Origin of the sequence: Xanthomonas albilineans, assembly GCF_002939705.1 — a bacterium.
Classification (GTDB): Bacteria; Pseudomonadota; Gammaproteobacteria; order Xanthomonadales; family Xanthomonadaceae; genus Xanthomonas_A; species Xanthomonas_A albilineans.
On record NZ_MDCB01000009.1, the window covers coordinates 115344 to 158863 of the forward strand.

Genomic DNA, 43520 nt, shown 5'->3' on the forward strand with positions numbered 1-43520 from the left:
AACAGCAAGGCGATGGCGGCACACAGCAGGCCGGCGAGGATCAAGAAATGGGCATCGTTCTGCATGTCGGCAGTGTAGCCGGCCACATCGCAAAGACGGCGCTTTCCGCGTGCGTGGCGCTACGATGATGACACGAACGATAGGATGCGCCTGTGGCGCATGCGCAGGAAATGCTTTCGCTTTGCCTTGCTAGCGCACCGCTCAGTGTCCAGACGCTGAGCATTCCGGACCTGTATAGCGATATTCACAGCCGATAGGCCCGCTTCGGCAGCCGGTAGGCCAGGTCGATGCCGACTTCCACCGCTTCGTCCTCGTCGAGTCGGTGCTCGGCGACCAGCTTGGCCAGGAATGCGCAGTCGACGCGGCGAGCGACGTCGTGCCGAGCGGGGATCGACAAGAATGCGCGGGTGTCGTCGTTGAAGCCGACCGTGTTGTAGAAGCCAGCGCTGCTCAGGGTCTGCTCGCGGAAACGCCACATCCCCTCTGGTGCATCGTGAAACCACCATGCCGGTCCGAGCAGCAACGCCGGATAGTGCCCAGCCAAGGGTGCCAGTTCACGCGCATAGGTACTCTCGTCCAGAGTGAACAGGATCAGGGTGAAGCCTGGTGTGTTGCCGAAGCGGTCCAGTAGCGGTTTGAGTGCGTGGACGTAGTCGGTGCGCAGAGGCAAGTCGGCGCCTTTGTCGCGGCCGTAGCGCGCGAACAGCGTGCGGTTGTGGTTGCGGAAGCAGCCTGGGTGCAATTGCATGACCAGGCCATCGTCCACGCTCATGGCCGCCATCTCGGTCAGCATATGTGCGCGGAACAGTTCCGCATCGGCAGCACTGGCGGTGCCACCGACCACGCGTGCGAACAGGCGTGCCGCCTCGACAGCCGGCAGATTGGCTGTGGCGGCGCTGGGATGACCGTGATCGGTAGACGTCGCGCCCATCTGCGCGAAGAACGCGCGGCGTTGGCGGTGCGCGCGCAGATAGCCGTCCCAGGTGTAGACGTCCTCGCCGGTCAGTTCGCCGAAGCGCCGCAGCGCCGCAGGGAACTGTTCGTGCTCCGGGTCGATCACCGGGTCGGGCCGGTAGGTGGTGATGACCCGCCCGCCCCAGCCGCTGGCGCGAATCGTGGCGTGATGGTGTAGCGGATCCAACGGCGATTCGGTGGTGGCGATCACTTCGATACCGAAGCGTTCGAACAACGCGCGCGGCTGAAATGCAGGGGTCTGCAGTGCTTCGCCGATACAGTCGTAGTACAGATCGGCACTGTCCGCGTCCAGCCGCACACGCAAACCGAAGACCGCGTGGAAGACATGGTTCAGCCACAGCGCCGAGGGTGTGCCGCGCAGCAGGTGAAAGTGTTCGGCGAACACCCGCCAGGCGCTGCGCGGGTTCACTGCGGCGCGGCTGCCATCGGCGCGCGGGATGCCCAGCGTGTCCAGATCCACGCCTTGGCTGTAGAGCATGCGGAACACGTAGTGGTCCGGGATCAACAGCAGTTCGGTGGCGTTGGCGAATGGCGCATCCTCGGCAAACCAGGCCGGATCGGTGTGCCCATGCGGGCTGACGATCGGCAGAGCCGCGACCTGAGCATACAGGCGACGTGCGATCGCCTGCATGGTCGGATCCGCGGGAAACAGACGGTTCGGATGCAGAAAGAGCGTGGTGGAGGGCATGGCTGAGACCGTGCGTAGCAGTTGGCAGGGCAGTTTGCCGGTTATGGTGTACTCGCCACGAAATCGCGCAACCATTTTAATGCCGGACGTTCGCTGCCGTCTTTATTGATCAAGTAGGCGCCCTCCTGGTCGCGCCACAGGCCAGGGCGGAAGCCCCAAAGCGTCACGCCCTTTACGTATTGATTTTCCCAGAACAGTGGAAAGAATTTCTTGTAGCCATCCAACTGCTGGGCATCGGTCGGACCGTCGATCTCGAACTCGGTGATGTAGATCGGCAGGCCCGTGGTGGCGCCCAACGTGTTGAGGTTGAAGAAATGTGTCCACCAGGACGCCGATGAGGTCTCGAAGGCATGCTCCTGCAAGCCGATCGCGTCGATCAGATTTTCACGCTGCAGCAACTGGATGGTTCTCAAATACTGTCCCGTGGCGTCGTCGCTGGCGGTGATACCGTAGTCGTTGATCATCAGCTTGGTATTCGGAAAATACTGCCGCGCCAGGCGGAATAAATTAATGACCCAATCCACCCCAGTGACGCCGGGGCCTCCCAGTGCCTGCATGTAGTTGCCGCTGTCGCTGTAGCGATTGTCGGGTTGATTGTGATTGGGCAACGTTTCGTTGGCGACCTCCAACATGGCGATATTGGGGTAACGCTGGGCCACTGCGGCGAACCAATGTTTGATGGCGGCGAGCTGCTCGGCCGGTGGCAGTGTCCGCATCCATTCCGGTTGTTGGCTGCCCCATGCCATGACATGGTCAAACATTATTATGTTGTTGTCCTGGGCAAAATTATAAGCTCTATCTAACTCACTCCAGTCCATTTGTCCGCGCACCGCTTCCACGCTGGCCCACTTGCCGCCGTTTTCTGGTGTGAGCTTGTTCCAGTACTTGCCGAAATCCAGCGCCTGCGGTGCGCTATAGGCGCAGCCCAGGAAACGTTTTTTGCCGGCGGCTAGCGGCGCGGCACCGACGCTGGCGGTGGAAGAGATCAGCAATAATGCGAATAAAAGCGATGCGATGGTTTTCATGACGTTTCCCCATGTGCAATTAAGTAATGCAGTCATACGAGCATACGCATGGTGCTTGCCATGAGCCAGCCAAATCAACCAAGCCATGGTTGTGACGTGCTAAGCATTTCTTTACATCTGTGCCGGCTGCAATCTCGGTGTCAGTAAATGCACCATGCCGAGCGCTAGCACGTAGGCCAAACCAGCCAGTAGGAATACCGGTAGATAACTTCCGGTGGCCTGCAGTAAAAATCCAATGAAGTTGGCGATCAACATGCCGCCGACCGCGCCGGCAAAACCGCCGATGCCGACCAGACTAGCCACCGCGTGGCGCGGGAACATGTCCGATGTCAGCGTGAATAAGTTCGCCGACCAGCCTTGGTGTGCAGCTGTCGCCAGGCCGATCAATGCCACCGCCCGCCATAGGTGATCGGCGTGTGCGGCGAGCACGATTGGCATCACGGCCAGGGCACAGACCAGCATCGCGACCTTGCGCGCGCGGTTGACGCTCCAGCCACGCGCGAGCAAACGCCCGGCCAGCCAGCCGCCGGCGATGCTGCCGACGTCGGCGAGCAGGAAAATCAAGATCAATGGTGCACCCAGTTGCAGCAATCCCAGTCCGTATTTGTCGTGCAGGAACTTAGGCAGCCAGAACAGAAAGAACCACCAGACCGGATCGGTCAGGAACTTTCCCACCACGAACGCCCACGCTTGGCGGTGGCGCAGCAACTGCGTCCAGGACAGTGGCTGGATCGATTCCGAGGGATCGCTGCGGATATGCGTCAGTTCCGCAGCGCTCAGATGCGGGTGGTGTTCCGGCGGGCGGTAGCTCAACCACCACACGGTCAGCCAGATCGCGCCGAGCACGCCAGTGAATATAAAGGCCCACTGCCAGCCCCAGGCGTTGGCGATGAACGGTACAGACAACGGCGCGACGATGGCGCCGATGTTGGACCCGGAATTGAAAATGCCGGTCGCCAACGCCCGCTCGCGGCGCGGAAACCATTCGGCGACAGTTTTGATTGCGGCGGGAAAATTGCCCGACTCGCCCAGGCCAAGGCAGAAGCGTGCCACCGCGAAACCGATCACCCCGCTGGCCAGTGCATGGCCCATCGATGCCAGACTCCACACACCGATCGCCAGTGCATAACCGACCCGGGTACCGAAGCGGTCGATGACCGCACCGCTGCACAACAAGCCCAGCGCATACGCGGCCTGAAATGCGGTGACGATATAGCCGTATTCGATCTCGTTCCAGCCGATGTGCTCTTGTAGAAACGGTGCCAGCACCCCGAGCACCTGGCGATCGACATAGTTGATGGTGGTGGCGGCCAGCAGCAGTGCACAGATGCGCCATCGCAGGCGGCCCAGGGACGCGATAGCTGTCGTGGTCTGCGCGCGGGTAGGCAACATCATGCGCGCAATCTCCAGCTCACGCCGGGTTTGCCGCGTTGCACTCGGTAGTGGAACACGACAGCGCGCGTATCGAATGCGTGGGGAAAGCACATTACGCAGCCAGGAGGTTTCCCGGTTCGGTGCATGCCTTCGACTCCTTCAGTGCATGACGTATGCAACCCTGATAGCGCTATCAATAGCATGTCCCCTGCGCGGCTTCCATCGTGCATAGCAACATACCGCAAATACACGATGCCACGGCGCAAAGCAGTCGCATGCACAGAGCGTGTGCCTTTACATGCATTACTGCAGGTGCATGCGTTAGCGACAGGCAGGCTATGGTGCCATGCAGCGTGACAGTGTGGTTGATAGCGCTACCATCCGCGACCATAGCCAGTGGATGGGGTGAGCGTTCGCTGCAGTTTTTCCGTCATTCAAGTTATTCGTCGGCCAGTGATTCGTTGGCCAGCCATTGTCCCGCACAGTGCGGGATGCGGGATATCTGCTTCGTGAGAGGATTACGGTGAACAACGGTTATGCGTGCACCACGTTGGCATATGCACTGGCTCTGGTGTTATCCGGGATGAGCGCAGAAACGGTTCGAGCGCAAGCTGCGCCTCCAGCGGATGCGCAAGCTGCGCTTGCCGCCAGCGGCGAGAAGGTGAAGCAGTTGGATGCCGTGAACGTTTCCGGTTACCGCCACAGTATTCAATTCTCGACCGATGCCAAACGCGATGCGGTGACATTCAGCGATACCGTCTTCGCCGAAGATATCGGTAAGTTTCCGGACATGAACATCGCCGAATCGCTCAATCGCATTCCCGGCGTGCAGCTGGCGCGCGACGTGAATGGCGAAGGACTGAATATCGCCATTCGCGGCCTGGGCAGCAGCTTCACCAAGACCACCTTGAATGGCGCCAACATCGCCACCGCCTCGATTGGCCTCAATGCGCAGAATCAGAACCGCGAGGTGGACCTCAACCTGTTCCCGACCGAGTTCTTCACCCAGCTGACGGTGAACAAGACGCCGACCGCGAGCATGCTCGAAGGTGGTGTGTCCGGCGTGGTCGACATGCGTAGTGCGCGTCCGTTCGATCACCCGGGGACGCATGTGACCTACCAATTGCAGGGCGACTGGAACAGCACCAGCAAAAAGACCACCCCGCGTGGGGCATTGATGGGCAGTTGGACCAATCAAGCCGGTACCTTCGGCGCGCTGTTCGGTGTGTCTTCGGTGCGCAGCAAGATCGGAGTGGACGGGTTCGAGAGCATCGGCTGGACCAATCCCGGGCTGACCTACGCACAGTGCGGTCTGACCCCGCCGGCTGGTGTCCCGTCGACCAACCAGCCGGTGGCGTGCAATGCCAACGGCGGCGGTAACTGGCGGATTCCCGATACTGTGCCGGTCACCGCCGGCGCCGGCCTGACTCCAGGCCAGAGCATCGACGCGGCATGGTTGCTGGCGCATAACCCCGGACTGAGCACCGCGCAGATCACCGAAGCGCTGATTCCGCGCCTGGGCCGGCGCGTGCAGATGCAGGGCGATCGCGATCGCGACGCTTCAGTGCTGTCGCTGGAATGGCGACCCAGCGACAGTGCCCATTTCTACCTGGACAGCCTGTTTTCCAAGGCCAAACGCACCACCGACCGGACCAGCATGAACCTGATCGGGCGCAACGGAAACATGATTCCGTTGAACATGCAGCTCGATGCCAACAACGTGGTTACCACGGCGACGTTCGCCAATGCGCAGTATTTTCTCGAAGCACGTCCGTATCGCGAGCAGGTCAAGTTCTGGAGCGTGAATCCGGGCGCCGAATTGTTGTTCGGCCAGGCACAGGACATCAAGCTCAACGTACAAGCCAACGCTACCCGTAGCTGGATGTTCCGCGAATCGCCGAGCGTGTTGGTAACCTCGCCATTCACCACCGTGGATTATCGCAACACCGGCGGGGACATTCCGTCGATTTCCAGTCCGCTGGATCTGGACAATCCCAACCTGGGCTGGAGCTGGACCGGCGGCCGGCTCAACATCGCCAACGAAAAGCGCGACACCGAAACCCGTGGCGCGCACGCCGATCTGCAATTCGGTGAAGACCGGCGCAATATCAAGGTCGGTGTCGCCTATGATCAGGCCGAGCGGCACATCCGCGGCTTCGATAACAGTGCCGCGTGGGAAACCCTGGTCTGCCGCGGCGGTGGCAATACCTGCACTGGCGGCCCTGGTTCGTTGATTCCGCAGGCCGCGTTGGCCTCGTATTTGAAGCCTGGTCCTGGCGGTTTCATTACCGTGGACTTCAACCGCTTCCTGCGCGATAGCGGCTACTACGCCCTACGCGATGCGGCGCCGGAGACCAATGCGGCCAATACCGGCGCTGCGACTGGCGGCATCCTGGAGAAAAACTGGGGTTTCTACGTCGAAACCAATGCCGAAACCGATGTATGGAACCGCACGCTGCGTTTCAACGCCGGCGTGCGCTATGTGACCACCGACCAGACCATCAGCGGCCCGGTCACGGTCGGTGGCGTGCGCCGCTACCAAGTGCTGAATTCGAACTACAGCGAATTGCTGCCTTCGTTCAACCTGGCCTGGGACATCGCTAAGGATGTGGTGGTGCGGCTGTCCGGTTCGCGCACGCTGACCCGGCCCGATCCCAGCGCGATGTTGCCCAACACCAACTTCAGCGACCCATCGGCACAGACCGCGACCCAAGGCAATTCCAAGCTGGCGCCGTATCGATCCACCAACCTGGACATCGGCGGCGAGTGGTACACCGGCGGTGAAGGATTCGTTGGCTTGACCCTGTTCGGCAAGCGGATCGATGGCTTCACCGTCAACGGCGTGCGCCGCATTCCCTTCCTCGACCTGGGCGTCGACTACGCGACGTTGAGCGCGACCCAGCAGGCTGCGCTTCAACAGCGCGGTGGCCCCAACGTGGCCACGGTGGACGTGCAGACCCAGGTCAACGCCGATGGTGTGCTCGACATCCGTGGCCTGGAAGCGATCTGGGTGCAACCGCTGGACCGCTTGCTGGACGGCCTCGGTTTCAGCCTTAATTACACCCACGTCGCGCAGCAGTCCAATGGCGGTGGCGTGCCGGCAGTCGCGGTGGGTGTGGCGCCGAACCTGTGGAACGGCACCGTGTACTGGGAGAAAAACAACACATCGGTGCGCTTGTCCTATGCCTGGAATGACGACATGATCATCTCCGGCGCCAATCAGAACGGCATTCCCGACGCGCGGCTGATGGCCGATGCGCGCGGGCAACTGGATCTGTCGGCCAGCTATACGTTGGCGCATTTGCCCTCGGCGCCACAGATCACCCTCAACATCACCAACCTCACCAACGCACCGTTGCGCACCACCTTCGAATATCCCAACGCCACCTACGATCTATACAAGCCTGGGCGGACCATCATGCTGGGCATTCGCGGTACGTTCTGAGCCGCACGGCGACGTGCGATCTTGCACTGCACTGGCGGCCTTGCCGCGCGATACTCCCTTCTTCCTTACGATCGTCGCCCATGACCTCTACGCATTCCCTCTCGCTCGGCGAAAAGATCGGCTACAGCCTGGGCGACCTCGCCGCGAATCTGATTTTCCAGACCCTGGTCAGTTTCTTGGCGTTCTTCTATACCGACGTCTACAGGATCCCGGCTGGTGTTGCCGCCACGTTGATCTTTGTGGTCGGCCTGCTTGGCGCGTTCGTGTTCACGCCCCTTGTGGGCGTGCTGGCCGATCGCACGCGCTCGCGCTGGGGTAAGTTCCGGCCCTGGATCCTGTGGACGGCGCTGCCCTTCGGCGGGTTCTCGCTGCTGGCCTTCAGCACCCCGGTGCTGGGCGAGCAGGGCAAGATCGTCTACGCGTTTGCGACCTACGCCTTGCTGATGCTGATTTATGTCGCCAATAACCTGCCTTACTCGGCGCTCAGCGGGGTGCTCACCGGAAGCATGGAGCAACGCAACAGTCTCTCGGCCTATCGCTTCTTCGCGGTGACGTTGGCGCAGTTCGTGATCCAAGTGCTATTGCTGCCGTTGGTGCTGATGCTCGGCGATGGCGATAAGGCACGCGGCTTCCAGACCGCCATGGGTCTGTTTGCCGGCGTCGGTACGCTGTGTTTTCTGATCGCTTTCGCCACTACCCGCGAGCGCGTGTTGCCGATCGCTGCACAACCATCGAGTGTGCGTCAGGACCTGGGCGACCTGGTTCGCAATACGCCGTGGCTGGTGATGCTGGCGGTGACCATCCTGGTATTCGTCAACCTGGCGTTGAAGGGCGGCATGTATGTGTACTACTTCAAGAATTATCTGGATGCGCAGGCACTGACCGGGTTTCTCGATCGCAGCGGCTTCAATACGCTGATCGCGATACTCAACCGGCTACTGGCCAGTACCGGATTGGGCGTGCTGCATTGGCCGCAGGATGCGCCGACCTCCGCTTTCAGTATGTTCAGTGCGGGTGGCATCCTGGCGATGATCATCGGTATTACCTTCTCCAAGCGCCTGGCCGACCGCTACGGCAAGCGCAATGCGTTCGGTGCCGCGCTACTGGCGTCCACCTTGTTTCTGCTAGCATTTTCGATGTATCCACCGCAGGCCATCGGCCTGGTGTTCGGCTCCTACGTGCTGCACGGGTTCTTCTACGGCATGACCATTCCATTGCTGTGGGCGATGATTGCCGATGTCGCCGATTACTCCGAATGGAAGAACCATCGCCGCGCCACCGCCATCGTGTTCTCGGCGATGCTATGCGGGCTCAAGGTCGGCTTGAGCATTGGTGGGGCGCTGGTCGCCGGCCTGCTCGCCTTCTATGGCTACGACGCGGCGGCGCCGCAGCAGAGCACCGTGGTGAGCAATGGGATTCGTTTGACCATTAGCGTGTACAGCGCGATTCCGTTCTTGCTCGGTGTGCTGCTGTTGCGCTGTTACGCGATCGATAAGTCACTGGAATCTCGTATCGAGCGCGAGCTGGACGCGCGCCGCCTGCAAATTGCCTCCGCCCACTGACGTTTCCTTCCCGCTCACAGGCCCGCCATGTCCGTCGACTCCCCCGCAGATCTGCAGGCGCTGGCCTGCAAGGCCATCTCGCCGCCGCTGGTGACCCACATGTACACCGCCGATCCGTCGGCGCATGTCTTCGAGGGAGCCCTGTACATCTACGCCTCGCACGACATCGAGACCGGCGTGGCGTTCAACGACAACGGCGATCATTTCGGCATGCAGGACTACCATGTGTTCCGCATGCAGACACCGGATGGTCCCGCCGTCGATTGTGGGTTAGCGCTGCATTTGCAGGATATTCCCTGGGCCGAGTGTCAATTATGGGCGCCGGATGCGGCCTGCCGCGACGGTCGCTATTACCTGTACTTTCCAGCCAAGCGTGCCGATGGCCTGTTTCAGATCGGCGTTGCGGTCGGCGAACGCCCGCACGGCCCGTTCGTCGCGCAGCCGCAGCCGATCGACGGCGCTTACTCGATCGATCCGGCGGTGTTCGCCGACCGCGACGGCAGCCACTATCTGTATTTCGGTGGACTGTGGGGCGGGCAACTGGAACGCTACCGCGACAACGTCTATGCGGCCGACAACGGCGAGCCCGCCGACCATGCGCCGGCGTTGGGGCCACGGGTGGCGCGATTGTGCACGGACATGCTGAGTTTGGCCGAAGCTCCGCGCGAGATCGCCATTGTCGATGCCGATGGCCACCCGTTGCTTGCCGGCGACCACGCACGCCGCTATTTCGAAGCGCCATGGCTGCACGTCCATGCCGGTCGCTACTACCTGTCGTACTCGACCGGCGACACCCATTTGCTGTGCTATGCGATCGGCGATTCGCCCTATGGCCCGTTCACCTACCAGGGGCCGTTGCTGAGCCCGGTGGTGGGATGGACCACGCATCATTCGATCTGCGCGTTCCAGGACCGTTGGTATCTGTTCTACCACGATGCCCTGCTTTCGGGCGGGGTCACCCATCTACGCTCGATCAAGGTCACCGAACTGCATCACGATGCGCAGGGTCACATCGTGCAGGTGCATCCATACGGCGATTGAGCATACGCGAGGCATTTACTGCTGCCCGAAGCCGGCACAACGCTGCCGCGCCCCGTGACGGCGGCCCTACCGTCTGTGTATGCTCAAGCACGTGGACACTCTGACGCCCGCCGAAATTTCCCTGCGCATCGACGCCCTGCGTCGCGAACACCGTGCGCTCGACGAACAATTGCAGCGTATCCCGGCTAATCTCGAAGACGAGTTGGAAGCCAAGCGGCTGAAGAAGCGCAAGCTGCAGTTGAAAGATTGCATCCTGCACCTGGAGCAGCTGTTGATCCCCGACGAGCCGGCCTGAGCGCGACCACGGTTTTCGTGGTGCCGGTAATGTCGCCCTGTGCGCGCCGATTCATTCTGAAATTGGCGACCCCTCGGCCTTGTTGACCGCCTAAGGGCCGATCCGCTCGATGGTGTGGCGCAGTTCGCGGCCGAGGATGAACTTTGCGTTTTTTGCCTGCACCGCGATGACGTGTCGGTGCCGTGGTGTCGGGCGCGTCGCCACGCGCCCAGATATTGCCGCATCGCTGCGAGCGGCGGACTGACGCTTGAGGTGCCAGTGTTTCCTCAGTCTTAGATCGCTTCGGGACTGATCCGCTCGATGGTGTGGCGTAGTTCGCGGCCGAGGATGAATTTGGCGTCCTTGGCCCAGACATCCAAATGCTCATCGAACAGCAATTTGCCGTTGTCGTCCGGCCACACCAGTTTCAGTTCGCGCAGTTTCTGGATGAAGCCGCGGAACAGGGCCTTGTCGAAGAACTCCGGCGCGGCTGGCGCGTACAGCAGGCTCAGGCGCTGTGCGGCCTGCTGGCACAGGCTTTCCAGCTCGCCGGCACCGAGCTTGCCGGCGCCGTTCTTCACCAGCACCGAGATGGCGATGTAGTAGCGCTCGAATGCTTGTTGCAACGAATGGCCGATCGCGCGCAGGCGGAAGACTTCGTCGGTCTGCCCGGTATTGCGCGCCAGCACGACGCTGCCTTCGTCCTCGTCGATCTGCTGCAGCAAGCCCTCGCGCACGAAGACTTCGATCGTGCGCTCGATGCGCTCGGCGAACTGGTCTTCGCTCCATGGCAGGAACAGTTCGCTCTGCAGGAATGGATACACGGTACGGCCTAGCCGCAGCAGACCGGCACGGCTCATGCGGCGGTTGTTCTGGAAGCAGCACGCCACCCACGAGGAGGCGGTGAACAGATGCAGCACATTGTTGCGGAAGTAACTCAGCAACACCGCGTTATCGCCGTTGACGCTGAGTACGTCGCCCAGCGGATGCGGGATACGCGTGAGGACGTTGATGTCCTCGGCATGGGCGATGATCCGCTCGGGCGAATGCGGGGTCACGGTGACCCGGTCCGAATATGGCAATTCGGCCAGTAGTTTTTTGCACAGTTCGATCTGCGCGATCAGGTCGGCTTCGCCCATCGCATGCTTGGGCGTGGACAGCAGCGCCAGCGCCAGCAGGTTGATCGGATTGACGTCGGCGGCGGCGTTGATGTGGACTTGGATCTGCTGTGCCAACGCATCGACGGTGCCGCTCAACCAGGCCGGTTTCTCGTCCTCGCTCAGTGGCTGGCCGTCCCATTCCGGTGCGCGCTGCGCCAGCATTTGGCTCAACGCGATCGGTTCGCCGAAGTTCACCACGACCTGGCCGAAGTTCTGCTTGAGCACTTTGGGGATGCCCCACAACAGGGCCCAGATCGATTCTTTTTCCTTCTGCCGGCCGCTGAGTTCGTCCAGATAGCTGTTGCCCTCCATCAGCTTTTCGTAGCCGATGTAGACGGGCTGGAACAGCACCGGCTTGCGCGGCTGGCGCAAGAACGCGCGCAACGTCATCGCGATCATGCCGCCTTTGGGTTGCAGCAGTCGGCCAGTGCGCGAGCGTCCGCCTTCGACAAAGTACTCGATCGAATAGCCGCCGGCCACCAGTTGCGCCACGTATTCGCTGAGTACCGCCGAATACAGCGCGTTGCCCTTGATCGAGCGGCGGATGAAGAACGCGCCGCACTTGCGCAGCAGCGTACCGACCACCGGCAAGTCGAGATTGATACCGGCCACGATATGCGGTGGCACGATGCCGCGTTCGTACAGCACATAGGACAGCAACAGGTAGTCCATGTGGCTGCGATGGCTGGGGACGTAGATCACCTCGTGCCCTGGCGCGGCATCCTTGAGCTTGTCCAGGTGGTGCACCAGCACGCCGGCATAGATCCGGTTCCATACGTGGGTGAGCAGGACACCGGCCGAGCGCACCACTGGGCTGGAGTAATCGGCCGCGATCTCCCAGGCGTAGGAGTGAGCCTTGCGCCAGGCGTCCAAGATCTTGCTGTTGTCGCGCTTGGCCTGCACCGCGATGGCCTCGCGCACCGGATCGACGGCCAGGACCTGATCCACCAGCAGGCGTCGTGTCGACAGATCCGGGCCGATCACCGTTTCGCGGATGCGGCGAAAATGGGTACGCAGCACCCGTTGCAGCTTGCGCACGGTGCGTTCGGGCGGCAGGCCCTCTTGCAGCGTTTGCCGTATCGATACCGGTGTGGCGAAGCGCACGATGGTGCTGCGACCATTGAGCAGCACGCCGAGCAGGCGGCGGAAGCTGCCCACCAGCGCCCAGTTCTCGGAGAACAGCACCGCGAACCAACCGCTCTGTTTATCCGGGGCGCGGCCGACGAAGATCGACACGGGCACCAGATGGATGTCCAGGTCTGCGCGCACTCGATGCGCGTGCAGTAGTTTGGCCAGCGAATCGGAGTGGGTCTTGGCGCCGCGCTGCTCCGGGATCAAGGCGTGGTTGCTGCTGCGCCTGGACAGCGCCAGGTAGGCCCGTTTGCGGCCCAGCGGGTCGCCCGGCAGCGGTACCAGCGGCGAGGGCAAACCGGATTCCCGACAGGCCTTGTCCAGGATCAGCGCGTTGGACAGGCCGTAGTCCTCCAGCACGTAAACCACGGGGCGGCCGTCGTCGTATTGGCCTGGTTCGTCCGGCTCGATCTTCAGGCCCAGCCAGGGATCGGCCAGACGGCCGAGCAGGCGTGCCCACAGCGGCCGTTTGGCTTGTCGCGCGCCTGCGTGTGCCATGGACGGGGTCGCCGTAGTGGGTGCCGAAGCCGGGCGCTCGCCGGCATTGGACGTCTGGGCGGTGGTAGGCGTATGCCCTGGGGGGAACGCGCCGCCTGCGGCGGCGGTGTCCTTGGGAAAGGGGAGAGGATTGTGTTCTGGCATCGGCGCCATTATCGCTTAGCTGGTGTCGCGTGATGAGGTGCTGCGGCTGTGGCGGCTTGGGGGCCTGCCGTGGCGGCCAGCAGCGTCTGCACCTGATCCAGGATGTTGCGCAGGTACCAGTGCCCTTCACGGTTCACCAGCACGGCGCTGGTGTCGATCTGTTCGCCGTCCAGCGGATACTGGATCCGCACCACGGCCAGGTCGCCCTGCTGACTGACCAGGCCGGTGCGCAGCGCGCCGGCAGTGGCGCCCAGGTCCAGCCCGTAGTCGGCCAGTACCGCTTTGAGGGCGGCCAGAAATGGCCCAAGCCGGCCCAGGCTCTCGTCCATGCCCAGGGTATGCAGATCGGCATCGCTGCGTATCCCGGTGCGGCGCGCCGCCGCGCACAATCGGGCGATTGCTGCATGCGCGCGGTTGCGCTCGGACAGCGGTGCCCGTGCGGCCCAGGCGCTAAGCGCCTGTACCAACTGGACGTAATGATCGCGCTGCTCGGGGGTGTAGTCATTTTCGTTGCGCAGATATTGCACGCCGAACAGGCCCAGCGAATGCGCCGCCTGTTTCAGGCTCTCCGCCTGGCCACCGAATTGGGTGTCGAAGGCGTGTTGCAACTGGCGCTCGGCGTCCGGTGCGGCCAGCGTGGCGAGCACTTCGGGTAGGCGTTTGGCCAGTGGCAACTCGGTCAGCGGCCATCGGCTTCGGTCCTTGCTCCAGGCCTGTTGCAGGCCTCGGTACTGGGCCGGGGGCACGGCGGTGCGGGCATAGCCGACGAGGTCGTTGCGCTGCAACGCATGCGCCAAGGCGCGCACCGCGGTGGGTGGTTCGGCACTGGCGCCGGGTAGTTCGGTTGGCGTGGGTTTGCACCCAGAGACGGACAGGGCAAGCGCCGCCAGCAGCAGCGATGACAAGGCGCGCGAGGAGAAGCCCCGGGTCGGGTAGGACGACATTAGCGACGGGCTCGTTCCCCAAAACGTCCTGCATCTTGCTGGGCGCGGACGATTCCGGCAAGCGGTCCGTCTGTGTCGCTTGTCGCGGTTTCGATCCAGGATATTCCATATCGCGGTTGCCATGGTAGGGCGATAGTGATGACGGCGCATCGATGGACACGTGGTCAATTTCACCGTGTTGCAATGCATCATGTAACCGCTTGCAGTTGCTGTTACCGTCCGCCCACCTCGATTGAGGCGCGGGTTGGCCGGGGAGGCCTGATGCGCTATTGGTCTGACATCGTCCGGGTGTTCGGTGACGTTGGCGCTTGCCGCTGGCTCTGCTGGCGGTTCGTTGTTCTGTGCCGATGTGCCAAGCCCTGGCATGTCCAGGTGCAAGCGGTCGCGGTGCCGATCGACCGCGTGACGCCCATGGTCTGCCGCCTGCGTGTACGGCCCACGCAGGGAATCGCAGATGCGTGCTGGATCGCGTATGCCGCAGCTGGTCCCTCGTTGCGCAAACCATCCGGTTTCCTGGGGACACGCTGGTGAGGCCTCGTTTCGTATCCGCTCCGGAACAGCGCGCCAACATCACCATCAAGGATGTGGCACGCCTGGCCAATGTCTCGGTGGCGACGGTCTCGCGCACCATGAATGGCCATCAGCATGTGGCCGAGCCGGTGCGCGCGCGCGTGCTGGAGGCCGCGCGCAGCCTGCACTACGTACCGCATCATGCCGCGCGCAGTCTCAGCAGCCGCCGTACTCACACCATCGGCGTGGTGCTGCCGGACCTGCACGGCGAGTTCTTCTCCGAGGTGATCCGCGGCATCGATATGGTGGCGCGCACGCGTGGCCTGCATCTGTTGGTGTCCAGCTACCGTGGCGCGCAGGAGGAACAGCGGCGCGCGGTGCAGCGCATGCCTGGGCGCGTGGACGGGCTGTTGATCATGGCACCGTACCTGGCCGGTGCTGCCGGGGGCCCTGACGAGGTACCGCTCGGCGGGTTACCGGCGGTGTTGATGAACTCCGCCGAGCGGCTGGGCGATGCGCCAGCGCTCAACATCGACAACTATGGCGGTGCGCGAGTGATGACGCGCCACCTGTTGGACGTTGGTCACCGCCGCATCGCCTTCATCGCCGGGCCACAGGACAACTTCGATGCGAGCGAGCGCCTGCGCGGTTACCGCGACGAATTGCAGGCCCATTGCCCGCAGGCATCGGCGCAGGTGGTGCAGGGCGCGTTCGACGAGGCGTCCGGTTATCGGGCCGGGGAGGCGCTATTGCGGGGCCAGCGTCCGGATGTGGTGTTCGCGGCAAACGACATGATGGCGCTGGGTTGCCTGTTTGCCTTCACCCATGCCGGCGTGCGCGTGCCCGAGGACATTGCGCTGGCCGGTTTCGACGACCTGCCGATGGCGCGTTACGTGCATCCGGCATTGACCACCATGCGCGTGGACATCGTCGGTTTCGGCGCGCGCGCGATGCAACTGCTGCTCGCCGCGCTGGAGCCGCATGCCACGCCCGCTCCAACTCCAGCGGACGCAGCGATTGTCCCGCAACTCATCGTGCGTGCGTCCAGTGCTCGCGGAGGAGTTGCGATGGATTGACATGAACGTCACGCGGTATCGATCACGTTCTTGCCTGAATACTACAAGAACCACGCCGCACGATTCCGTTGACCGCCCTTGGAGGGGCTTTTGTCATGAGCAAAATGCGTTCTACTTCTACCCTGCCCACACGCAGCATGCTGTGCTGCGCGCTGGCGACCTGTCTGTTCGTCGCGTTGCCGGCGTTGGCGCAATCCAGCAGTGCGACACTGCGCGGTCAAGTCGCGGCGGCTCAGGCTGGCAGCGAAGTCACCGTCACCAACATCGCCACCGGCGCGGTGCGCCGCGCGCCGGTCGCCGCCAACGGTAACTACACCGTGGTCGGCCTGCCGCCGGGGACCTACAAGGTCGAGGCCAATGGCATCAGTCGTATGGTGACCTTGCAGGTGGCGTCCTCCTCCACCGTGGACCTAGACGCCGGCACCCAAGCCGCTGGCGCTGGCAACGCCAAAACGCTGGATACCATCAACGTCAGCGCGCCGATGCTCAAGGACGTCAAGACCTCGGAAGTGGGCAACGTGGTGTCGCTGCACGAGATCGAGCAATTGCCGCAGGCCACCCGCAACTTCCTGGAGTTCGCCGACACCGTGCCGGGCATGGTGTTCCAGGTGGATGGCAACGGCAATACCAAGCTACGCGGCGGTGCTTCCAATGCCAGCGCGGGCAACTTGTACATCGACGGTGTCGGCCAGAAGAGCTATGTCAAGGGTGGCGGTATCGCCGGCCAGAGCGATACCCAAGGCAACCCGTTCCCGCAGTTGGCCATTGGCGAGTACAAGGTCATCACCTCCAACTACAAGGCCGAGTACGGCCAGATCAGCGGCGCGGCAATCACCGCGGCGACCAAGTCCGGTACCAACGAGTTCCATGGCGAGACGTTCTACCGTTATACCGATCAGGATCTGCGCGACAAGCGTCCCGACGAGGAAGCAAACGGCAAGATCGATTCGCAGACCAAGGAGTATGGTTTCGCGCTGGGCGGTCCGATCATCCAGGATCGCATGCACTTTTTCGTGGCCTACGAAGGCAAGGAAAACGTGGTGCCCAAGAGCGTGCAGGCCGATGCCAACGCACAGCCGTATATCGGATTGCTGCCATCGACGATTTCCAGCCAGTACGGCGCGGCCAACATGCCGTTTTCCGAGGATCTGTACTTCGGCAAGCTCGATTTCGAACCGACCGATCGCGATCGTATCGAACTGAGCGGCCAGTACCGCAATGAAAGCCAGGTCGGCAACGTCGGCGGCACCAGCGCGCTGGATCACGGCACCAACAAAATCAACAAGGACAAGCGCGCCAATCTGCGCTGGCAACACAGCGCCGACAACTGGTTCAACGAGTTGATCGTCGGCACCGAAAACTCGCAGAACAATCCTAATCCCAAGAGCATCGGCAACGGTATCGTCTACAAATACCTCAACTACAATGATCCCAATATCGGCGAATACACGTTTCTGGAAACCGGCTCGGCCGGTGGCTTGAATGTGCAACGCAAGAGCCAGAAGGGCTGGTTCCTGCAGAACGACCTGACTTTGACCAGCTTCCAGTGGCACGGCGAACACACCATCAAGATGGGCGTCAGCTACAAGGACATCAAACTGATCTCGCAGGATGCGGCCGCGCTCAATCCACAGTTCAGTTATTCGGTCGATGCCAATGGCGTGGCTGCGATCCCCTATCGGGTGGATTTCATTGCGCCCTACAACACGCCCGGACAGAAGGCCACGGTGGAGTCGCCATCCAAGCAGTACGGCGTCTATCTTCAAGACGATTGGGCGGCGACCGACAAGCTGATGGTCAATGCCGGTGTGCGTTGGGACTACGAGAAAAGCCCGGCCTACACCAACTTCGTCACTTCGCCGGCGTTCGTCAATGCGTTGTATTCCGACGATCCGGCCAATCCGGGCCAGCCCTGGGCCAACCGCTTGTTGCCCAGTGGCATCAACGTGGCCGATTACATCAGCAACGGGCATAACCGCAAGAACTTCAAGGATGGCTGGGCGCCGCGCCTGGGCTTCTCCTACGACTTCTTCGGCGATCAGAGTGCGGTGTTGCACGGTGGCGCCGGTCGTTCTTACGATCGCAATTTGTTCGAACAGTTGGCGCTGGAAACCAGCAAAGCGGCGTTGTCGCCGGTGGCGGTGTATTTCAAGAATTCGGCGACGGGTTCTTGCTACAAGGCCGATCGTGCCTGCGCTGTCTGGGATCCGAAATATCTCAACGGCGTGGATCAGTTGAACACGATTCCGGGTGTCAGTGGCAGCGCCGAGCTATTCATGTTCAACAATAGGCTCAAGACCCCGTACAGCGACCAGTACAGCCTCGGGATCAGCAACCAGGTCGGCGACTGGCTGACCGATGTGACCTTCCAGCGCGTGCTCAGCTACGACGGTTTCGCCATGTCGCTGATCAACCGTTACCCCAATGGCGCCTTCTTCGACGCGACCGGTAGTGCGCCCTGGGGAGAGCCGGTGCCGGGCTATCAAAACACGATTCTGGGCATGAACGGCTTGGAGCAGCGCAGCAGCCAGGTGCTGTTGTCGGCGGAGAAGCCCTACACCAAGGAATCGGGCTGGGGCCTGACGCTGTCCTATACCCATACCAGTGCGCGGCAGAACCGCAACATCGACGAGCCGTATGCGTTCGACAAGGCGACCATCCACGATTATCCCTTCGTGAAGTCCGATGCCGTGGCCGGTCACCGTTTCGTCGCTTCTGGGTCGATCGACGGCCCGTGGGGGGTGACGTTCGGTGCGAAGTTGGTTTTGGCCACCCCGAATCCGGTGAACACCATCGCCTGCTATGGCAAGGTCGATGCCGATGGCGCGCAATGTCAACAGATCGGCTTCGTTCCGCCGGGCAGTGGTAGGTTCCTGGTCGGCGGCAACATCTGGGGGTATCGCACGGTGGATTTCCAGGCGACCAAAGAGTTCACGGTGTACAACGACGTCAAGCTGTCGGCGCGTATTAATCTGCTCAATGCCTTCAACTTCAAGAATTACTCGAGTTACATCTACGGCGGTCCGAACGGAACGGGTGATTACTTCGGAACGGGTGGACGCTTGGATACAAGCTATGTCGGCTTGAACCGCACCGGTGACATCAACTACGTCCCGCGTACCGTCACCTTCGAGGTCGGCGCCAAGTTCTGATCTGTCGGCTCACCCACGCGCGTGCCCGACCGGCGCGCGTGGGTGGCATCGAACGGGGCCGCGTGGCCCCGTCTGCGTTTTCGGTCGCTCCTTTTTCATCCAGGACTACGCACGCATGATCGCCGCCCCTCTGCGCAACCTGGTGATCGTTGGCGGCGGGACCGCCGGCTGGATGGCTGCGGCCGCGTTGGCGCGTATGTTGGGCGCGGACAACCGCATCACTGTGATCGAGTCCGAGCAGATCGGTACCGTCGGTGTCGGCGAGGCCACCGTGCCGCACATCAAGGCCTTCAATACGCTGCTCGGCATCAACGAAGCCGAGTTCGTGCGCGACACCCAGGGCAGCTTCAAGCTCGGCATCGAGTTCGTCGACTGGCTGCGTCCTGGCATCGCTTATGTGCATGGCTTCGGGAGCGAGATCGGCCATCGGCTCGGGCTGCTGCCTTTCCAGCAGTATTGGTTCAAGCAAGCGCTGGCGGGCAAGGCCAGTCCGTTGGGCGATTACACGCTCAACACCGTCGCCGCCAAGCGCGGTAAGTTCATGACCGCGGCCAGCGACGTGCCGCCGAACTCGCCGCTGGCCAACATCGCGTATGCCTATCACTTCGACGCGGCGCTGTACGCGCAGTTCCTGCGTCGCTACGCCGAACAGCGCGGGGTGATCCGGTACGAAGGCATTGTCGAGCAGGTGCTTCTGCATCCGGAATCGGGCGATGTCGCTTCGGTACGTCTGGTCTCCGGCGAGGTCATCGCTGGCGATCTGTTCATCGATTGCTCCGGCTTCCGTGGCCTGTTGATCGAGCAGGCGCTGCACACCGGTTACCACGATTTCAGCCATTGCTTGCCGTGCGACCGCGCGCTGGCGGTGCCGTGCGCCAAGATCGGGCCACCGACACCGTACACCCGTGCGACCGCGCGCGCGGCCGGTTGGCAGTGGCGTATCCCGTTGCAACATCGCACCGGCAACGGTTACGTGTATTCCAGCGCACATGTCAGCGACGACGAAGCGGCGGCGACATTGCTCGCCAATCTCGACGGCCCGGCGCTGGCCGAACCGCGTCCGCTGCGTTTCGTCACTGGCCGCCGCAAGCAGGCATGGAATCGCAACGTGATCGCACTGGGCTTGGCCAGCGGCTTCATGGAACCGTTGGAATCGACCAGCATCCACCTGATCCAATCGGGCATTTCCAAACTGCTGGAGTTGTTCCCGCGCGAGGGCATCAGCCCGGTGCTGGTGCAGCGCTACAACGAGCGCATCGCCTTCGAGTTCGACCGTATCCGCGACTTCCTGGTGCTGCACTACCATGCCAGCGAACGCGCTGACAGCGCGTTCTGGCAGCAGTGCCGTGGCATGTCGATCCCCGCGGAATTGCAGGCCACGCTGGATTTGTTCCGCGACAGCGGCCGCTTCTACCGCAACGGCGAGGAAATGTTCGCCGAGATCAGTTGGGTGCAGGTGATGGTCGGGCAGGGTATCCTGCCGCGCGCGTACCACCCCCTGGTGGATCAGGTGCCGGTCGCGGATCTGGAGCGCTTCATGCTCAGCGTCGCGCAAACCATCGGCCATTGCGCCGATGCGATGCCGCCGCATCAGGCCTTCATCGATCGCTATTGCGCCGCCGCGCCGGGCTGAGCGCGCTGGGCGCCGCCGTCGCCGCAGACATAAAAAAAAGAGGCCACGCGCACCAGGCGCGGGCCTCTTCAAATCCGACCGAAGCCGGAGAACGGTGGTGGCACATCTCCCGGCACTGCCGGACCCCGCGCATGTTACCGGCGTGCCAAAGTTAATGCAATGGTTTAATTATTTCAATTTAAATAATTGATTTAATTAATTATTTCGAAGCGGTTCCCGACAAGGTCGCCGCGATTTCCTGTTGGATCGCCACCGCTGCGGCACGTGGGTCCGGGGCCTGGCGGATCGGCCGGCCGACCACGATCGCGTCGGCGCCATCGGCGAAGGCCCGGGCCACACCGACCGTGCGCTGCTGGTCGTCGCCCACCGGGCCGCCGGGGCGGATGCCCGGGCAGACGATGGAGAACCCAGGGCCGGTCGCACGGCGGATCGATGCCGCTTCCTGCCCGGAGGCGATCACCCCGTCGATACCGGCGGCCTGCGCGGCCAGTGCGCGCTCCACCACCACGTCCTCCGGCGCGCGGTCGATGCCCATCGCCGCCAGATCGGCGCGGCCCATCGAAGTCAGCACGGTGACCGCCAGCAGGCGCATATCGCTGCCATTGGCCTCGGCCGCTGCCTGCATCATCGCCGGGTGCCAGCCGTGGATGGTGCAGTAATCCACCGGCCACTGCGACAGGCGTCGAATCACTCCGCCGACGGTGGCCGGGATGTCGAAGAACTTCAGATCCACGAACACGCGCTTGCCGCGCGTGGCGAGGGTGTCCAGCACGTCGAAGTACTCGCCCGAGGCCAGTAGTTCCATGCCGATCTTGTAGAACGTCACCGCATCGCCGAGCTGTTCGATCCATGCCAGCGCGTCGCTGCGTCCGGGGACGTCCAGCGCGAAGATCAGCCGTTCGTGCGCTTCCAGCGCCAGCGGCGCGCGGCTCATTGCGCCACCTCCAGTGCGTCGAGTTTGGCTTGGTGGCGCGCGGCGCGCGGCTGGGCCAAGTCGTTGTTGAACAGCGCCGGTTCCCAGGAGCCGTAACTGGGATTGGGCAGCATCCACCAGCGCATGCCGAACCAGGTGTGGTACTGCTGGAACAGGTGTTCACGGTTCTCGGGGGTGTTGGCCAGGACTTGGGCGAAGTCGCCGAGTTGGTCGCCGAATTGCATCAATACGCGGTATTGCTGGCCGACCAGTTGGCGCCGGCAGTGTTTCTCCGAGCCGCTCTGCTTGCAGTCTTTGACCACGGTACCCAGCCCCAGCAACACGCTGTTGTCGGCCACCGGCAGGCCTGCCTTGCGCAGGTTGACCAAGGTCGCGTCGTTCAGATGTACGCCGCGGTTAGTCACGTACAGCACGGTGATGCCCTTGGCCGTGGCCGCCTTGGCGAAATCGACCGCGCCCGGGACCGCTTTGGCTTTCTTTTCCCTCACCCACTGATCCCAGCTGGCTGCCTCGTACTCCTTGCCGCTGCGGATCAGCCGCGCCTGGTAGGGCGTGTTGTCCAGCACCGTTTCGTCCACATCCATCACGATGGCCGGTTTCAGCGTAGCCGACGCATTGCCGCGTTCCTCCGGGACCAGGGCATTCCATGTCGGGTCCTGCAACGCCGCATCCAGACGCTCGGTGGCAGCCCGGTATGTCTGTTCGGCGGCCGCCCGATATTCGACCGAGTGCTGCATCCACAGCACCGCGTTGAGATTGTCGTCGGCAGTGCCCGGTGCAGTGGCGGACGTGCTGGCGTCGGTGGCCGGTGCTTGCGGTTTGCACGCGGACAGGGCGATTACGGCGCAAGCCAGTGCGGTGCGGGTGATCGGGGACATCAGGTGCGTAACCCAGGAGAGATAACCGGCCAATTTTAGCTGGTTGCGCGGTAACCGGCGTAGTGCGCGCCAGGGGTAGGCATTGCCTCCGGCATGTGCGCGATCTTTGCTTCTGAGGCACCGCTGGCAGTGGACAATGGCGTACCCGTGCTTTCTCATGCTCATGTCTGCCGACCTTGCAATACGTAGCGTCAGCGCTGAGCGTGGCACGGTCGCACGTTGTGATCGTCACCGTCTTCGTCTCAGACTGTCGCCGACAGGGAATATCATGCAACACCACGACGAAGCATCATTCGACACACGACCCGATGCGGCCTACGCTGCGCAGTTGCGCAAGGGCTTTGCCGCGTTGCGTTTCGATCCTGCGTTGGAACAGGTCTACCATCGCCACAGCAGCGCGACACTGGGTTTCGCCCAGCGCTTGGCCGCTTCGCTCGCCGTGTTGCTCGTGTTGCTGTTGTTGAGTTGGGAGGCGCTGTATTTCGGCCCCAGCGATGTTGGCGGGTTGATTGGGCATACCGTGGCGGTGCGGATGGCGAGCTTGTTGCTCTTGCTGTGGGTGGCGCTGTCCATCCATTGTGCGCGCAGTCATGGCCCGGCTCGTATCGCTTTGTTGCTGCTGATCGTCGGTACCGGGTTGGTGCTGTCGAGTGTCGGCTATCCGCTGCAGGAACTGCGGTATGCGGTTGTAGTCATCGCCTTGATCATCATGGCCGGTTTCTTGCCGCTCGGCTTGACCCTGTGGCAGAGCGTGGGGGTCGCCTTGGCACTGTGCGCGATCAGTGCGGCGGCTGGTCGTTTGTTGCTGGATGGCCCGGCGCAGGCCGGCTACCTGCGTTTGCAATGGTTGCTGTGGGCGGCGGTGCTGGTCGGCGTGGTGGGTGGTTACCTGCGCGAGCACGCACGCCGTGAGGAATTTTTGCAACAGCGCATCCGCGACGACGAAGCGCTGCGCGATGTGCTCACCGGCCTGGGCGATCGCCGTCGCTTCGACGAACATCTGGCGTTAGCGCTGGCCGAGAGTGCAAGCCTGCAACTCGGCTTGGCGCTGATTCTGGTGGAAGTGGAAGGCTTCGCCGAATTCGCGCGTCGCCATGGCTCGCGTGAGGCCGACCGCGCGGTATTGGACGTGGCCGAGGCGATGCAATGCTTGCTGCGTCCGTTGGACGTGGTCATGCGCATCGGCGCGGACCGTTTTGGGCTGGTGCTTTACGACGCCAACGCCGCACATCTGCGCCAGATGGCGCCGGCCCTGCGCGACATGGTCGACATCATGGCGAGCGCGGACACCGGGATGGTCAGCGCACCGCTCAGCATCCGCGTCGGCGCGCTGCTCGCCACGCCTGCCGTCACCGCCACCGCGTTGATGCAACACGCCGAAGCCTTGCTGCAGCGCGCACGCATCGGCGGCGGCAATCAGGTGGTACTGGACCCGGAAACGGGTTGGTGACATCGCCACCGGTTTTGACCCGCGTTTTCGCCTGCAACATAGTCGTGCCGTCTCGACACAATCTGCATTGACGCATCCGATCCGAATAAAGCCGCTGCTCCCACGCGCCATCGACACACATGCGCCAACGGCGGCGCGGTGTTGCCGAGTGGCCGGCTGTTGACGAAACGGGACGAGGTTGCCGTGCGTGCAGTCTTCAATGCTTTCCGACGGATGGCGGGATCGGCGCGTGTTCGCGCGGATCGTCCTGTATCGTGCGCATCCATGTCAGTGCCAACCCCGGCCATGCCGCCAGCGGCAGGCCGGCGATGGAGCGCGTGCCGAAGCCATGGCCGCCATGCGCAAACACGTGCAACTCGGCAGGTACCCCGGCCTGGCGCAGTGCCTGGTAGAACAACAGGCTGTTCTCCACCGGGACCACCGGGTCGTCTTGCGCGTGTACCAGGAAGGTGGGTGGCATGCCGGCGTTCACCCGGTTCTGCAACGAATAGGCCGCCATCGTGGTGGTGTCGGGGTGACGGCCAAGCAGCCGCAGGCGCGATCCGGTGTGTGCCGTGGTGCCGCTGCCCATGTCGATGACTGGATAAATCAGCAGTAGGAAGTCTGGGCGCGCGCTCACCTGGTCGATCGCGTCGCCTGGCGGATACACGCGCTCGGCGTAGCGGGTGCCGAGGCTGGCGGCGACATGACCACCGGCGGAGAATCCCATCGTGCCGATCCGGTGCGGGTCCACGCCATAATCGGCAGCATGCGCGCGAATCAGGCGCAATGCACGTTGTGCATCGGCCAGTGGCTGGTCGCGTACCGCAGCGTTGTCGTCGGCCTCCGCGTCCGGTAGCCGATAGCGCAGGACGAATAAAGTGATGCCTGCCTGCTCGGCGAAGATCGGCAGCAAGTCGGTGGCTTCCTTGTCCAGTGCGATGCACACGTACCCACCGCCGGGAGCGACCAGCAGGGCGCTGCCGTTGGGTTTCTTCGGCCGGTACACCACCATGTAGGGTTGGTAGTGGCCGCTGATCAGGCGGTCGGGCAGCGCCGGGTTGGCGCTGTGGTCGACGATGCGCAGCGTCTGCGGTGCGGATGATGTGCCTGGGGCTGGGCCTGGCCACAGTGGCAGTCGTGCGGCCTGCTCGGCGGCGGTTTCGCTGGCCGGACGCTCAGCCGCAGTGGCCGGGCCAAGTACCGTGAAAAACCCGACGATCACGATCAGCAATGCCGCACACAGGCTGTGGGAACCGAGGTTGCCGGAACGATCGCTGTGCGCAGTGCGGTGGTTGTAGCCGCATGGCGCAGCCAGCTGCTTCGTCCTGCTTTCGATCATTTGCTCATGGAATCGATGCAACATCGTGGTTCCTCGCCAAGCATAGGGTTATGGACTGGAGTAGTCGTTGCAGGAGCACGGTTGCAGGCTATTTGCCACATGGTGCAAGACAACGCACGACCTTTGTGTTGCTGTTGCCGAATTGCAAGACGTTTGCAGCGCCGTATTCATTGCCAATGCTACCCGGCCATATGCGGCGGCGTGACATTGTATCGCCTCGCGGCGCAGCAATTCCGTTCTCCCGTGACAGCCGCCATGATGACGCGGTAAGAGCGTGCATAAGCGCATACTCGAGAAAGCTTTCAGTGGCGCGCGTGGCATGAGTTATCTGTTGGAGCGCTGCCAGCAGCAGCGCCAACGCCTGCCCTTTTGAGGTGGTCAAACGTGCCATGGCCACGTTCTATCTGGATGGTCTGCGTGCGCTGGAACCGGAGCTGGTCAAGCAAGCGGTTGGCGGAGTGCGTTTCCAGCAATGCTTTTTCGACAATCTCCAGGATGCGAAAGTCCGTGCCTTCGTCACAGGTGTGTTGAGCAAGGCGGAAACGGCACTGGCGTGATGCCGTGTCGATTGTAGGTGTGAAACTGTCGACTTTTTCGCGAAGTCACCATGTCAACCGCACACTTTGCCTTTATGATGCCAGCACTGTCGGGCATACCCCACAGCGCTGTTTTCTGTGCGGCACAGGGACTATTACTTAAAGGGGCGATACACAAGCAAGGATGATCAGCGAAAGCAATCTGGGCCTCTAGCAGCGGTTCGCTGTACTAATTAAGAGAACTTCTGGCCTAGCTTCGTTCGGTGTACGCGACGTAGATCAGTGCGCAATGTCTGGTGGGTAGTTACCGCTGCGATTGCGAGCGAGCACCATGTGTGCCGTCAGCGCGCTTTTCTTGAGTCGGCCGATGCGACATAATGTGCAAACTCCCGCTGTACTTGCGGGTCCACATGGAGAGGTGTTTCTCTGCGTCATGCAGGAGAGTTATGGAATGACATCAATCGCCCTGTTTCCCCGTCCTTTTTCCTTCGTTTCTGGTGCGCGGTGCGCGCCGGGGGCCTGTGATGTTGAACGGGTGTGCCCGAGCGAGCGATAGGTCATGGGGATGTATCAAACCCGCTGTCGATGTGGCCGACCGTATTGCGCATAGCTCTGTGCGCTGCACACCGCGCCGACAGGCAGGACAGTGTCTGCGTTCCAACGGTTTTTCGTAGCTGTACCAACAAGGGGTAATTGATGAAAGTTGTTGTAATCAAGGGGGCCAGCCTCGTGGTGCTTGGGTTGGCAATTACAAGTTGCGCGACCGAAAGCCACCAGAGTGTCGCGCCACAAACCGTAGCCGCCGCCAGCATTCCTTATTCTGGTGCGCGCGCGCCGATCGCCGTGGGTAAGTTCGACAATCGTTCCTCGTTCATGCGCGGCTTGTTTTCCGATGGTGCGGATCGTCTCGGCAGCCAAGCCAAGACCATCCTCATTACCGATCTGCAGCAGACCAATCGTTTCCGCGTGCTCGATCGCGACAACATGGGCGAGATCAAGCAGGAGGCGGACATCAAACGGCAGGCGCAGCAGCTCAAGGGCGCCGATTACGTGATCACCGGCGATGTCACCGAGTTCGGTCGCAAGGAAATCGGCGACACACAGTTGTTCGGGATCATGGGCCGTGGCAAGCAGCAGCAGGCCTATGCGAAGGTCAGCTTGAATGTGGTCGATAGCACCACCTCCGAAGTGGTGTATTCGGTCCAGGGCGGCGGCGAGTATTCGTTGTCCAACCGCGAGATCGTCGGCTTCGGCGGCACCTCCAGCTACGACTCCACCCTCAACGGCAAAGTGCTGGATCTAGCGATCCGCGAAGCCGTCAATCGCCTCACCGCGGCCATCGATTCCGGCGCATGGAAGCCGGTCAAGTGACCTACAACGGACCATCAAAAATGAACAAGACGAACTCGCGTGTATTGCATTGGCTGGGTGTCTGCGCCCTCTTGACCCTGGTCGGTTGCGCCCACCAATCGGCATCGCTCTATCAATGGGGCAGCTATCAGGACCAAGTCTATAGCCACTTCAAGGGCGGTAGCCCGGAGCAACAAATCCAGGCGCTGGAAAAAGACCTGCAGGTCATGAAGGCAGCCAATCGCAGGCCGCCGCCGGGTCTGCAAGCGCATCTGGGCATGCTGTATGCCGAGACCGGCAACGACGCCAAGGCGCAACAATATCTTCTGGCCGAGAAGGCGCAGTACCCGGAATCCACCACCTACATCGATCTACTAATGAAGAACGGCCACAAAGAGAGGACCGCGCAATGAAGAACATCGCAAAAGTGGCCTGCGTCGCCGTCTTGGGTCTGTTGTTGAGCGCGTGCGCGACGCAGCCGAAATCCCGCGACTACAGCGCATACAAGGCCAGCAAACCACGCTCGATCCTGGTCCTGCCGCCGGTCAGCCATGCGCCGGATGTCGACGCCAGCCTGAGCGTGTTGTCGGTGACCACGCTGCCGTTGGCCGAAGCTGGTTATTACGTCATGCCGGTGGCGCCGGTCTATGAGACATTCAAGCAAAACGGCATCACCATCGCCGATGACGCGCAAGCGGTGGCGCCGGAGAAGCTACGTCAGATCTTCGGCGCCGATGCGGCGCTGTATATCACCATCGACAAATACGGTGCGGTTTATCAGGTGGTCAACAGCGTGGTGACGGTTGCGGCCAATGCCAAGTTGGTGGATCTGCGTACCGGGACGGTGCTGTGGGAGGGAAAGGCAACGGCCTCCAGCGATGAAAATAAGAAAGTTTCAGTCGGCGGCGGCGGCGTGCTTGGCATCCTGGTATCGGCGGCGATCAACCAGGTGATCAATCAGGCCACCGATCAAAGCCATCAGGTTGGCAACATGGCCAGCCAACGTCTGCTGTCCGCAGGATATCCGGGTGGCTTGCTGTACGGTCCTTACAACGCCAAGTACGGTACCGATTGACACACATGAATCCCGTGTCGGTGTGCCGCAACCTGCGGCGGACATCGGCACGGGATTCGCTTACACATCGTCGCTGTCGCCCCAGTCTTTGCCACTGCCGCGCTGAAGTACGCGATCGTCCGGCTGCACTTGCCCGGCCGGCAGATGCGTTTGGTCGGCCAGCGCTGTGTAGATCGGAGTGAAATCCGCTGCGGTTGCTTGCATGAGTTGCGCGAAGCTGTCGATGACGAAATAGGTTTTTTGATAGGTATCGATGCGGTAACGCGTGCGCATGATCCGCTGTAGATCGAAGCCGATCCGATTGGGTGCATCCGATTCCAGCGAATACAGCGACTCGCCCTTGGATGACACGATGCCAGCGCCGTAGATGCGCAAGCCGGCAGGCGTGTCGATCAGTCCGAACTCCACGGTGTACCAGTACAAACGGGTGAGATGCTGCAGCGCTTGCGGGCCGATCGCATGTGCTTTTACTCCACCGCGCCCATAGGCCTGCATGTAGTCGGCAAATAGCGGGTTCATCAACAGCGGCACATGCCCGAACAAATCGTGGAACAGGTCTGGCTCGGCGATGTAGTCGATTTGTCCGGGCCGGCGGATCCACCACGTCACCGGGAAACGGCGGTTGGCCAGGTGGTCGAAGAAATCCAGTTCCGGCAGTAAACCCTCGACCCCGACCAGGGTCCAGCCGGTGGTGGCGGCCAACACCGTATTGAGCTGATCGAACTTCGGGATCGCCTGCGGGCTCATGCCCATCGTGTCTTGTGCTTGCAGGAAGGCGTCGCAGGCGCGGCCGACCAGCAATTCGCGCTGGCGCCGGTACAGCGTGCCCCAGGTGGCGTGGTCGTCGGCATCGTAGCGATCCCAGGGTTGAGCGACCACCGTAGTGGTGTACACCGGCACATAGCCCTTGTCGGTGTGCTGGTGTTCGACGCGACGCGGTGCGATGTCCATGGCCGACCCTCCGGAGGGGAATGCCACGATGGTAGGCTGGATGCGGCGCAATGGGTTTGCGCAGTTGTCTGGATTTCATCACCGCACGCAAGATCATTGCACAAAATCGATGTTTCAGGGCAATAAATGACCGAATCAGCCGTCTTCGACCGCACCGACCTGCGCCTGCTCACGCTATTGCAGCGTCAGGGACGTGCCAGCAATGCTGAACTGGCCGCGCAGGTGAACCTGTCGCCGTCCGCCTGTCTGCGTCGGGTGCAGCGGCTGGAGGCCGAGGGTGTCGTCGCCGGCTACGTGGCGCGTCTGTCGCCGTCGGCGATTGGTCTGGGATTGCAGGCCTTCGTCCGCGTGCAGCTGGAAAAGCACGGACAAAGCGGCATCGCCCACTTTGCCGACAGTGTGCAGGGCTGGGACGAAGTGGTCGCCTGCCATGCGCTGACCGGCGACATGGACTACCTGCTGCATGTCTACGTCCGTGATCTGGCGCATTTCTCCGCATTTCTGCTGGACAAGTTGCTCAACGACGCCGCTGGCGTGGCCGACGTCAATTCCTGTTTCGTGCTGCGCACGGTCAAGGAATTCGGCGGCCTGCCTTTGCCGCGCGTCTGAAAACACGTCAGACATCTGCCTGCTGCAGGCGGGCGTTTGCATGGCGAGTGTTTCGGCACACGCTGCCGTTGGTTTAGAGTGTCTACAAGACGAACCATCATGTGGTTGGGCGTGTTTATAGGATCTGTGTGTCGGGATAGACATGATCGACACAACTTCTTCAAGGAAAGCGTCAAGATGAAATTTCCACGTGATTTGAAGTTTGTCCTCTTTGCACTGGCAGTGCTCGCTGGCAATGTGGTCGCCAATGCACAGGCTGAACCTGAAAAGATCACGACGACAACGACCAGGGTCATAGAAGCCACGTACCTGCCGGGATCGAAGGAAGTCCGGCAAATCCAGCAGTGGCTCCTGCTGCACGCCGATCCCACTGGAAAGATGGCAGGCAATCCTCGCAACCTGGGAACGGTGACGGTGAAATACACTGACGTGATCGTGGCACAGGGCAAAGCCGCCATTGATGTCGCTGCGCCGCCGCCGGTACCGTTTCCGTCCACAGGTGTCCCAGGCGGGACCTTTTCGGTGTCGACCTGCGGCGGCGGCGAGGCCCAGTCATGGACCTACGCGTGGGTGCCGAACAGTTCGGGTGGATCCTGGGTACCGACCGATTACCACACCTACCGGGCGCCGGCGTGTAGCAGCAACAATTCCGGCCAGTAAGGTCCGGAAAGTTTTGCAGAAAACCTGCATGCGTCCGCATGTGGACGTTGGCTGAAATCTCTGCGCTTGTTCTGCTGTGAAGTAAGCCAGCGGCATCATTGCGTCGCGGCACTCTGCGGCGCTGCCGCGACAATCAGGCGCGGCAGCGTTCACTTGCTGATGTGATCGCAGGAGCGAGGGGAAGCCACTCTCCTGCGATTTTTCGCTGCTGGCTCAGCGGAACTTATCGAAGAAGCCCTGGCGCACTCGTCTCGCCGGAGCCTAGGTCGAGCACGGACACCCCGAAATAACGGCGTGGCTCAACATCAGCACGAGAGTTTCTCGCGTTTCTGCTGCACTTCCGTCGCCTAACGACGCATACGCACGTTGTAGCGTCGCAACGAAGTGTCGATCCTTCGACAGCGGTGCAAACACCGTATCCAGGGTGAGGAAAGCATCCACGTCCTGCACGGCATCGCTGCTGGCGGCACGGCCTATTTCCCGTAGCGTTTCCTGTAGCGGATCGATCAGCGGCACATCGCGATGCGCTTGGTGCCGCACGAAGTGCATCCATGCCGCCAGCGGTAGACACAGGCGGTCGATGCGATGGCCTGCAGCTAGCGCATCGGCGAGGGTGCAGAGCAGGCGCACCGGCAGTTTCTGCGATCCGTCCCAGGCGATTTGCGCAAGTTTGTGCGCGATGGCGGGGTTGCGGAAACGCGTCAGGATGGCGTCGATATAACGCTGCGGATCGAAGCCGGACAGCGCTGGTAGCGTGGGAGCGATGTCCTCGCGCATCAGCGTTTCGATGAAGGTGGCCAATGGCGTGTCGCACATGGCATCGGCGACGGTTTCCAAGGCGAGCAACGTACCGAGGTAGGCCAGCGCCGAGTGCGGACCGTTGAGCAGGCGCAGTTTGGCGCGATCAAAACCGCCGATGTCTTCGCTCAGGGTCACCCCGACCCGTTCGAAGGCCGGGCGACCGCTGCAAAAGCGGTCTTCGATCACCCACTGGCTGTAGCGTTCGCGCTGGATCGGCCAGGCGTCGTCGTAGCCCAGTTGAGTGGCGATGCGTTCGCGCAGGGTGGCATCGCTGGCTGGGGTGATACTGTCCACCATCGAGCGCGGGAAGCTGGCTTCGGCCTCGATCCAGGCAGCCAATGCCGGGTCGATGTGGTGCGCGAAACGCAAGACAGCGCGGCGCAGTTTGCCGCCGTTGTCGGGCAGGTTGTCGCAGCTGAGCACGGTGTAGGGCGCCAAGCGCAGACGCCAGCGTTGACGCAAGCCGGCGACGAGATACCCGATGGCGCTGCGCGGCGCATGCGGGGCGGCGAGGTCGTGCGCGATGTCCGGATGCGCGAGGTCGAGATGCTCGCCGCCCAGGCAGTAGCCTTTTTCGGTGACGGTCAGCGTGACCAGGCGTACCGCCGGGTCGGTCAAGCGTGCGAGGACGGCAGCTTGCTGGTCTTGTGCGCACAACACTTCGCGGATGGCGCCGATCACGCGCAGTTCGGGTTGTGCGTCGAGCAGGGCAAGTGTGTACAGACCGTCCTGCGCACAGAGTGCATCGCGCACCTGCGGGTTGTGCAGGGAGACGGCGCTGATCGCCCAATCCGGTTCGCTGGCCAGCAGGTCATCGAGGTAGACGGCCTGATGCGCGCGATGGAACGCGCCTGCGCCGAGATGGACGATGCCGATGCGCACGCGGTCCAATGCGTAGCTTGGGCGTGTGATGGCGGGCGGCAGCGTGTGGAGCGCGGCGCTGCCGAGACGTGGGAGCATTGGAGTGGTCACGGGAAATCCAGGTGGCGCAGGGCGCGATGGCGAACGGTAGCGTGTTCGCTATCGCGCGATCGCGGTCAGCGGTGTGGATGCGGGTGTGGCGATGACGCGCTCGCGGAGGTGGGTTGCACGCTGAAGCGTTCGCGCACGCGCACGTCCGCGCTGGAAGCGCCGACTTGCAGTTCGTAGTCGCCCGGATCGACGACATAGTGTTTTTGCGCCTCGTCGTAAATGCGTAGATCGGTCTGCGGCGAAATGGTGAAGTGCACGTCGCGGCTCTCGCCCGGCGCCAGGGCGATGCGCTGGAAGCCGCGCAGTTCCTTGATCGCGCGCGCGCGTGTCGGCGCCAACGGATGCAGATACAGCTGCACCACCTCGTCGCCGGCGCGGGTGCCGGTGTTGGTCACCTTCAGCGTGGCGCTCAGCTGACCATCGGCCGCGACCTTGCGATGATCCAGGCGCAGGTCGGAATAGGCGAACTGGGTGTACGACAGGCCATGCCCGAACGGATACAGCGGGGTGCCGGCGAAGTAGCGGTAGGTGCGGCCACGCATCGCATAGTCGTCGAAGGCGGGCAAGGTCTCGCTGGCCTTGTAGAAGGTCACCGGCAACCGGCCACCGGGGTTGGTATCGCCGAACAGCACGTCGGCCACGGCGCTGCCGCCGCGCTGGCCGGGATACCAGGCCAGCAGGATCGCCGGCACATGTTCCTGCGCCCAGTCGATGGCCAGCGCCGAGCCAGTGGTCAACACCGCCACCACCGGCTTGCCGGTCGCCGATAGCGCTTGCAGCAGCTCGCGCTGCGGCTTGGGCAGGCGCAGGTCGGTACGGTCGCCGCCAGCGAAGCCGGGATAGTTGACCTTCATCTCCTCGCCTTCCACGTCGCCGGTGAGGCCGCCGACGAACACCACCACGTCGGCGCGGCGTGCCGTGTCCAGCGCTTCCTGCAATGGCGGTTTGGCCCCGGGCACCCGCCAGGCCAGGCGCACCGCGGCGTCGTGCTCGGCTTCGTAGTAGTCCAGGCGCAGGTCGTAGACATGGCCGGCTTGCAGTTGCACGTCCACGCCGTCGCTTTGCAGGCGGTCGCTGGGGGTCCAGCGGTCGATCAGGCGCTTGCCGTCCAGGAACAGGCGCACGCCATCGTCGGCGGCGGTTTCCAAGTGATAGGTGCCGCTGACCGGGGGCACCAGCTTCCCGGTCCAGCGGATGCTGAAATTGTTCGTCGGCAGCGTCTGCTGCGGACCGACTTCGCCACGCGCGAGCAGGGTGTCGGTGGGCGAGCCGCGGTCCCAGCGGAAACCGATCTGCGGGTCCACCCGCACCAGGGTCGGGGTACCGGACAGATCGGGGTTGCGGAAATATTCGCCGCGCAGGCCGCGTTCGGCCGAATCGCTGGAGGGACGCAGATATTGCGCTTCAATCAGCGGTGTGGCGGCCGGATCGCTGCGTCCTTCCACCAGGTCGGCGCCGCGTGCGTACAGAACGTCGGCATCGGGTGCGGCAGCGCGAATGCCCTGCAAGATGGTCACTGGCGTGGCGGGCGTGCCGTAGTAGTTGCCGAGCAATGCCATGGTGTCGTCGGCGGTGGGGCCGATCACCGCGATGCGTTTGTGCTTGGCGCGCGACAATGGCAGCAGGCCATCGTTCTTCAGCAGCACCAGCGATTCGCGCGCGGTGCGTCTGGCCAGGGCGTCGTGTTCGGGCGATTGGTTGACCGAGATGGGAAGCTGCGCCCAGCGCAGTTGTCCCGGCGGATCGAACATGCCCAGCCGCATGCGCGCGGTCATCAGCGTGCGCAGCGCCGCGTCGATGTCGGTTTCGCCGATCAGACCTTGCTGCACCGCCGCGGGCAAGGTGGCGTATTCCTGGCCGCATTCCAGTTGCGTGCCGTTCTTGACCGCCAGCGCGGCGGCCTGCTCGCGGGTGGCGACGATCTTGTGGTTCTTCCAGATGTCCACGATGGCCCAGCAGTCGGAGACGACATAGCCTTGGAAACCCCAGCGTTCGCGCAGCACGTCGCGCAACAGGAACTTGCTGGCGCTGGCCGATTCGCCGTAGAGGCGGTTGTAGGCGCCCATCACCGCGTCCACCTTGCCTTCCTTGACCAACGCTTCGAAGGCGGGCAAGTAGGTTTCGTACAGATCGCGTTGCGAGGGGCGTGCGTCGAAGTGGTGACGTTCGGATTCCGGGCCGCTGTGCACGGCGAAGTGTTTGGCGGTGGCGTCGAGCTTGCGGTAGGTCTCGCCCTGCGCGTTCTTCGGCGCATCCGCGCCTTCGCCCTGCATGCCCTGCACGAAGGTCACGCCCATGCGCGCGGTGAGAAACGGGTCCTCGCCGTAGGTCTCCTGGCCGCGTCCCCAGCGCGGATCGCGGAAGATGTTGATGTTTGGCGACCAGAACGTCAGGCCCTGGTAGCGCCCATGTTCGCCACGACGCAGCGCCTCGTGATGCTTGGCGCGCGCCTCGTCGCTGATCGCGGTGGACACCTCGTGCATCAACGGCAAGTCGAATGTCGCCGCCAGGCCGATCGCCTGCGGAAACACGGTGGCGCCACCGGCACGGGCCACGCCATGCAGGCCTTCGTTCCACCAGTCGTAGGCAGGCACGCCCAGGCGCGGAATCGCTGGTGCGGCGTTTTGCATCTGCGCGACTTTTTCTTCCAGTGTCATCCGTGCGACCAGATCGTCGGCGCGCTGGGCGAAAGTGCGCTGGCTGTCCAGGTAGGGCGGTGGCGCTGCGATGCTGGCTGCCGGTGCGAGCGCCAGCAGTACGCTGGTCGCCAAGACGGTGCGTAATGCGCGGTGGGAGTCGTTGCTGTGCATGGTCAGTGCTCCGTGGGGCGATCGGGTTCGCGGCGGGCGTAGGGCCCGAGCATGGTGCCGACGAAACCGCCAGCCAGCGCGGTGCTGAGCATGGCGGCATCGTCGTTGCGGCGTAGCCAGCGCCAATCCTGCCCTTCGCTGGCGATAGCGAAGGAGTAGCGACCGCCGTCGCCGGCGATTTTCAACCGCAGCACGCCCTTGGCGTGGAGCGTGGTGCGTGCGAGCACGTGGCTGCGCTTGCCGTCGCGTTTCTCGACGAACGCCTCGATGCTGCCGCCGTTGCGATGCACACCGAGCACGTACCAGGCATTGGCATTCTGGAACGCGGCCAGACCGGCGACCACGCTAGGCGGCGTCGGCAGTTGTAGTGCCACGCTGGCTTCGAAGCGCGTGTGTTGTTGGCGATAGGCGAGAAAGGCGGGATTGCCGCTGCCCTCCAGCCCTTGCGTGTCCGGCTGCAAGGTCAGCCAACCGGGACGTGTGCGTAGATCCAGCCATGCGCGCTTGGGCGTGCGCAGCAGCAGCCAGCGCCGATTGCGCTGCGGGGCATCGAAATCGTCGCGCCAGACGAAGTTGCCGCTCAGTGGCGCGATGTCGGCGGCATGTGCGTCATCCAACGCTGCCAGGCCCGGTACGACATAGGGAATCGGCTGCCCGGCGGGCAGGATCGACGGCCAACCGTCCTGCCATGTCACTGGCAGCAGGAAGGTTTCGCGGCCGGTGTTGTAGCGGTTCTGCGCATATGGCCGGCTGGCCAGGAACACGGCCCACCAGCGCCCATCCGGCCCTTCGACCAAGTCGGCATGGCCGGCGTTGCTGACCGGATGCGCCCGCCCGGCCGGCAGGTCGCGCTGGGTCAGGATCGGGTTGTGCGGCGCTGGCTGGTACGGTCCCCACAGCGTGCGGCTGCGCAAGGCCACCTGCGAATGCTGCGCAGCGGTACCGCCTTCGGCACAGGACAGCACATACCAGCCATCGTGCTTGTACAGATGCGGGCCTTCGATCCAGATCGGTTTGCTGGCCGGATCGGCGCCGCCATCGACCAGCACCCGGCGTGGCCCGACCGGCTGCATGCGGGTCAGGTCGAAGCGTTGCATCCAGATCGCACGATGGCCGGCGTAGCGCGGTGTTCCCACGGGCGGGCCGTTGTTGAGCAGGTAGGCGCTGCCGTCCTCGTCGAAGAACAGCGATGGATCGATGCCATCGATGTCCGGCAACCAGTGCAGCGACGACCATGGCCCGGCCGGATCGTCGGCCGTGGCGATGAAGTTGCCGCCGCTGTCCACCGCGGTACCGACCACGTAGAAGTGACCCCGATGCTGGGCGATGCTTGCAGCGAACATGCCGCGCGAGACGTCCAGGCCATCGAAATCCAGCTGTTCGGCCCGTTCGACGACGTTGCCGATCTGCCGCCAATGCACCAGATCGCGGCTCTCGAACACGGGAATCGCCGGGAAATAGGCGAAGCTGGAATTGACCAGGTAGTAATGCGCGCCGACACGGGTGACGCTGGGATCGGGATAAAACCCGGCCAGCACCGGATTGCGGTAGTGGCTGGGCGGCAACGGCGCGTCGAACACCGCATCGTCGCCGTGGTAGGCGAACCAGTCGAAGGCGACTGTCGGCGTGGCCGCCGCCGCGGACAGGGCGGCGAGCAGGGTGACGCTGCACAGCAGGGCCATGCGCAGCGCAAGCAACGGGCGCGTGGCGTTCACCAGTCCCACATCGCACCGTCTTCCAGCCGCGCGATCGGCAGTTGTTTCGGTGCGTAGGGATAACGTGCGGCCAAGGCTTCGTCGATGTCTACGCCATGCCCTGGGGTTTCGCCACAGTGCAGGCGTCCGGCGTGGAAGCGGTAGTCGTGCGGAAACACGGCGTTGGCCTCGTCGGAATGGAACATGTATTCCTGGATACCGAAATTGGGCACCCAGGTATCGAAGTGCAGCGCCGCGCCCATGCACACTGGCGACAGGTCGGTGGCGCCATGGAAGCCGGTGCGCACCTGATGTAGCGCGGCGAAATCGGCCAGGCGCCGCACATGGGTGATACCGCCGGCATGCACGAGGGTGGTGCGGATGTAGTCGATCAATTGTTGTTCGATCAGGTGCTTGCAGTCCCAGATGGAATTGAACACTTCGCCCACCGCCAGCGGCGTCACCGAATGCTGGCGGATCAACTCGAACGCGCGCTGGTTTTCCGCAGGTGTGGCGTCCTCTAGCCAAAACAGCCGGTAAGGCTCCAGATCGCGGGCCAACCGTGCCGCTTCGATCGGGGTCAGGCGGTGATGCGCGTCGTGCAACAGTTGGACGTCCTCGCCGTGGTCGGAGCGCAGCCGCTCGAACAGTGCCGGCACCAGGCTCAGATAGCGCGGCGTCGACCACAGCGTCTCGGCCGGCAATTCGCTCTCGGCCGGTTCGTAGGGTTTGCCGCCGCTGGAGATGCCATACGCTTTTTTGACCCCGGGCACGCCGCATTGCGCGCGGATGGCGATGAAGCCGAGTTCGCGGAATCGCCCGACCTCCTCGCTGGTCTCGGCGATGTCGCGGCCATTGGCGTGGCCGTAGACCAGCGCTCCCTCGCGCGAGCGCCCGCCCAGCAGCTGGTACAGCGGCATGCCGGCCATCTTGCCGAGAATGTCCCACAACGCCACGTCCACCGCGGCGATGGCGGTCATGGTCACCGGCCCGCGCCGCCAATACGCACCGCGATAGAGAAACTGCCACAGGTCCTCGATACGGCCGGCATCGCGGCCGATCAGGTTCGGCACCACGTGATCCTGCAGGTAGGACGCCACGGCTAGTTCGCGGCCATTGAGCGTGGCGTCGCCCAGGCCGTAGACGCCGCTGCGGGTGACGATCTTGAGGGTGACGAAGTTGCGCCCCGGACAGGTGACGATGACCCGTGCCTCCACGATCTCGCGGTCGTGGGCGGAACCTTGGGGGGAAGAAGCACGTGCGGAGATCTGGGTCATCGGGGGGTACTCGCGGAAAGCGCCGTGGCCGCACTGGCCACGGACGGGACGGGAAGTTCGAACGGACCCGCCGGCAACCCGGCATGGTCGAACAAGGTACACACCGGACTATCGGCCCAGCAGTAGCGTACGCGCACCGGCACGGTGCCGGCGGGCAGCGGCAGACGCACGCTGTGCGCTTGCAATTCGGCCTGCGCGTAGTGGCAACTGTCGGCGGCGGCGCCGCACAGCTCGAAGCCGATCGGCGCATCGCTGCTGTAGGTCTCCAAGGCGCCATCGACATCGTCGAAATCGATGCGTAGCGCCTGTCCCTCGCGCTGCACGCGGCGCGGGATGGGGCCCGACTGTGGCAGTGTCTCGCCATAGATCAGGTGCCGCGCCGCGCGTGCCAGCCGCCGCCCGAGTTCCTGCTTGTTCGCCGGATGGATGTCGTAACGGTTGCCGATGTCGATCGTCACCGCCAGCCCGGCATGCGGATCGCCGGCGACGAAACGCCGTTGCGCCTCGCGCAGTTGCGCCCAGCCGCTTTCGCCTGGGCGCACGGGCGGCGCACCGTAGTTGGCCAGTTGCACCACCAACAACGGCAGCGCCGCGCCGAAGCGCTGACGCCAATCGCGTTGCCAAGCATCCAGCAACGCAGGATAGTGCGCCGCATCGCTGGTATTGGATTCGCCCTGGTACCACAACACACCACGCAGCCCGACCCGACCCAGCGGCACGATCATGCCGTTGTATAGCGTGGTCAGGCCCGCCGCCGAGGACCACGGTGCGCGCGGAGGCGTGCCAAGGCGCGGCGGCACGATGCTGTATTGCCACTGTTTCCCCAACGCCACGCGGCTGCCGTCGCCCATTTCCAATAGTTGCGCAAACGGTCCACCGAGCAGGCCGCCGCGCCGATAGCTGTTGTAGACGTTGAGCACCACGGTGTTCTGGCCCGCGTGCAGCACGCCGCGCGGCAGTGGATAACGGCGTGGCTCATCGGCGCCGTAGCTGCTGCCGATCGCCTGGCCGTTGACCCAGGTCTGGTCGAGTTCGTCCACCGGCCCCAGCACCAACGTGGCTTGCTGCGCCGCCTGTGCGGCACTCAGGGTCACCGTCGTGCGGTACCAGACCATGCCGATGAAATTGACCAACTGCGGCACGCCCCAGTCGTCCCAGGCGCCAAGCGTGGTCGGTGCGTCGCGCCAGTCCGTACCGGTGTCGCCGGGCTGCCACGGCGCGCCGATGCCATGCGCACGCCACCATGTTTCCCACAGGCTTCCCCAACGCGGCGCGGCCTGCTGCGGATCCTTGGCATAGCGTGCCAACACGTCCAGCGCCGGCGCGTTGCCGTCCACCTTGCGCAGCGCGGCATCGCCGATCCATGCCTGTATCTGCGAACCACCCCAGGACGCATTGATCAGCCCCATCGGCACGTCCACGCGCTTGCGCAGCTCGCGTGCGAAGTAATAACAGGCCGCGGAAAACGCGCCGACGGTCTCCGGCGTGGTCGGCTGCCATGCGCTCGCGCCGCCGAATTGCGCTTGCGGTACCGCACTGGACTGTGCCGGCACCTTGAACATGCGGATTGTCGGCTGCTTGGCATCGGCGATCTCATTGCGCGTATCCAGCGTGCGCTGCACCGGCAGTTCCATGTTCGATTGGCCCGAGCATAGCCACACGTCGCCGATCAATACATCGTCGGCGCGCTGGGTGCGGCCATGCGCGGTGCTGGCCTGCAAGGTATACGGCCCGCCCGCCGGCAACGCCGGCAACTGCGCCTGCCAGTGGCCCTGCCGGTCGGCACGCGTCTGCACGTGTTGTTGCGCAAGTTCCACGGTGACGGTTTCGCCGGCCGTGGCTTCACCCCAGACCCGGATCGGCGCATCGCGCTGCAGCACGGCGTGGTCCTGGAACAATGCATGCAACAAGGGGGCTTGCGAGGTCTGCGCGGTTTTCTCGGCCTGGGCGAACGCAGGCGCGCATAGCGCCGCCAACAGCAGGCAGCGCGCAGTTTGTAGAGCGTCACGGTGCAGCGTCATTTGGGATTCCCCGGCGCGTTTGGAAACGATAGCGATTGGTAATACGCCAGCGGATGTGCCGGCGGGACGACACCTGGCGGCAGCGCGCGCCCGGATACCTGTTGCCAGTAGGCGATGCTGGCATCGCGCCACCACTGCGCTTCGCGTTGCTGGATCACCAGGAAATCGGCGACCTGACGATAGCGTTGCGCATCCACGTATGGCGCCAGCCCCGCCCAGGTCGCACGCATCCGCGCCACCTCGGCCACGCCGTGGTCGTAGTGGGCGATCAATTCCTCCCACAGCGACCGACCGGAGTGCATGCGGTGATCCCACGACACATGGTGGAACCACAGCAGGTACCGTTCCGGTACGCGGCGCACATCGCTGAAGCGGCGCGCCAAGGGCGGCGCGTACTGCGCCACCGCATCGCTGCCGGTCGCGCTGCGGTCGAAGCCGATGCCGTTGCGATCGGCGCGGTGGTAGTACACCGGGTCCCAATCCGCGCGTGCGCTGCCGGCATCCCACGGCGCCGGTCCGTAGTGGTGACCACGGCCCATCAGGTGATGCAGACCGAGCGGCGTCATGTAGTCCACCACCGCTTCGCGCGAGGCCATCATCATGTCGACCACCGGCGCGACCAGGGCCGGATCGTTGCCGAAGCTCATGCGGACCCATTCTTCGGCGATGGAACGCGCATTGCCTTGTGGATTCCAGGCCAGCCGTCCGAACGCGTACCAGTTGGCTTGATCGAAGATCGACCCGCACCAGTTGCGGTCGGCGCCGATGTTGGCCACGCCGGCGATGCCGCTGCGCGTATGCCGGTCCAGTGCACCCTCCACGATCCGCGCCACCGTCGCACGCTTGCCGCGTCGCGTATCGGCTTGCAGGGTTTCCTGGTAAAGCGTGCCCAGGTACGCCAGGTGCGTGGCGAAGCCCAAGTACTCCTTGGTGATCTGGAATTCCAGCATCAGCGGCGTGCGCGGCATCGCGCCGAAGACAGGATGGAAGGGCTCGCGCGGCTGAAAGTCGATCGGGCCGTTTTTCACCTGCAGCAGCACGTTGTCGCGGAATTTGCCGTCCAGCGGCACGAACTCGTTATAGGCCTGTTTGGCGCGGTCGCCTGGGTGCGCGTGCGGGTGCGCGTAGACGAAAGCGCGCCATATCACCACGCCACCATGCGGTGCCAATGCGTCGGCCAACATGTTGGCGCCGTCGGCATGGCTGCGCCCGTAGTCCTGCGGTCCGGGTTGCCCCTCGGAATTGGCCTTGACCAGAAATCCGCCGAAATCGGGAATCCGTGCATAGATCGCATCGGCCTCGGCGCGCCACCAGCGTCGCACCGCTGGATTCAGCGGATCGGCGGTGGTCAGCCCGCCGATCTCGATCGGGGCACTGAAACGTGCGCTCAAATAGAGACGGATGCCATAGCGGCGCAGCACCGCGGCCAGCGCCGCGGCCTTGTCCAGATACGGCGCGGTGAGGCTGATTGCGCTGGCGTTGACGTTGTTCAATACCGCGCCGTTGATCCCCACCGAAGCGTTGGCGCGCGCGTAATCGGTGTAGCGCGGGTCCACATGTTCGGGAAGCGCGCGCCAGTTCCAGAGCGAGGCGCCGGCATAACCGCGCTCGACGAAACCATCCAGATTGTCCCAATGATCGAGCATGCGCAGTTGCACCCGTGGCGCATCGCGCAGATGCAGCGGTGTCGGCGCCTGCCCGGTCTGCAATAGACGCAGAAAGCCGAAAGCCGCATACAACACGCCACGCTCGCCGCCGCCAACCAACACGGTGGCCGGGCGACCATCGATCACCACGCTGCGGATCAGATATCCCTCTTCGCCCAGGCCGCGTGTATCCAGCCGCAGCCGCGCGATCGCCGGCGCGGTCGCCGTGCCAAGGACCAGCGCACCGGCGCGGTGCACCGTGGTGGCCAACGGCGGCGCGGCACCGAGCATTCCGGCCAAACCACGCTGCAGTTCCGCGCGTGCGGCCTGCTGCAACGGCGTATCGGCGTTGGCGATCAGCTCCGTGGCATGCGCACGCCAGGGTGCCGCCTGGGCCTGGGCCAGTGCAGGGTAGCGCAGCCACAAGGCGTAGCCGTCCTCGGCCCGCAGCGTGCTCATCGGCAGCAGCAAGGCCAGGCACAGCCATCCCCAATGCCGATACCATCGCCGACGCGGCGCGGCGGCGCCGCTCATGCGTGCGCGTTCCACTGCCGATGCCGCAGGAGGCGGCGCACATCCTCGCGTCGGTCGCTTCCCGGTACCATGCGGACATCGCGCGTGTCCGGATCCATCCCGTGACACGGGATGCCAAGACACTGGGTTGACCCAGGACAGCCCCGCCCTCGCCCAATGCTTGCACAGCAACCAAGAGGCCCATCGTGGAGAAGGTCAGGAAAGCGGTCCGGCGCAAGAGCCACGCCGTGACCATCGACGAGGTCGCCGCCCTCGCCAAGGTCTCGCCGATGACCGTGTCGCGGGTCATCAATGGACAAGGTAATGTGCGCGACAGCACCCGCACGCAGGTCATGCGGGCGGTGGACAAGCTCGGCTACACGCCGAATCTGGCGGCCAGCGCATTGGCCGCGGCGCAGAACACGCGGGTCGCGCTGATCTACAGCAATCCCAGCGGTGCCTACCTGGGCGATTTGCTGGTGGGTGTCCTGCGTGCCGCCTCGCGCACCTCGATCCAATTGATCATCGACTACTGGGAGGATCTCGGTGCGGACGCCGAACGCAAGGCCGTGCGCAAGCTGGCCAAAGGTGTGTCCGGGGTGATCCTGCCGCCGCCATTGTGCGAATCGGAAGCGGCGGTGCGCGAACTGTTGCGGGCCAAGGTGCCGATGGTCGCGATCGCATCCGGGCGTTTCAGCGAGGCCATGCCCAGCGTGCACATCGACGAGTTCCGCGCCAGCCAGGACATCACCGCGCATCTGATCGCGCACGGTCACTCGCGGATCGGCTACATCGCCGGTCATCCCAATCTGTCGGCCAGCGCGCGCCGCTTCGATGGGTTCCAGGCGGCGCTGCGGGTGGCCGGCCTGCGGCTGGACAAGGCGTTGTTGCAACAAGGCGATTTCACGTATCGCTCCGGATTGGAGGCGGCGGAAAAATTGTTGGCGCGGCGCGCGCCACCGACGGCGATTGTCGCCAGCAACGACGATATGGCCGCCGCCGCCGTGTCGGTGGCGCACCGGCGCGGGTTGGAAGTGCCGCGCGATCTGTCGGTGGTCGGTTTCGACGACACCTCTGCCGCGACCACCGTGTGGCCGGAACTGACCACCGTCCGCCAGCCGATCGCGGCAATGGCCGACGCCGCAATCGATCTGCTGCTGCGCCGTCTGCGCAGTAAGGAATGCGAGTCTGCTGGCCATCACGATCATGTATTCGCCCATCAGCTGGTCGAGCGCGATTCGGTCGCCGCACCGACCGCCGCACGCGCCAACAAGCGCTGACGGTGGCAGAGCGGCGGCGCACACCGCATCAACGCAGCAGATACTGGTTGATCAGGTTCTCGTAGGCTTCCTGGCGGCCACTGCGCTGCGTCGGTTCGCCGACCTTGCCC

General features: G+C 63.5%; 30 protein-coding genes and 2 pseudogenes (1 of these 32 only partly in view). 15 read left to right on the forward strand and 17 right to left on the reverse strand.

Translation table 11 applies throughout. From position 1 onward, the window contains the following. From XalbCFBP2523_RS09860 to XalbCFBP2523_RS09875, 4 genes are all read right to left on the reverse strand, one after another. Positions 1–65 carry the 5' end (the start) of a DNA recombination protein RmuC gene (locus tag XalbCFBP2523_RS09860; protein ID WP_045758691.1) on the reverse strand. Its footprint begins 1525 nt before the window's first position, so the window shows 65 of its 1590 coding nt (coding positions 1–65); the start codon lies at positions 63–65; its stop codon lies off the left edge, out of view. Positions 66–244: 179 nt separating this feature from the next. Then, positions 245–1663, reverse strand: coding sequence for a glucuronate isomerase (gene uxaC, locus XalbCFBP2523_RS09865; protein WP_045765027.1), 1419 nt, complete (start codon positions 1661–1663; stop codon positions 245–247). Between the two features lie 41 nt (positions 1664–1704). Beyond that, positions 1705–2688, reverse strand: coding sequence for an endo-1,4-beta-xylanase (locus XalbCFBP2523_RS09870; protein WP_045761615.1), 984 nt, complete (start codon positions 2686–2688; stop codon positions 1705–1707). A 111-nt stretch (positions 2689–2799) separates the two neighbouring features. Continuing rightward, the gene (locus tag XalbCFBP2523_RS09875; RefSeq protein WP_045765028.1) at positions 2800–4083 is read right to left on the reverse strand and encodes an MFS transporter; all 1284 of its coding nucleotides are present in this window, start codon (positions 4081–4083) and stop codon (positions 2800–2802) included. 562 nt (positions 4084–4645) lie between these two features. Here XalbCFBP2523_RS09875 and XalbCFBP2523_RS09880 point away from each other — a divergent pair. From XalbCFBP2523_RS09880 to XalbCFBP2523_RS09895, 4 genes are all read left to right on the forward strand, one after another. Continuing rightward, positions 4646–7507 carry a TonB-dependent receptor gene (locus XalbCFBP2523_RS09880; RefSeq protein WP_407070968.1) on the forward strand — a complete coding sequence of 954 codons (2862 nt, stop codon included), beginning with the start codon at positions 4646–4648 and terminating at the stop codon, positions 7505–7507. 80 nt (positions 7508–7587) lie between these two features. Then, positions 7588–9069 carry an MFS transporter gene (locus tag XalbCFBP2523_RS09885; protein ID WP_045765030.1) on the forward strand — a complete coding sequence of 494 codons (1482 nt, stop codon included), beginning with the start codon at positions 7588–7590 and terminating at the stop codon, positions 9067–9069. A gap of 27 nt (positions 9070–9096) precedes the next feature. Further along, complete coding sequence (locus tag XalbCFBP2523_RS09890) at positions 9097–10110, forward strand: glycoside hydrolase family 43 protein (protein ID WP_045765031.1); 1014 nt, start codon at positions 9097–9099, stop codon at positions 10108–10110. A gap of 91 nt (positions 10111–10201) precedes the next feature. Then, positions 10202–10405: a YdcH family protein gene (locus XalbCFBP2523_RS09895; protein WP_045762111.1), complete on the forward strand. Its 204-nt coding sequence runs from the start codon at positions 10202–10204 to the stop codon at positions 10403–10405. Between the two features lie 272 nt (positions 10406–10677). Here the strand turns inward: XalbCFBP2523_RS09895 and plsB are convergent. Both plsB and XalbCFBP2523_RS09905 read right to left on the reverse strand, forming a co-directional pair. Beyond that, positions 10678–13164: pseudogene (gene plsB, locus XalbCFBP2523_RS09900) on the reverse strand (glycerol-3-phosphate 1-O-acyltransferase PlsB); the annotation flags it as partial. Between the two features lie 161 nt (positions 13165–13325). Next, positions 13326–14261: a hypothetical protein gene (locus XalbCFBP2523_RS09905; RefSeq protein ID WP_045765033.1), complete on the reverse strand. Its 936-nt coding sequence runs from the start codon at positions 14259–14261 to the stop codon at positions 13326–13328. 527 nt (positions 14262–14788) lie between these two features. Between XalbCFBP2523_RS09905 and XalbCFBP2523_RS09910 the strand changes: the two genes are divergently transcribed. The 3 genes from XalbCFBP2523_RS09910 to XalbCFBP2523_RS09920 all read left to right on the forward strand — a co-directional run bounded on the left by XalbCFBP2523_RS09910 (position 14789) and on the right by XalbCFBP2523_RS09920 (position 20632). Then, positions 14789–15847, forward strand: a complete 1059-nt coding sequence (locus XalbCFBP2523_RS09910; protein ID WP_045765034.1) for a LacI family DNA-binding transcriptional regulator — start codon at positions 14789–14791, stop codon at positions 15845–15847. 95 nt (positions 15848–15942) lie between these two features. Then, on the forward strand, positions 15943–18999 hold the full coding sequence (locus tag XalbCFBP2523_RS09915) for a TonB-dependent receptor (protein ID WP_045765035.1): 3057 nt from the start codon (positions 15943–15945) through the stop codon (positions 18997–18999). Positions 19000–19114: 115 nt separating this feature from the next. Next, positions 19115–20632, forward strand: coding sequence for a tryptophan halogenase family protein (locus tag XalbCFBP2523_RS09920; RefSeq protein ID WP_012914611.1), 1518 nt, complete (start codon positions 19115–19117; stop codon positions 20630–20632). Positions 20633–20831: 199 nt separating this feature from the next. Here XalbCFBP2523_RS09920 and pyrF read toward each other — a convergent pair whose 3' ends face one another. Continuing rightward, positions 20832–21566, reverse strand: a complete 735-nt coding sequence (gene pyrF / locus XalbCFBP2523_RS09925; RefSeq protein WP_045764165.1) for an orotidine-5'-phosphate decarboxylase — start codon at positions 21564–21566, stop codon at positions 20832–20834. Continuing rightward, positions 21563–22444 carry a 5'-nucleotidase, lipoprotein e(P4) family gene (locus tag XalbCFBP2523_RS09930; protein ID WP_045765036.1) on the reverse strand — a complete coding sequence of 294 codons (882 nt, stop codon included), beginning with the start codon at positions 22442–22444 and terminating at the stop codon, positions 21563–21565. Before XalbCFBP2523_RS09930 ends, pyrF begins: the two co-directional genes overlap by 4 nt. A 268-nt stretch (positions 22445–22712) precedes the next feature. Here XalbCFBP2523_RS09930 and XalbCFBP2523_RS09935 point away from each other — a divergent pair, with 268 nt between their 5' ends. Then, positions 22713–23894, forward strand: a complete 1182-nt coding sequence (locus XalbCFBP2523_RS09935) for a GGDEF domain-containing protein (protein ID WP_045765037.1) — start codon at positions 22713–22715, stop codon at positions 23892–23894. Positions 23895–24090: 196 nt separating this feature from the next. Here XalbCFBP2523_RS09935 and XalbCFBP2523_RS09940 read toward each other — a convergent pair whose 3' ends face one another. Next, entirely contained in the window at positions 24091–25239 is a 1149-nt protein-coding gene (locus XalbCFBP2523_RS09940; protein ID WP_230599008.1) for an alpha/beta hydrolase, read from the reverse strand. 262 nt (positions 25240–25501) lie between these two features. On the opposite strand from XalbCFBP2523_RS09940, the pseudogene XalbCFBP2523_RS09945 reads away from it, so the two are divergent. The 4 genes and pseudogenes from XalbCFBP2523_RS09945 to XalbCFBP2523_RS09960 form a co-directional block, all read left to right on the forward strand. Beyond that, a pseudogene (locus XalbCFBP2523_RS09945) lies at positions 25502–25772 on the forward strand (RpiB/LacA/LacB family sugar-phosphate isomerase); the annotation flags it as partial. 675 nt (positions 25773–26447) lie between these two features. Continuing rightward, positions 26448–27122: a CsgG/HfaB family protein gene (locus tag XalbCFBP2523_RS09950; protein WP_045765038.1), complete on the forward strand. Its 675-nt coding sequence runs from the start codon at positions 26448–26450 to the stop codon at positions 27120–27122. A 20-nt stretch (positions 27123–27142) separates the two neighbouring features. Continuing rightward, complete coding sequence (locus XalbCFBP2523_RS09955; RefSeq protein ID WP_045757127.1) at positions 27143–27514, forward strand: DUF4810 domain-containing protein; 372 nt, start codon at positions 27143–27145, stop codon at positions 27512–27514. After that, positions 27511–28176 (forward strand): DUF799 domain-containing protein, encoded by a 666-nt coding sequence (locus XalbCFBP2523_RS09960; RefSeq protein ID WP_012914618.1) that lies wholly within the window; start codon positions 27511–27513, stop codon positions 28174–28176. The genes XalbCFBP2523_RS09955 and XalbCFBP2523_RS09960 overlap by 4 nt, the downstream gene beginning before the upstream one ends. 60 nt (positions 28177–28236) lie before the next feature. Here the strand turns inward: XalbCFBP2523_RS09960 and phhA are convergent, their stop codons facing one another. Next, positions 28237–29127: a phenylalanine 4-monooxygenase gene (gene phhA, locus XalbCFBP2523_RS09965; RefSeq protein ID WP_045765039.1), complete on the reverse strand. Its 891-nt coding sequence runs from the start codon at positions 29125–29127 to the stop codon at positions 28237–28239. Positions 29128–29253: 126 nt separating this feature from the next. On the opposite strand from phhA, the gene XalbCFBP2523_RS09970 reads away from it, so the two are divergent. Together XalbCFBP2523_RS09970 and XalbCFBP2523_RS09975 are read left to right on the forward strand one after the other, a co-directional pair. Beyond that, on the forward strand, positions 29254–29736 hold the full coding sequence (locus XalbCFBP2523_RS09970; protein ID WP_012914620.1) for an Lrp/AsnC family transcriptional regulator: 483 nt from the start codon (positions 29254–29256) through the stop codon (positions 29734–29736). A gap of 177 nt (positions 29737–29913) precedes the next feature. Further along, positions 29914–30396, forward strand: a complete 483-nt coding sequence (locus tag XalbCFBP2523_RS09975; RefSeq protein WP_052687902.1) for a hypothetical protein — start codon at positions 29914–29916, stop codon at positions 30394–30396. 261 nt (positions 30397–30657) lie between these two features. On the opposite strand, the gene XalbCFBP2523_RS09980 is transcribed toward XalbCFBP2523_RS09975, so the two are convergent. The 6 genes from XalbCFBP2523_RS09980 to XalbCFBP2523_RS10005 all read right to left on the reverse strand — a co-directional run bounded on the left by XalbCFBP2523_RS09980 (position 30658) and on the right by XalbCFBP2523_RS10005 (position 42151). After that, positions 30658–32157 carry a mannitol dehydrogenase family protein gene (locus XalbCFBP2523_RS09980; RefSeq protein WP_045765040.1) on the reverse strand — a complete coding sequence of 500 codons (1500 nt, stop codon included), beginning with the start codon at positions 32155–32157 and terminating at the stop codon, positions 30658–30660. Positions 32158–32234: 77 nt separating this feature from the next. Further along, positions 32235–34979 (reverse strand): glycoside hydrolase family 3 C-terminal domain-containing protein, encoded by a 2745-nt coding sequence (locus XalbCFBP2523_RS09985; RefSeq protein WP_045765041.1) that lies wholly within the window; start codon positions 34977–34979, stop codon positions 32235–32237. A 2-nt stretch (positions 34980–34981) separates the two neighbouring features. Then, positions 34982–36661 carry a glycoside hydrolase family 43 protein gene (locus XalbCFBP2523_RS09990; protein WP_045766577.1) on the reverse strand — a complete coding sequence of 560 codons (1680 nt, stop codon included), beginning with the start codon at positions 36659–36661 and terminating at the stop codon, positions 34982–34984. Positions 36662–36690: 29 nt separating this feature from the next. Then, positions 36691–37950, reverse strand: coding sequence for a D-mannonate dehydratase ManD (gene manD, locus XalbCFBP2523_RS09995; RefSeq protein ID WP_045765042.1), 1260 nt, complete (start codon positions 37948–37950; stop codon positions 36691–36693). Continuing rightward, complete coding sequence (locus tag XalbCFBP2523_RS10000) at positions 37947–39971, reverse strand: sialate O-acetylesterase (protein WP_045765043.1); 2025 nt, start codon at positions 39969–39971, stop codon at positions 37947–37949. The genes manD and XalbCFBP2523_RS10000 overlap by 4 nt, the downstream gene beginning before the upstream one ends. Continuing rightward, a complete protein-coding gene (locus XalbCFBP2523_RS10005) occupies positions 39968–42151 on the reverse strand; it encodes an alpha-glucuronidase family glycosyl hydrolase (RefSeq protein ID WP_045765044.1) in 2184 nt (727 codons plus the stop codon). Before XalbCFBP2523_RS10005 ends, XalbCFBP2523_RS10000 begins: the two co-directional genes overlap by 4 nt. Positions 42152–42333: 182 nt before the next feature. Between XalbCFBP2523_RS10005 and XalbCFBP2523_RS10010 the strand changes: the two genes are divergently transcribed. Next, positions 42334–43410, forward strand: a complete 1077-nt coding sequence (locus XalbCFBP2523_RS10010; RefSeq protein ID WP_407070995.1) for a LacI family DNA-binding transcriptional regulator — start codon at positions 42334–42336, stop codon at positions 43408–43410. A gap of 28 nt (positions 43411–43438) precedes the next feature. Here the strand turns inward: XalbCFBP2523_RS10010 and XalbCFBP2523_RS17525 are convergent. After that, positions 43439–43520: hypothetical protein (locus XalbCFBP2523_RS17525; RefSeq protein ID WP_488175800.1), on the reverse strand; the 82-nt coding region annotated here is incomplete at its 5' end.

Excerpts from the sequence above, each read along its gene's own strand:
- uxaC (WP_045765027.1), bottom strand. The coding sequence starts at position 1,663 with ATGCCCTCCACCACGCTCTTTCTGCATCCGAACCGTCTGTTTCCCGCG.
- XalbCFBP2523_RS09870 (WP_045761615.1), bottom strand. The coding sequence starts at position 2,688 with ATGAAAACCATCGCATCGCTTTTATTCGCATTATTGCTGATCTCTTCC.
- XalbCFBP2523_RS09875 (WP_045765028.1), bottom strand. The coding sequence starts at position 4,083 with ATGATGTTGCCTACCCGCGCGCAGACCACGACAGCTATCGCGTCCCTG.
- XalbCFBP2523_RS09880 (WP_407070968.1), top strand. The coding sequence starts at position 4,646 with ATGAGCGCAGAAACGGTTCGAGCGCAAGCTGCGCCTCCAGCGGATGCG.
- XalbCFBP2523_RS09885 (WP_045765030.1), top strand. The coding sequence starts at position 7,588 with ATGACCTCTACGCATTCCCTCTCGCTCGGCGAAAAGATCGGCTACAGC.
- XalbCFBP2523_RS09890 (WP_045765031.1), top strand. The coding sequence starts at position 9,097 with ATGTCCGTCGACTCCCCCGCAGATCTGCAGGCGCTGGCCTGCAAGGCC.
- XalbCFBP2523_RS09905 (WP_045765033.1), bottom strand. The coding sequence starts at position 14,261 with ATGTCGTCCTACCCGACCCGGGGCTTCTCCTCGCGCGCCTTGTCATCG.
- XalbCFBP2523_RS09915 (WP_045765035.1), top strand. The coding sequence starts at position 15,943 with ATGAGCAAAATGCGTTCTACTTCTACCCTGCCCACACGCAGCATGCTG.
- XalbCFBP2523_RS09920 (WP_012914611.1), top strand. The coding sequence starts at position 19,115 with ATGATCGCCGCCCCTCTGCGCAACCTGGTGATCGTTGGCGGCGGGACC.
- pyrF (WP_045764165.1), bottom strand. The coding sequence starts at position 21,566 with ATGAGCCGCGCGCCGCTGGCGCTGGAAGCGCACGAACGGCTGATCTTC.
- XalbCFBP2523_RS09930 (WP_045765036.1), bottom strand. The coding sequence starts at position 22,444 with ATGTCCCCGATCACCCGCACCGCACTGGCTTGCGCCGTAATCGCCCTG.
- XalbCFBP2523_RS09935 (WP_045765037.1), top strand. The coding sequence starts at position 22,713 with ATGCAACACCACGACGAAGCATCATTCGACACACGACCCGATGCGGCC.
- XalbCFBP2523_RS09940 (WP_230599008.1), bottom strand. The coding sequence starts at position 25,239 with ATGTTGCATCGATTCCATGAGCAAATGATCGAAAGCAGGACGAAGCAG.
- XalbCFBP2523_RS09950 (WP_045765038.1), top strand. The coding sequence starts at position 26,448 with ATGAAAGTTGTTGTAATCAAGGGGGCCAGCCTCGTGGTGCTTGGGTTG.
- XalbCFBP2523_RS09955 (WP_045757127.1), top strand. The coding sequence starts at position 27,143 with ATGAACAAGACGAACTCGCGTGTATTGCATTGGCTGGGTGTCTGCGCC.
- XalbCFBP2523_RS09960 (WP_012914618.1), top strand. The coding sequence starts at position 27,511 with ATGAAGAACATCGCAAAAGTGGCCTGCGTCGCCGTCTTGGGTCTGTTG.
- phhA (WP_045765039.1), bottom strand. The coding sequence starts at position 29,127 with ATGGACATCGCACCGCGTCGCGTCGAACACCAGCACACCGACAAGGGC.
- XalbCFBP2523_RS09970 (WP_012914620.1), top strand. The coding sequence starts at position 29,254 with ATGACCGAATCAGCCGTCTTCGACCGCACCGACCTGCGCCTGCTCACG.
- XalbCFBP2523_RS09975 (WP_052687902.1), top strand. The coding sequence starts at position 29,914 with ATGAAATTTCCACGTGATTTGAAGTTTGTCCTCTTTGCACTGGCAGTG.
- XalbCFBP2523_RS09980 (WP_045765040.1), bottom strand. The coding sequence starts at position 32,157 with ATGCTCCCACGTCTCGGCAGCGCCGCGCTCCACACGCTGCCGCCCGCC.
- XalbCFBP2523_RS09985 (WP_045765041.1), bottom strand. The coding sequence starts at position 34,979 with ATGCACAGCAACGACTCCCACCGCGCATTACGCACCGTCTTGGCGACC.
- XalbCFBP2523_RS09990 (WP_045766577.1), bottom strand. The coding sequence starts at position 36,661 with ATGGCCCTGCTGTGCAGCGTCACCCTGCTCGCCGCCCTGTCCGCGGCG.
- manD (WP_045765042.1), bottom strand. The coding sequence starts at position 37,950 with ATGACCCAGATCTCCGCACGTGCTTCTTCCCCCCAAGGTTCCGCCCAC.
- XalbCFBP2523_RS10000 (WP_045765043.1), bottom strand. The coding sequence starts at position 39,971 with ATGACGCTGCACCGTGACGCTCTACAAACTGCGCGCTGCCTGCTGTTG.
- XalbCFBP2523_RS10005 (WP_045765044.1), bottom strand. The coding sequence starts at position 42,151 with ATGAGCGGCGCCGCCGCGCCGCGTCGGCGATGGTATCGGCATTGGGGA.